46 protein-coding genes (1 of these 46 running past the window's edge) are annotated in these 46215 nt (G+C 67.2%); 19 read left to right on the forward strand and 27 right to left on the reverse strand.

Annotated features, from left to right (window positions below; translation table 11 throughout):
• The 8 genes from phoB to VQ042_RS07440 form a co-directional block, all read right to left on the reverse strand.
• A protein-coding gene (phoB, locus tag VQ042_RS07405) for a phosphate regulon transcriptional regulator PhoB (protein WP_331817102.1) crosses the window boundary here: on the reverse strand, positions 1-370 show its beginning. 374 nt of this gene lie to the left of the window's left edge; only the first 370 of its 744 coding nucleotides appear in the window; its start codon is at positions 368-370; its stop codon lies off the left edge, out of view.
• Position 371: 1 nt separating this feature from the next.
• Positions 372-1109, reverse strand: coding sequence for a phosphate signaling complex protein PhoU (phoU, locus tag VQ042_RS07410; protein WP_331817104.1), 738 nt, complete (start codon positions 1107-1109; stop codon positions 372-374).
• 19 nt (positions 1110-1128) lie between these two features.
• A complete protein-coding gene (gene pstB / locus VQ042_RS07415) occupies positions 1129-1938 on the reverse strand; it encodes a phosphate ABC transporter ATP-binding protein PstB (RefSeq protein WP_331817185.1) in 810 nt (269 codons plus the stop codon).
• Positions 1939-1960: 22 nt separating this feature from the next.
• Positions 1961-3250, reverse strand: coding sequence for a phosphate ABC transporter permease PstA (pstA, locus tag VQ042_RS07420; RefSeq protein ID WP_331817106.1), 1290 nt, complete (start codon positions 3248-3250; stop codon positions 1961-1963).
• Positions 3243-4625, reverse strand: a complete 1383-nt coding sequence (gene pstC / locus VQ042_RS07425) for a phosphate ABC transporter permease subunit PstC (RefSeq protein ID WP_331817108.1) — start codon at positions 4623-4625, stop codon at positions 3243-3245. The genes pstA and pstC overlap by 8 nt, the downstream gene beginning before the upstream one ends.
• 72 nt (positions 4626-4697) lie before the next feature.
• Positions 4698-5732, reverse strand: a complete 1035-nt coding sequence (locus VQ042_RS07430) for a substrate-binding domain-containing protein (protein WP_331817110.1) — start codon at positions 5730-5732, stop codon at positions 4698-4700.
• A 149-nt stretch (positions 5733-5881) separates the two neighbouring features.
• Entirely contained in the window at positions 5882-7192 is a 1311-nt protein-coding gene (locus tag VQ042_RS07435) for an ATP-binding protein (protein ID WP_331817112.1), read from the reverse strand.
• Positions 7193-7324: 132 nt separating this feature from the next.
• A complete protein-coding gene (locus VQ042_RS07440) occupies positions 7325-8458 on the reverse strand; it encodes a hypothetical protein (protein ID WP_331817114.1) in 1134 nt (377 codons plus the stop codon).
• 243 nt (positions 8459-8701) lie between these two features.
• Here VQ042_RS07440 and VQ042_RS07445 point away from each other — a divergent pair, with 243 nt between their 5' ends.
• Positions 8702-9493, forward strand: coding sequence for an SDR family NAD(P)-dependent oxidoreductase (locus tag VQ042_RS07445; RefSeq protein WP_331817116.1), 792 nt, complete (start codon positions 8702-8704; stop codon positions 9491-9493).
• A 120-nt stretch (positions 9494-9613) separates the two neighbouring features.
• Here the strand turns inward: VQ042_RS07445 and VQ042_RS07450 are convergent, their stop codons facing one another.
• Together VQ042_RS07450 and VQ042_RS07455 are read right to left on the reverse strand one after the other, a co-directional pair.
• Positions 9614-10318: a DUF1013 domain-containing protein gene (locus VQ042_RS07450; protein WP_331817118.1), complete on the reverse strand. Its 705-nt coding sequence runs from the start codon at positions 10316-10318 to the stop codon at positions 9614-9616.
• 192 nt (positions 10319-10510) lie between these two features.
• Positions 10511-11518 carry an NAD(P)H-quinone oxidoreductase gene (locus VQ042_RS07455; RefSeq protein ID WP_331817120.1) on the reverse strand — a complete coding sequence of 336 codons (1008 nt, stop codon included), beginning with the start codon at positions 11516-11518 and terminating at the stop codon, positions 10511-10513.
• Between the two features lie 465 nt (positions 11519-11983).
• Here VQ042_RS07455 and rcdA point away from each other — a divergent pair, with 465 nt between their 5' ends.
• From rcdA to VQ042_RS07490, 7 genes are all read left to right on the forward strand, one after another.
• Entirely contained in the window at positions 11984-12514 is a 531-nt protein-coding gene (rcdA, locus tag VQ042_RS07460) for a protease adaptor protein RcdA (RefSeq protein WP_331817122.1), read from the forward strand.
• Between the two features lie 141 nt (positions 12515-12655).
• Positions 12656-13663, forward strand: coding sequence for a zinc-dependent alcohol dehydrogenase family protein (locus VQ042_RS07465; protein WP_331817124.1), 1008 nt, complete (start codon positions 12656-12658; stop codon positions 13661-13663).
• A 477-nt stretch (positions 13664-14140) separates the two neighbouring features.
• Positions 14141-15301, forward strand: a complete 1161-nt coding sequence (locus VQ042_RS07470) for a TRAP transporter substrate-binding protein (RefSeq protein ID WP_331817126.1) — start codon at positions 14141-14143, stop codon at positions 15299-15301.
• 74 nt (positions 15302-15375) lie between these two features.
• Complete coding sequence (locus VQ042_RS07475) at positions 15376-15960, forward strand: TRAP transporter small permease subunit (protein WP_331817128.1); 585 nt, start codon at positions 15376-15378, stop codon at positions 15958-15960.
• Positions 15957-17375, forward strand: coding sequence for a TRAP transporter large permease (locus VQ042_RS07480; RefSeq protein ID WP_331817130.1), 1419 nt, complete (start codon positions 15957-15959; stop codon positions 17373-17375). The genes VQ042_RS07475 and VQ042_RS07480 overlap by 4 nt, the downstream gene beginning before the upstream one ends.
• Complete coding sequence (locus VQ042_RS07485; RefSeq protein WP_331817132.1) at positions 17365-18708, forward strand: amidase; 1344 nt, start codon at positions 17365-17367, stop codon at positions 18706-18708. The genes VQ042_RS07480 and VQ042_RS07485 overlap by 11 nt, the downstream gene beginning before the upstream one ends.
• Position 18709: 1 nt before the next feature.
• Complete coding sequence (locus tag VQ042_RS07490; protein ID WP_331817134.1) at positions 18710-18877, forward strand: hypothetical protein; 168 nt, start codon at positions 18710-18712, stop codon at positions 18875-18877.
• Between the two features lie 124 nt (positions 18878-19001).
• Here the strand turns inward: VQ042_RS07490 and rpmE are convergent, their stop codons facing one another.
• Positions 19002-19223, reverse strand: a complete 222-nt coding sequence (gene rpmE, locus VQ042_RS07495; protein ID WP_331817136.1) for a 50S ribosomal protein L31 — start codon at positions 19221-19223, stop codon at positions 19002-19004.
• A 230-nt stretch (positions 19224-19453) separates the two neighbouring features.
• Between rpmE and VQ042_RS07500 the strand changes: the two genes are divergently transcribed.
• A complete protein-coding gene (locus tag VQ042_RS07500; protein ID WP_331817187.1) occupies positions 19454-21259 on the forward strand; it encodes an ABC transporter transmembrane domain-containing protein in 1806 nt (601 codons plus the stop codon).
• A 22-nt stretch (positions 21260-21281) separates the two neighbouring features.
• Here VQ042_RS07500 and VQ042_RS07505 read toward each other — a convergent pair whose 3' ends face one another.
• The 8 genes from VQ042_RS07505 to VQ042_RS07540 form a co-directional block, all read right to left on the reverse strand.
• Complete coding sequence (locus VQ042_RS07505) at positions 21282-21617, reverse strand: c-type cytochrome (protein ID WP_331817138.1); 336 nt, start codon at positions 21615-21617, stop codon at positions 21282-21284.
• A 71-nt stretch (positions 21618-21688) separates the two neighbouring features.
• On the reverse strand, positions 21689-22945 hold the full coding sequence (locus tag VQ042_RS07510) for a PQQ-dependent sugar dehydrogenase (RefSeq protein ID WP_331817140.1): 1257 nt from the start codon (positions 22943-22945) through the stop codon (positions 21689-21691).
• A 161-nt stretch (positions 22946-23106) separates the two neighbouring features.
• A complete protein-coding gene (locus tag VQ042_RS07515; protein WP_331817141.1) occupies positions 23107-24135 on the reverse strand; it encodes a peptidoglycan -binding protein in 1029 nt (342 codons plus the stop codon).
• A 2-nt stretch (positions 24136-24137) separates the two neighbouring features.
• Positions 24138-25187, reverse strand: a complete 1050-nt coding sequence (locus VQ042_RS07520; protein WP_331817142.1) for a flagellar motor protein MotA — start codon at positions 25185-25187, stop codon at positions 24138-24140.
• A gap of 176 nt (positions 25188-25363) precedes the next feature.
• Entirely contained in the window at positions 25364-26182 is an 819-nt protein-coding gene (locus VQ042_RS07525; RefSeq protein ID WP_331817144.1) for an inositol monophosphatase family protein, read from the reverse strand.
• Positions 26183-26251: 69 nt separating this feature from the next.
• Positions 26252-26815: an elongation factor P gene (gene efp, locus VQ042_RS07530; protein ID WP_331817146.1), complete on the reverse strand. Its 564-nt coding sequence runs from the start codon at positions 26813-26815 to the stop codon at positions 26252-26254.
• Between the two features lie 205 nt (positions 26816-27020).
• On the reverse strand, positions 27021-28082 hold the full coding sequence (locus VQ042_RS07535; protein ID WP_331817148.1) for a tetratricopeptide repeat protein: 1062 nt from the start codon (positions 28080-28082) through the stop codon (positions 27021-27023).
• The gene (locus VQ042_RS07540; protein WP_331817150.1) at positions 28079-28732 is read right to left on the reverse strand and encodes a thiamine phosphate synthase; all 654 of its coding nucleotides are present in this window, start codon (positions 28730-28732) and stop codon (positions 28079-28081) included. Before VQ042_RS07540 ends, VQ042_RS07535 begins: the two co-directional genes overlap by 4 nt.
• A 234-nt stretch (positions 28733-28966) precedes the next feature.
• Between VQ042_RS07540 and VQ042_RS07545 the strand changes: the two genes are divergently transcribed.
• The gene (locus VQ042_RS07545; RefSeq protein WP_331817152.1) at positions 28967-29725 is read left to right on the forward strand and encodes a sulfite exporter TauE/SafE family protein; all 759 of its coding nucleotides are present in this window, start codon (positions 28967-28969) and stop codon (positions 29723-29725) included.
• A 93-nt stretch (positions 29726-29818) separates the two neighbouring features.
• Positions 29819-31450, forward strand: a complete 1632-nt coding sequence (locus tag VQ042_RS07550; RefSeq protein ID WP_331817154.1) for an acyl-CoA synthetase — start codon at positions 29819-29821, stop codon at positions 31448-31450.
• A gap of 90 nt (positions 31451-31540) precedes the next feature.
• Here VQ042_RS07550 and VQ042_RS07555 read toward each other — a convergent pair whose 3' ends face one another.
• Positions 31541-31717 (reverse strand): YdcH family protein, encoded by a 177-nt coding sequence (locus tag VQ042_RS07555; RefSeq protein WP_331817156.1) that lies wholly within the window; start codon positions 31715-31717, stop codon positions 31541-31543.
• A 209-nt stretch (positions 31718-31926) separates the two neighbouring features.
• Between VQ042_RS07555 and VQ042_RS07560 the strand changes: the two genes are divergently transcribed.
• From VQ042_RS07560 to VQ042_RS07580, 5 genes are all read left to right on the forward strand, one after another.
• Positions 31927-32130 (forward strand): YdcH family protein, encoded by a 204-nt coding sequence (locus VQ042_RS07560; protein ID WP_331817158.1) that lies wholly within the window; start codon positions 31927-31929, stop codon positions 32128-32130.
• Positions 32127-32624, forward strand: coding sequence for a 5-(carboxyamino)imidazole ribonucleotide mutase (purE, locus tag VQ042_RS07565; protein ID WP_331817160.1), 498 nt, complete (start codon positions 32127-32129; stop codon positions 32622-32624). Before VQ042_RS07560 ends, purE begins: the two co-directional genes overlap by 4 nt.
• Positions 32621-33739, forward strand: a complete 1119-nt coding sequence (locus VQ042_RS07570) for a 5-(carboxyamino)imidazole ribonucleotide synthase (protein ID WP_331817162.1) — start codon at positions 32621-32623, stop codon at positions 33737-33739. Before purE ends, VQ042_RS07570 begins: the two co-directional genes overlap by 4 nt.
• A 165-nt stretch (positions 33740-33904) precedes the next feature.
• Complete coding sequence (gene ykgO / locus VQ042_RS07575) at positions 33905-34030, forward strand: type B 50S ribosomal protein L36 (RefSeq protein WP_024348905.1); 126 nt, start codon at positions 33905-33907, stop codon at positions 34028-34030.
• A gap of 87 nt (positions 34031-34117) precedes the next feature.
• Positions 34118-34879 (forward strand): tetratricopeptide repeat protein, encoded by a 762-nt coding sequence (locus VQ042_RS07580; RefSeq protein WP_331817165.1) that lies wholly within the window; start codon positions 34118-34120, stop codon positions 34877-34879.
• A 98-nt stretch (positions 34880-34977) separates the two neighbouring features.
• On the opposite strand, the gene pyk is transcribed toward VQ042_RS07580, so the two are convergent.
• Positions 34978-36414 (reverse strand): pyruvate kinase, encoded by a 1437-nt coding sequence (pyk, locus tag VQ042_RS07585; RefSeq protein ID WP_331817167.1) that lies wholly within the window; start codon positions 36412-36414, stop codon positions 34978-34980.
• The gene (locus VQ042_RS07590) at positions 36411-36881 is read right to left on the reverse strand and encodes a DUF1036 domain-containing protein (protein ID WP_331817169.1); all 471 of its coding nucleotides are present in this window, start codon (positions 36879-36881) and stop codon (positions 36411-36413) included. Before VQ042_RS07590 ends, pyk begins: the two co-directional genes overlap by 4 nt.
• Positions 36882-37120: 239 nt before the next feature.
• On the opposite strand from VQ042_RS07590, the gene VQ042_RS07595 reads away from it, so the two are divergent.
• Together VQ042_RS07595 and VQ042_RS07600 are read left to right on the forward strand one after the other, a co-directional pair.
• The gene (locus tag VQ042_RS07595; protein ID WP_331817171.1) at positions 37121-37426 is read left to right on the forward strand and encodes a DUF1244 domain-containing protein; all 306 of its coding nucleotides are present in this window, start codon (positions 37121-37123) and stop codon (positions 37424-37426) included.
• A 168-nt stretch (positions 37427-37594) separates the two neighbouring features.
• Positions 37595-37858 (forward strand): DUF2312 domain-containing protein, encoded by a 264-nt coding sequence (locus VQ042_RS07600; RefSeq protein ID WP_024348909.1) that lies wholly within the window; start codon positions 37595-37597, stop codon positions 37856-37858.
• 258 nt (positions 37859-38116) lie between these two features.
• Here the strand turns inward: VQ042_RS07600 and VQ042_RS07605 are convergent, their stop codons facing one another.
• The 3 genes from VQ042_RS07605 to VQ042_RS07615 form a co-directional block, all read right to left on the reverse strand.
• Positions 38117-38548 (reverse strand): MucR family transcriptional regulator, encoded by a 432-nt coding sequence (locus VQ042_RS07605; RefSeq protein WP_331817175.1) that lies wholly within the window; start codon positions 38546-38548, stop codon positions 38117-38119.
• 726 nt (positions 38549-39274) lie between these two features.
• Positions 39275-40975 carry a DUF882 domain-containing protein gene (locus tag VQ042_RS07610; protein WP_331817177.1) on the reverse strand — a complete coding sequence of 567 codons (1701 nt, stop codon included), beginning with the start codon at positions 40973-40975 and terminating at the stop codon, positions 39275-39277.
• 254 nt (positions 40976-41229) lie between these two features.
• Complete coding sequence (locus tag VQ042_RS07615; protein WP_331817179.1) at positions 41230-42717, reverse strand: sigma-54-dependent transcriptional regulator; 1488 nt, start codon at positions 42715-42717, stop codon at positions 41230-41232.
• A gap of 176 nt (positions 42718-42893) precedes the next feature.
• Here VQ042_RS07615 and VQ042_RS07620 point away from each other — a divergent pair, with 176 nt between their 5' ends.
• Positions 42894-44723 (forward strand): M3 family oligoendopeptidase, encoded by a 1830-nt coding sequence (locus VQ042_RS07620; RefSeq protein WP_331817181.1) that lies wholly within the window; start codon positions 42894-42896, stop codon positions 44721-44723.
• 187 nt (positions 44724-44910) lie between these two features.
• Here the strand turns inward: VQ042_RS07620 and VQ042_RS25960 are convergent, their stop codons facing one another.
• Together VQ042_RS25960 and VQ042_RS07625 are read right to left on the reverse strand one after the other, a co-directional pair.
• Positions 44911-45027 carry a helix-turn-helix domain-containing protein gene (locus VQ042_RS25960; protein ID WP_442880057.1) on the reverse strand — a complete coding sequence of 39 codons (117 nt, stop codon included), beginning with the start codon at positions 45025-45027 and terminating at the stop codon, positions 44911-44913.
• Between the two features lie 143 nt (positions 45028-45170).
• The gene (locus VQ042_RS07625; RefSeq protein ID WP_331817189.1) at positions 45171-45932 is read right to left on the reverse strand and encodes an SDR family oxidoreductase; all 762 of its coding nucleotides are present in this window, start codon (positions 45930-45932) and stop codon (positions 45171-45173) included.
• Positions 45933-46215: the final 283 nt, after the last annotated feature.

Genomic DNA, 46215 nt, shown 5'->3' on the forward strand with positions numbered 1-46215 from the left:
TGGACCGGCGCAGCATCGCCCGAACCCGGGCGATCAGCTCCGGCGTCGAGAACGGCTTGACGACGTAGTCGTCGGCGCCGACCGAAAGCCCGCGCACCCGCTCGCTCTCCTCGCCGCGCGCCGTCAGCATGAGGATCGGCAGGCGCTCGGTCTCCTCGCGCTGGCGCAGGCGGCGGCACAGCTCGACACCCGACAGCCCCGGCAGCATCCAGTCGAGGATCAGCAGGTCCGGGACTTCTTCCTTCAGCCGGATGTCGGCCTCGTCGCCCCGGTCGATGACGTCGACGACATAGCCCTCGGCCTCGAGATTGTACCGCAGGAGGATCCCGAGGGCCTCCTCGTCCTCGACGACGACGATCCGTGCGCTCATCTCAGACCTCGCGATCCTGGGCGTTCAGCACGGGCTGCGTCATCGTCGCCGTTTTGTCGCCCTTCGGACGTTCGTCCGCGATCTGCTGGCCGGTCTCGATGTAGTAGATCGTCTCGGCGATGTTGGTGGCGTGGTCGCCGATCCGCTCGATGTTCTTGGCGCTGAACAGAAGGTGCGTGCAGGAGGTGATGTTGCGTGGATCCTCCATCATGTAGGTCAGCAGCTCACGGAAGATCGACGTGTACATGGCGTCGATCTGCTCGTCATTGTCGCGCACCGCCAGCGCCCGTTCGGAGTCGCGCTCGCCATAGGCGTCGAGCACTTCCTTCAGCTGTTCGAGCGCCAGTTCCGACATGTGCTCGATGCCGCGCACCAGCTGGACCGGCTGGGCATGGTCGTGCACCGCGATCACCCGCTTGGCGATGTTCTTGGCCAGGTCGCCGATCCGCTCCAGATCGTTGGAGATGCGGATCGCGCCGACGATCTCGCGCAGGTCTACGGACATGGGCTGGCGCTTGGCGATCGTCAGGATCGCCCGCTCGTCGAGCGTGCGCTGCGCCTCGTCCAGCAGCACGTCGTCTGCGACCACCGACTGGGCAAGGCCCCAGTCGCTGCGCATCAGCGCGGCGACGGATTGCTCGACCATCCGCTCGGCCATGCCCCCCATCTCGGAGATCCGGCGGACGATCAGCTTCAGCTCGTCCTCGTAGGACGTGACGATGTGTTCGGACATGACCATGGCCGCTTCCTCCTGTCGATCAGCCGTAGCGGCCGGTGATGTAATCCTGGGTGCGCTTGTCGTCGGGGTTGGAGAACATCTTCTCCGTCGGCCCGACTTCCACGAGATTGCCCAGATGGAACATCGCGGTGCGCTGCGAGACGCGCGCGGCCTGCTGCATCGAATGGGTGACGATGACGATGGTGTAGTTCTGCTTGAGCTCGTCGATCAGTTCCTCGACCTTGGCGGTCGCGATCGGATCGAGCGCCGAACAGGGCTCGTCCATCAGGATCACCTCGGGCGACACCGCGATGGCACGGGCAATGCACAGGCGCTGCTGCTGTCCGCCCGACAGGCCGGTGCCGGCCTCGTCCAGGCGATCCTTCACTTCCTCGTACAGGCCGGCCTTCCGAAGGCTGGTGGCGACGATGTCCTGAAGCTCCGACTTGTTGCGGGCCAGACCATGGATCCGCGGGCCGTAGGCGACATTGTCGAAGATCGATTTCGGGAAGGGATTGGGCTTCTGGAAGACCATGCCGACCCGCGCCCGCAGTTCCACCACGTCGAGGTCGGGCGAATAGATGTCACCGCCGTCGAGCGTGATCTTGCCGGTCATGCTGGCCGACGCGATGGCGTCGTTCATCCGGTTCAGGCAGCGCAGGAAGGTCGACTTGCCGCAGCCGGACGGGCCGATCAGCGCAGTCACTTCGCGTTCCAGCACCTCGAGGTCGACATCGAACAGCGCCTGCTTGGTGCCGTAGTGGACCGACACCTTCTCGGCCTGCATCTTGGTCGCACTTTTTGGCTGCACGGCAGGACCTCTGTTGAGCGACGACTGAAGGTTTTCCATCATGGTGGTGTCCCGTTGCATTCTACCAGCGCCTTTCGAAGCGACGACGCAAGATGATCGCAGTGATGTTCATGAGCGAAAGAAAGATGAGAAGCACGCAGATCGCGGCACTTGTGCGTGCGACGAAGCCGCGCTCCGGGCTGTCGAACCAGATGAAGATCTGGGTCGGGAGCGCCGTGGAGGCTTCCATGAAGCTGTCCGGCGCGGCGACGATGAAGGCGTTCATGCCAATCAGCAGCAACGGAGCCGTCTCGCCCAGCGCCTGCGCCAGGCCGATGATGACGCCGGTCATGATGCCGGGGGCCGCCAGCGGCAGGACATGGTGGCCGATCACCTGCATGTCCGACGCGCCGACGCCGCGGGCGGCCTCGCGAATGGACGGTGGCACCGCCTTGAGGGCGCTGCGCGTGGTGATGATGATCGTCGGCAGGGTCATCAGCGCCAGCACCAGGCCGCCGACCAGCGGCACCGATCGCGGCATGCCGAAGAAGCCGATGAACAGGGCCAGGCCGAGAAGGCCGAACACCACCGAGGGTACGGCGGCGAGATTGTTGACGTTGATCTCGATGAAGTCGGTGAACTTGTTCTTGCTGGCATATTCCTCGAGGTACACCGCCGCCCCGACGCCCAGCGGCACGCTGACCAGAAGACAGATGAGCAGCAGGTAGAACGAGCCGACAATGGCGCCGCGCAGGCCCGCGATCTCGGGGAAGCGGCTGTCTGCCGAGGTGAACAGGTCCCAGGCGAAGGTCGAGCGGATGCGATCCTCGGCCTGCAGCGTCTGGAACCGGGAAATCGCCTCGTCGTTCAGCGGCCGCCGGTTCTCCGGCTGGGCCGTGGTGATCACACCCTCATAGAGCTGTTCGTAGGAATCAGTGACCGGCACCCACAGCGACAGCGTCTCGCCCGGCTGCAGCGTGCCGGCTTCCAGCGTGTCGCGGATGATGTATTGCGCCCCGTTGCTCAGGATCGAGGTGACCGCGCGCTGATCCGCGCGCTCCTGGGCCTCGGGAAACAGCTTGAGGATGGATTCGTCGGCCAGCGGTCCGGGCCGGACGTTGACCCCTTCGGCAGCCTCCGGCGGCACGGTGACGTCGATCCGCACCTGCGTCTGCGTCCAGGCCGGCAGCGACGTCATGATCACCGAGCCGACCAGCACGGCCAGCATCGACAGGGCGAAGATGATCGCCGCAAGACCGTAGATCCGCAGCCGCGTCTGCTTGCGCCGACGGGTCTTCAGGCTGTTGCGGATCGCCGTCCGGACATCGTTCTCGGGCAGCGTGGCGATACCGTCCAGGGTGGTGTCAGTCATATTGTTCCCGATACTTTCTGACGATCCCGAGAGCCAGGAGGTTGAGCGCCAGGGTGGCGATGAACAGGCTGAGGCCGAGGCCGAAGGCAGCCAGCGTCTTCGGATTGTCGAAGGCGGTGTCGCCGATCAGCAGCGTGACGATCTGCACGGTGACGGTGGTGACGCCCTCGAGGGGGTTGGCAGTGAGATTGGCGGTCAGACCCGCCGCCATCACCACGATCATGGTCTCGCCGATGGCGCGGCTGGTGGCCAGCAGGATGCCGCCGACGATACCGGGGAGCGCCGCCGGCAGGATGACCTTGGTCACCGTCTCGTTGCGGTTGGCGCCCAGCCCCAGCGAGCCATCGCGCAGCGACGTGGGCACCGCGTTGATGGCGTCGTCGGCCAGCGAGGAGATGAACGGGATGAGCATGACGCCCATCACCAGCCCCGGCACGATCGCCGCGGTGGGAGACACCGGGACACCGATCGAGGCGCCGAACTCGCGGATCGCCGGAGACACGATCAGCACGGCGAAGAAGCCGTAGACCAGCGTCGGGATGCCGGCGAGCACCTCGATCAGCGGCTTGACCGCGCTGCGCACCGGCTGGGAGGCGAACTCCGCCATGTAGATCGCGGCAAACAGGCCGACCGGCGTCGCCACGGCCATGGCGATCAGCGCGATCATCAGCGTGCCGGCGAAGACGGGGATTGCACCGAATGCGCCAGACGAGGCGACCTGGTCGGGCCGGATGGCGATCTGCGTGTCCCAGCGCGTGCCGAACAGGAACTCCGTCACCGGCACCAGCGAGAAGAAGCGGAACCCCTCGAAGACCAGCGACACGAGGATCCCGACGGTCGCCAGGATCGAGACGGTCGCACAGACGATGAGAATGCCGCGAATGACCCGCTCGGTCTTCTCACGCGCCCGGAAGCGCAGCGAAATGCGGGGCAGGATCAGGAGCACGGCCAGAATGCAGACCGCCACGACCGCGACGGGCAGCAGCCAGCTGGACAGTTGCTGGGCGGCGACCAGCGTCTGGGCACCTTCGAGAATGTAGGGCTCTGGCGTGCCGAAGGTCGTTCCGCTCGCGGCCTGCTGCACCTGGCTGACCAGAAGGCTTAGCTGGGCGGGCGTGGCGGCGTCGCGGATCAGGTCCGGCAGGGCCGAGATGACGACGGAACGCAGGACCACCGGCGCCAGCATCAGCCAGCCGACGATGAGGACCAGGCTCGGGACGAGGACGCTGAGGGCGACCAGGTAGCCGTGATATTTCGGCAGGGAGTGCAGCTTGCCTTCCTCGCCCCTCGGAATGGTCTTGGCACGTCGCGCAGCGTAGCCGAAAGCCAGGAAGGCGAAGACGACGGGAATGAGAAAGACGTAGGAAAGTGGCAAGGCGCTGATCCCCTGAAGATGTCTGCCGGCCAAAATGGCCGGCAGACGGGTCGTTCTATGAAGACGTCAGCTTCAGGACGGGTTTTCCATCGCCTTGCCGGCGGTGGCGTTTTCCTGGACCTTCGCCAGTTCCTCGGCCGACAGCGGGACGAGGCCGCGCTCCTCGAGGTAGCCACCGGTGGCCAGTGCTTCGCTGCTGACGTACTCGGCAACGAAATCCTGGAGGCCCGGAATGGCTTCGCGATGGTCGTTCTTGATGTAGATGAACAGCGGGCGCGACACGCCGTACTCACCGGACGCAACCGTCTCTTCCGAAGGCACGACGCCGTCGATCGAGGCAGCCTTCAGCGTGTCCTGGTTCTCGAAGAGGAACGAGTAGCCGAAGATGCCGAGGGCATTGTCATCGGACGTCAGGCGCTGGACGATCAGGTTGTCGTTCTCGCCGGCTTCGACGAACGGGCCGTCGGTGCGCATGCGCTGGCAGACTTCTTCCTTGCGCTCTTCCTCGAGAGCCTCGATGGCCGGGAAGGCTTCGCAGCCCTCTTCCATCACCAGCTCGACCCAGGCGTCACGGGTGCCGGACGTCGGGGGCGGACCGTAGACGAGGATCGGCTGGTCGGGCAGCGAGGAATCGATCTCGCTCCAGTTCATGTAGGGGTTCGGCACGATCTCGCCGTCGACCTCGACCTCGCCGGCCAGGGCCTGGAAGAGCTGCGCCTTGGTGACCTGGACGTCGGCGCCCGAGCGGGCCATCGCGAGCGACAGGGCGTCATTGCCGAGGAGAACTTCGGTCACGTTGGTGACGCCGTTCTTCTTGCAGAGCTCCCACTCGGATTCGGTCATGGCGCGCGAAGCGCCGGTGATGTCGGGCGTCTGTGCGCCGATGCCGCCGCAGAAGATCTGCATGCCGCCGCCGGTTCCGGTCGACTCGAGAACGGGGGCGGTCATGCCCGACTCGTTCGCGAACTGCTCGACGACTGCCTGCGTGTACGGGAACACCGTCGAGGAACCGACGATCTGGATCTGGTCGCGGCTCTGGGCGCCGGCATGACCGACGAGAGAAAGGGCCGTGCCGAGCGCGAGGCCGGCGATGAGCGTGTTCTTCACGGGTGAGTCTCCTTGTGGAGTTTCATTGTCGAACCGAGCTTTTCGTTGCCACCCTGCTTGGCGGCTGCGGTTCGAGGACACCTCTAACGGCGCTGGAAGAACCCTATATGACACGCAGATTGCATCTTTATGACAGTGCAAGCGGCTGTTTATGATGAAGAATTTCCGGTGACCCCGGATTCGCCCCGTGGCAGGGGCAGGCGTGCGGTGAAGACCGAGCCCACGCCGATGGTGGACTCGACCAGGAGTCGGCCGCGATGGCGCAGCAGAATGTTGCGGCTGATCGACAGGCCGAGCCCCGTCCCGCGCTTGGCCCGAGAGCGGCCGGGATCGACCCGGTAGAAGCGTTCGGTGAGCCGCGGCACATGCTCGGCCGCGATGCCCGGCCCGAAGTCGCGCACGGCGGCGTCGACATAGGTTTCGCCGCGCTCGACCGTGCGCGTCAGCGACATCTCCACCCGCGTGCCGCTCTCGCCGTATTTGCAGGCATTCTCGACGAGGTTGGAGAATACCTGCATCAGCTCGTCCTCGTCGCCGGCGATCACCACCGGCTCCTCCGGCACGTCCAGGGCGAGTTCCAGGCCAAGCTGTTCGGCCATCGGCTCCAGCTGGGTCTCCACCTTGCGCAGGACGGCCGTCAGGTCGACCATGGTCGAGACCGGCACGTGGCGCTTCATCTCGACCCGTGACAGCGACAACAGGTCGTCGATCAGCCGCGACATGCGGGTCGCCTGTTCGCGCATGATGCCGAGAAACTTCTCGCGCGCCACTGCGTCGTCCCTGGCCGGGCCCAGCAGCGTCTCGATGAAGCCCGACAGCGAGGCCAGCGGCGTGCGCAGTTCGTGGCTGGCATTGGCGACGAAGTCGGTGCGCATGCGCTCGATGCGCAATTCGGCGGTCCGGTCGCTGAACAGGATCAGGTAGAAATGCGGCCGCTCGCCCTGATAGGGCGGGATCGGCAGGATCTCGACCTGCCAGACCCGCTCAACGGGACGGCGCTCCTCGATCGTCACCCGGCCGGGCTGGGCGTCGCGCAGCACCGTCTCGACGGCCGCCAGCAACTCGGGCGAGCGGAATCGCAGCGACAGCGCGTCGCCGAGCGCCATGTTGCCGAAGCCGATCAGCGAGGCGGGGTTGCGGTAGCGCAGCAGCATCTGGCGGTCGATGATGAAGGCCGGCTGCTGCAGCGCCTCGGCGACGGACTTCACCCCCCGCCCCGGCCAGACCAGCTCCGGGCGGTCGGCGGCAGAGGCGCCCCGCCCCCGCCGGTCGGCCCGCGGCGGCAGGTAGAACACCGCCATGGCGAGAAGAAACACCGCGAGGCAGCCGAGCGCCGCTTCGGGCACGGCCAGCGCCAGCGTCCCCAGGCCGATGGCCAGGACGAACGCCACCGGCCGCGCGCGCACGGTGCGGGCCCGCGCCACCACGGGTTCCTCCTCCGATCCCTCCGGGACGGTCATGAAGGCACCTGTGCGGCGGCGGCGAATCGGCGGCTGGAGCGGAACGACATCCGCACCTCGTAGCGCCGGTTTGTCGCCGTCACATGACGGTTGACGATGTCTGGTGCTCTCGCCGGCCGGGGAGCTCCGGCGCTAGTCGATCTGCTGGACACGAAAGCCGTAGACATTCAGATCGTTGGGGCCGGCGCCGATCTGCGGATCGATCGCCAGCCGGGCAGCGCCCGTGGCCGCCGCCGGCACCTCCATGTCGAAGACGAAGGTCTGCTCCGCCGCATCCACCTGGAAGCGCTGGCGCCCGCACACCGTCTCGCCGCCGAACAGGCAGCTCACGCTGAATTCGCGGGGCGCTTCGTCGGGCGAGCCCACGGTGAGTTCGGCCCGGGTCAGGCGGCCGGCGATCTCGTCGACGATTCCGGCGCCGATGACCAGGCCGATCTCCGACCCGTCGCCCTCGGCCGGCGTAGCGATCTGCACCGCCATGCGCCCCCCGGTGCCGGCGACCGCGCTGGCGCTGGCGCCGCTCTGGGCGGCTATCTTCTCCAGTTCGGTCCCGGCGAAGACGTCGATCCACTGGTCCGCCGAGGGCCGGCCGCCGAGCGCTGGATCGGCATTCGCCGCGTCGATCGTCTCGGCGATGGTCGGGCCCTCGGCCTCGGTCGCCTCGCGTTGGGGCGTGCCGGGCAAGAGCGGCAGCACGATCCAGATCGCCGCCGTGACCAGCAGCAGCAGGAGGACGACGATGACCGCCCCCACCGCCTTGTTGCTGCGTTGGCTCCAGGGAAGCTTGCGCTTCGGCTTGTAGTCGGGCGACCAGCGGTCGCGCGCAGGCCGTGCCCCGGCGGCCGGCGCCGACGGGACGGCCGCGTCCGGCGTGCCTGGTGCGGCAGCCATGCCCGCCGCCGTGTCGTCGGTCTCGCGATCGTCCCCGGCCGGTGGCGTCCCGTCCTCCGGCTGCGGCTCAGGCTCGGCCGGTTCCTGCGGAGCGCCGCCCGGCTCGGCGTCAGCCGACACCGGGACATCCGCCCCATCCGGGTCCGCATCGTCCGCATGGTCGAACGGCGCCGGATATTCGGCCTCGATCGCCTCGATCGCGGCGATCAGCTGCTCGCGCTTGCGGTCGGTTTCCGCCTCGTTGCCGGGCTGCGCCGTCTGCACGCGCAGGATGGCGCGCTCGGCCGCCTCGTAGACCACGAGGCGAAAGTCCGGATCGGCGGCATTGCCCTTCTGCAGCGCGCGCCTGACGCTTTGTTCGATCGCGCTGGCCAAGGACGGTCACTCCATTTGCAAAGAGCCCCTCGACGACATGCGCACGATGGGAAGGAATGGGACGACACTAGTCGGCGCCCATGCGGCGTTCAATCCCGTGCCGGGCTGGCAATCCCGGGCCGGGGCTGGAACTTAACCACCGCCGTCTGGACCCAGCCTGACGCCGTGCCCCCGCCCCTGCGTTCTGCTATGGAGTGCCGGTTGCCGCGTCGCTCGCGGCTCTGATGTCAAAGGAGAAGCGCCATGGCACTCGAAGGCAAGGTCGCGATCGTCACCGGCGGCGCCAAGGGAATCGGTCAGGCCATCGCCCGAAGGTTCCTGCGGGACGGGGTCCGGGTGATCATTGCCGATGTCGACGAGAAGGCCGGCCTCGCGACCGCCGCCGAGCTGAAGGAACTGGGCGAGATCCGCTCGGTCGTCTGCAACGTCGCCGACCGGCTGCATGTCCACAATCTGGTCGCCTCCGCCCTCGACGATTTCGGCGACATCGACATTCTCGTCAACAATGCCGGCATCGTCCACAAGGCGGACTTCCTCGATCTGGAGGAGGAAGCCTTCGACAAGGTGCTGAACGTCAATCTGAAGGGCGCCTTCCTGTGCGGCCAGGCGGTCGCCCGCCATCTGGTGCAGAAGGTCAAGGACGGCGGCGCGCCGGGGTCGATCGTCAACATGTCGTCGGTGAACGCCGTCTTCGCCCTGCCCGACCAGGTCGGCTATTCGGTCTCCAAGGGTGGCATGAACCAGCTCACCAAGGTGATGGCCCAGTCGCTTGCCCCCTACGGAATCCGCGTCAACGCCATCGGGCCGGGCTCGATCATGACCGACATGCTGCGCTCGGTCGTCGCCGACAAGGACGCCTCGCGGCGCATCCTGTCGCGCACGCCGCTGGGCCGTATCGGCGAGCCGGCGGAGATCGCGGCGCTGGCCGCGTTCCTGGCCTCCGAAGAGGCCAGCTACGTCACCGGCCAGACGCTCTACGCCGATGGCGGCCGCCTCGGCCTCAACTACACGGTCGCGCAGCCCGGCGACGACTGACCGCCCGGAGCGGCCCGGCTCTGTTCGGTCCGCTGCGCCGACGAACCCCGCAAACGAAAGCGGCGCCGGATCGCTCCGACGCCGCCTGATCCGTAAGCCGTCTCCGGCCCGCGAACGCGTTCACTTCTGGTTGTTGTCGTCGTCCTCGTCGGACTGGGTGTTCTGCATCGAGGACAGCTTGGCGAACACTGCCGCGGCGTCGAGTTCGCCTTCCTCGCGCTCTTCGCGCGGTCGGCCCCAGTTCTGGGTCTGGGACGCCGACAGCAGGCGCTCCTCCTCGGCGATCTCTTCGGGACGGATGATGCCGCGCGACGCCTTCTCGACTTCCAGGTCGAGATTGATCTGGGTGCACAGGCCCAGCGTCACCGGGTCCATCGGCTGCAGATTGGCCGAGTTCCAGTGGCTGCGGTCGCGGATCTGCTGGATCGTGTTCTTGGTCGTGCCGACCAGGTTCGAGATCTGCGAATCCTTCAGCTCCGGATGGTTGCGCACCAGCCAGAGGATCGCGTTCGGGCGATCCTGGCGCTTGGACACCGGCGTGTAGCGCGGCGCCTTGCGCTTGGCCTCGGGCACCCGCACCTTCGGCGCGGCCAGCTTGAGCTTGCGGTTCGGGTCCTTCTCCGCCGCCTCGATTTCCTCGCGCGACAGCTGGCCGGTCATGATCGGGTCGAGACCCTTGATCCCCTGCGCCGATTCGCCGTCGGCGATCGCCTTCACCTCGAGATGGTGCAGCGTGCAGAAATCCGCGATCTGTTCGAAGGACAGGGACGTGTTGTCGACCAGCCAGACGGCGGTCGCCTTTGGCATCAATAATTGCTGTGCCACGATACAATCCTCCTAAGTGCCTGCCCCGGAAGGGCCGACCGTGGATACTCACCACATGTACGGGAATTCCGGCGCCTTATAGGCCGTTAGCCATATCGGTGCAAGGAAATCGCCCGACTTCCCGTGCGGCGGCCCGAAGCGGGGCCACCGCGCGGTCGTTCGGACCGCGCCGGGCGGTGCCCGCCGCCGGCCTCACCCTTCCAGATGCCGCGTCGTCAGGATGATCTTGCCGATGTGGTCCTCGTCCATGTGGCGGTGCGCGTCCGCCGCCCGCTCCAGCGGATACACCGTGTCGATCAGCGGTTTCACTGTGCCCGCCGCCAGCAGCGGCACCACCTGTTCGCTCAGTTCCAAGGCGATCACCGCCTTGAAGGCCACCGGCCGGTTGCGCAGGGTCGAGCCGGTGAAGGTCAGCCGCTTGCGCATCAGCGGCGTCAGGTCGATCTGCGTCTTCGGCCCCTTCAGGAAGGCGATCTGCACGATGCGCCCGTCCTCGGCGGCCAGCTGCAGGTTGCGCGGCGTATATTCGCCGCCGACCATGTCGAGGATCACGTCGATCCCCTTGCCGCCGGTCGCCTGCCCCAGCACCTCGACGAAATCCTGCGTGCGGTAGTTGATGCAGGCCTCGGCGCCCAGCTGTTCGGCCGCTCGGCACTTGTCGTCGCTCCCCGCCGTCGCGAACACCCGCGCGCCGAAATGCCTGGCAAGCTGGATGGCCGTCGTGCCGATGCCCGACGTGCCGCCATGGACGAGGAAACTTTCCCCCGCCGCCAGGCCGCCCCGTTGGAAGACATTGTGCCAGACGGTGAAGAACGTCTCCGGCACGCCCGCCGCCTCCACCATGGACAGCGACTGCGGCACGGGGATCGCGTTGCTCTCCGCCACGCAGGCATATTCGGCGTAGCCACCGCCCGGTACCAGCGCCATCACCCGGTCGCCGCCGGCGAAGCGTTGCGCCCCCTCGCCCAGCCCCACGACGGTTCCGGCGATTTCGAGGCCCGGCCAGTCCGGCGCGTCGGCCGGTGCCGGATACATCCCCTGTCGCTGCATCACGTCCGGACGGTTCACGCCGGCCGCGGCCACGGCGACCAGCACCTCTCCGGCCGCCGGCTTCGGCACCGGCTTCGTGCCGGGCTTCAGGACCTCGGGACCGCCGAAACCGTCGAGCAGGCCGGCCTGCATGTTCTCAGGGATTGCCATTGTCTGCGCACTCTTCCTTGTTGCCGTCGTCACGAACGTAGAGAGATTCCTACGATTGCGACCTCCCGTTAAGGCTTGGGTAAGCTTTCCGGGGTTTAACTGAAGTCAGTCCAGATTGAAGGAATGCCCGATTGATGGATAGACGGAGCGGCCTCCGCCCCGTTTGACGCCTCCCTGTTGAAACTCCTGAAGGGCCGCTCATCGCGGCCCCTTTTTTTGCCCGGCGTCCCTTTCGTCTGCGGCCGGCTCCCATTGTTGCAGCCCATCGCCTTTTTCGTCCGGCCGAGGGAACCCTCCCGGCCCCGGCGCGATTGCTTAACGGCAATTAACCTTGTCCGCCGCCCTCGCTTGCAAAGGCCGGGCATCGGACGCACCCTGTTCTCCTTCGCCGGCCGCGCCAGTTCGCGGTCCGGTCGATTCTGGTAGCAGGACATGGTGTTCGCGATGGGGAGTGAATCTGGGCCGATGACGATGCAAGCAAACGGTACCCCGGACGACGACCGCACCATCCGGCTCGCCGAGCATCTGGCCTTCTCGCGCTCCTTCCAGCCGCTGTTCAACCAGGGCATGGCGCTGGTCGACGAGACCGCGATCTATCTCGACGGCGCCGGCCGGACCGAGGCGAAGACACTCTCCAAGGGCGGCACGACGCTGTATGCCGCCGAATCGATGCGCCTCACCACCCGGCTGATGCAGGTCGCCTCCTGGCTCCTGCTCCAGCGCGCTGCCAATCAGGGCGACATGTCGCGCGCCCAGGTCGAGGCCGAGAAGGTCAAGGTCCGCCTCGAAGGCCTCGGCAGCGCCAAGGATTCGCCGAATTACGGCGAACTGCCCGAAGCCTTCCGCGACCTCGTCGACCGGGCCCTCAAGCTGGAACGCCGCATCGCCATGCTCGACCGCGAGATCTACGGCGACAGTGCCGGCGAGCCGGAAGCTGCCGCGCGCAATCCCGTCGGCGAACAGATCGATCTGCTGAAGACCGCCTTCCACGGCTGACCGCCGTACCCGTTTCACGCGAGGCACCCAGCGCGCCGGCCTTCCCGGCGTCGGCGACGGTGTGTTCGCTGCGACGCGGAAACCCTGCATCCCTCTCCGCGTTCGCCTCCCCACAGATGATGCGAACCAGGAGATGATGCGATGCGCATGATCCAGCTCAAAAAACCCGGCGGCCTCGACCAGTTGCAACTCGTCGAGCGCGACGGGCCGGGCGCCCCCGGCCCCGGCGAAATCCGCGTGCGGATCCGCGCCAGCTCCCTCAATTACCACGATTACGGCGTCGTCAGCGGCCGCATGCCCACCGAGGACGGCCGCATTCCCATGTCCGACGGCGCCGGCACCGTCGAGGCCGTCGGCGAGGGCGTCACGGAGTTCCGGCCGGGCGACAATGTCGTCTCCGGCTTCTTCCCGTTGTGGCTCGATGGCGAACCGCCGGTCGCCGACTTCAAGACCACGCCGGGCGACGGCGTCGACGGCTATGCGCGCGAGGAAATCGTGCGCCCCGCCACCTGGTTCACCCACGCACCTAAGGGATACAACCACGCCGAAGCCGCGACGCTGACCACCGCCGGCCTCACCGCCTGGCGCGCCCTCGTCGTCGATGGCGGCATCAAGGCCGGCGACACGGTTCTGGTGCTGGGCACGGGCGGCGTGTCGATCTTCGCCCTGCAGTTCGCCCGGCTGATGGGCGCGCGGGTCATCGCCACCTCCTCCTCGGACGAGAAGCTCGAGCGCCTGCGCGACATGGGCGCCGACCACACGATCAACTACAAGCGCGACCAGGAATGGGGAAAGACCGTCCTCGAAAAGACCGGTGGCCGCGGCGTCGATCATGTCATCGAGGTCGGCGGTCCGGGCACATTGCCGCAGTCGATCACCGCCTGCCGCATCGGCGGCCACCTCGCGCTGATCGGCGTTCTCACCGGGCGCTCCGGCGAGGTGCCGACCGCCGCCATGATGGCGAAACACCAGCGTCTGCAGGGTCTCATCGTCGGCAGCCGCCGGCACCAGATGGACATGGTCCGGGCCATCGACGCCATCGGGCTGAAGCCGGTGATCGACCGCAGCTTCGCCCTCGAGGACATCGCCGACGCCTTCCGCCACGAGGAATCGGGCGCCCATTTCGGCAAGATCTGCCTCGAATTCTAGGGCACTGATCGTCCGGCAGACCGCACGAAACCCGCCTGGACGGACGACATCTAAGTATCACGCCTGAGCGTATCGGGAGCGGCGCAGTCTTTCTGCACCGCTCCCCACTAAGACTATAGTCGCACGGCAATCTCTTTCGGCAATCGCCGTGCCTGCGCACCACCGGACCGGCACGATCCGGTTCCGACCCCGGCGCTTCTTCCCGGCCAGAAGCGACCGACAGCACGCTCGGGGTGTGGGCAGCCAGGGCTTCCAAAGCCCCGGAAACCCGCGGCTGCGGCCTTTTCCGCATACCGAACCGCAACGCGCCGTTCCGCCCGCGAAGCCGCCTTGCCGCGACCCGGCCGCACGCGCTTTTGCGTTCGTACGCGCCGACCGCTTCCACCATTGATTGACGTGCCGTTCTGAATCGGCAATCTTGCACCCGCTGGGAGGCAACAGTTCAGTTCGTGTGAATTCATAAGGGAGGAATAGCTTATGCTGCGCCGCAATAACAACGTTGAGAGCCTGTCCAAGTCGAATGAAGGCGTTTCTCGCCGCAAGTTCCTGAGAGGCGGCGTCGTTGCTGCGGGAGCGGCTGCCGGCACTCTCGCCGCGCCGGCCGTGCTGGCCCAGTCGCCGGTCGTCGTGAAGATGCAGACGTCCTGGCCCGCCTCGGACATCTGGATGGATTTCGCCCGCCAGTATGTCGAGCGCGTCGAGACCATGTCCGGCGGACGCATCAAGATCGATCTCCTGCCGGCCGGCGCCGTCGTCGCCGCCTTCCAGGTGATGGATGCGGTCAATGACGGCGTCATCGACGCCGCCCATTCGGTCTCCGCCTACTGGTACGGCAAGAACAAGGCCGCCTCGCTGTTCGGCACCGGCCCGGTCTTCGGCGGCAATCCGACGACGATGCTGTCGTGGTTCTACCAGGGCGGCGGCAACGAGCTCTACAAGGAGCTGACCCAGGACGTCATGGGCCTCAACGTAATCGGCATGCTCGGATTTCCGATGCCGGCCCAGCCCTTCGGCTGGTTCAAGAACGAGGTGAACACCGTCGCCGACATCGACGGCTTCAAGTACCGCACGGTGGGCCTGGCAGCCGACCTGATGCAGTCCATGGGCATGAGCGTCGCCCAGCTCCCCGGCGGCGAAATCGTCCCGGCCATGGAGCGCGGCGTCATCGACGCCTTCGAGTTCAATAACCCCTCCTCGGACCGTCGCTTCGGTGCGCAGGACGTGGCCAAGAACTACTATCTCGGCTCGTACCACCAGGCGTCCGAGGCCTTCGAGTTCCTGTTCAACAAGGACTTCATGGACGACCTCGACGACGATCTGCGGGCCATCATGGAATACAGCGTCGAGGCGGCCTCCACGGCCAACACCGCGCTGGCGCTGAACGAATATTCCAAGGACCTGCAGCAGCTGCAGGATGTCGATGGCGTCACCGTGCACCAGACGCCGCCGGAAATCCTGGAAGCCCAGCTGGAGGCCTGGAAGCAGCTGATCGTCGGGCTGGAGGAGGACACCTTCTTCAAGAAGATCCTCGACAGCCAGCGCGAATGGGTCGAGCGGGTCTCGTATTACGAGCTCCTCAACTCGCCGGACTATCGCATGGCCTACAACTTCTTCTTCCCGGGCAAGCTGCCCAGCTGACGCTGGCGGCGCAGTAGAACGCGATGTCCGGCGGCTGACGCCGCCGGACGTTTCCGCATGAGGATCGGGAGTCCATGATCGCATTCATCCGCTTTGCCGACGCCCTGTCGGCAGCCTTCGGCAAGGCCTTCGCCTGGCTGATTCTGCTCATGACGTTCGGGACCAGCTACGAAGTCTTCGTGCGCTACGTCTTGGGCGCCCCCACCGCCTGGGCTCTCGACGTCTCCTTCATCATGTACGGCACGCTCTTCATGATGGGCGGCGCCTACACGCTCTCGCGCGGCGGCCATGTGCGGGGCGATTTCCTGTACCGGATGTGGAAACCCCGCACCCAGGCCACGGTCGACCTCGTCCTCTACATCTTCTTCTTCTTTCCCGGCGTCACGGCCCTGATCCTGGCCGGCTGGAAATACGCGGCCCGCTCCTGGCAATACGGCGAGGTCAGCGTCAACAGCCCCGCCGGCATCCCGATCTACCAGTTCAAGACCGTCATCGTCGCCGCCGGCATCCTCCTGTTCATCCAGGGCATCGCCGAGATGTTCCGCTGCATCCAGTGCATCCGTGGCGGTGAGTGGATCCGGCCCGAGGAAGACGTGCAGGAAACCGAGGACACGATCCTCAACAAGGCGACCGCGGCCGAGAGAGATGCCCATCCATGAGTGACCCGCAAATCGCCCTGTTCATGCTGGGGCTGTTCATCTTCCTCGTCTTTCTCGGCTTTCCGATCGCCTTCACCCTCATGGCGATGGGCATCGGCTTCGGCTACTACGCCTATTTCGATTCCGCCCGCATGTGGCGCAGCTACAACCGGCTCGACGAGCTGGCCTCGAGCTGGGATAGCTTCACCCTCTGGATAGACGGCTTCTTCAGCAACACCGTCTTCGACCTCTTCATCAACCAGACCTATACGGTGATGGCGAACGAGGTGCTGACAGCCGTGCCGCTGTTCCTGTTCATGGGCTACATCGTCGAGCGCGCCAACATCGTCGACCGCCTGTTCACCACCCTCAACATCGCCTCCAAGAACATGCCGGGCTCGATGGGCGTGGCGGCGCTGATCACCTGCGCCCTCTTCGCCACCGCGACCGGCATCGTCGGCGCCGTGGTCACGCTGATGGGCCTGCTCGCCCTGCCGGCGATGCTCAACGCGCGCTACGACAAGTCCTTCGCCTCGGGCATCATCTGCGCCGGCGGTACCCTCGGCATCCTGATCCCGCCCTCGATCATGCTGATCGTCTACGCGGCGGCCTCCGGCGTCTCCATCGTGCGCCTCTATGCCGGCGCGCTGCTGCCGGGCCTGATCCTGGTCGGCCTCTACCTCCTCTACATCGTCGGCCGCTCGATCCTGCAGCCCAGCGCCGCCCCGCGCCCGACGAAGGACGAAGTGCCGGACGTGCCGTTCGTGCGGCTGACCTTCATGATCCTGACGTCGTTCCTGCCGCTGGCCTTCCTGATCCTGGCCGTGCTCGGCTCGATCCTGTTCGGCCTCGCCACGCCCACCGAGGCGGCCGCCATCGGCGCCCTCGGCGGCATCCTCCTGGCGGTCGGCTACCGGGCCCTGACCTTCCAGCGGCTGCGCGAATCCGTCTATCTGACGGTCCGCACGACCGCGATGGTCTGCTGGCTCTTCGTCGGCTCCTACATCTTCTCGTCGGTCTTCTCCTATCTCGGCGGCGAGCAGGTGATCTCCGAGTTCGTCCGCGGCCTCGATCTGACGCCGCTGCAGTTCCTGCTGCTTGCCCAGCTCATCATCTTCCTGCTCGGCTGGCCGCTGGAATGGTCCGAGATCATCATCATCTTCGTGCCGATCTTCCTGCCGCTCCTGGAAATGTTCGGCATCGATCCGCTGTTCTTCGGCATCCTCGTCGCCCTGAACCTGCAGACCTCGTTCCTGACGCCGCCCATGGCCATGTCGGCCTATTATCTGAAGGGCATCGCACCGCCCGACGTGAAGCTGACGGACATCTTCAAGGGCGTTTTGCCGTTCCTCCTGATGGTGTTCCTGGCGATGGCCGTCGTCTACAACATCCCGGAAGCGGTCTATTACCTGCCCGGCGTCTTCTATGGCCGCTAAGGGTTCGCTGATCGACCTGCCGCCGCTCGACCTGCGCGAGCGGGTGGCAGGAGGCGCGGCACGCGCGGCGGAGGTCGCCCAGGCGATGGTCGCGCGGGTCGAGGGCGATGCGGCGGCCGCCGCGGCCTTCGCATGGTTCGACGCGGGCTACGTCCTGCGCCAGGGCCCCCATCTCGACACCTTGCGCGGGCGCCTGCGCTCCATCGGTCCGTTGCACGGCCTGCCGGTCGCCATCGACGACATGATCGATGTCGCGCGCGTGCCCACCGAGGCCGGCTTTGCGCCCTTTGCCGGGCGCACGCCGGAGGAGGATTCGGCCATTGCCGAGCGGCTGCGTTCGGCCGGCGCCCTCTTCGCCGGCAAGACCGCGATCCGCGAGCTCGGCATCGGCGCCTATGGCGCAGCGTCGGACGACGGTGAGGCCGAGACGCCGGACACCGGCATCGACGGCTGCGCGAGCGGCGTGGCGCGGGGCGTCGTTCCGCTGGCGGTCGGCATGGCCGGCGACGGCGCGCTGATCCGCTCGGCCGCCGCCAGCGGCGTCACCGGCTACACGCCGACCTTCGGCTCCATACCGCGCCGCGGCGTCCGCGATCTGGCGCCCAGCCTCGATGCGCCGGGCGTCTGCGCCCGCGGCATTTCCGGCGTCGCGCTCCTCGCCCAGACCCTCTTCGGCAACGATCTGGCCGATTCGACCACCATGCCGGCACCGCATCCGCAGCTGCTCGATCAGGCGGGCATGAAGCCGCCCGTCGTTCCGACGCTCGCCATCGTCCGCACGCCCTGGTGGGACCGGGCCGACCCGCTGACCCAGGAAGGCATCGGCGAGGTCGCGACCGAACTCGGCGAGCGCTGCTTCGACGCCGACCTGCCGGACATTTTCGCCGAGAGCATCATCCACGCCGAGCGGGTGCGGCTGGCCGAAACCGCCAAGAACCTCCTCGGCACGCGGCAACGCTACCCGGATTCCCTGTCCCCGGGGCTCGCAGCCCAGCTGGAGACGGGCGACGCCATCCTGGCCCGCGACTATCTGGCTGCCCTCGACTGGCGCTCGGTGCTATATGCGGGGCTGGAGGCGGTCCTGTCGCGCTGCGACGCCATCCTCACCCCCGCCGCCATCGGCCCGGCCCGCCCGGGCATGGCCACGGACGGAGAGAACGTGTTCAACTGTCTGTGGACGTTTCTCGGAGTGCCCTGCGTGACGCTGCCGCTGCTGGAGACGCCGAACGGCCATCCCATGGGCATCCAGCTCGTCGGCCGGCGCGGCGAGGACGGGCGCCTGCTGCGCACCGCGCACTGGCTCGAATCGCAACTGACCAACGGGAGTTCATAGCGTGACACTCGAACGAACGCTGTCGATCGTGGGCTATGCCGTCCTGCTGGCCTTCCTGCTGATCCTGATGATCCATGTGCCCTTGCCGGATCTTGGCATCGTCATTCTGGCGACGGTGCTCCTGGCCGGCTACGACCTGTTCTTCCACAAGGCGCCTCCGGGGTCCTGACGCCCCGACGGCGGCTGCGACGGGCGTCGCAGCCGCACCAGGTTTCCGCCCGACTTCCCGAGTGCAGACAACAAAAAGCCCGACACGACGGCCGGGCTTTTCAATTGAGGACAGGCGTCGGCAATTACATGCCGAGGCCTTCGTACCGCTTCTTGAAGCGCGAGACGCGACCACCGCGGTCCAGCAGCTGCTGGTTGCCGCCGGTCCAGGCCGGATGGCTGGTCGGGTCGATGTCGAGATTCATCTTGTCACCTTCCGAACCCCAGGTGGAGCGGGTCTGGTACTCGGTGCCGTTGGTCATCACGATGGTGATCGTGTGGTAGTCGGGATGGATTTTGTCTTTCATCGCCTTCGATCCTTGGGTCTGGCCGGATCTCCGCCAAATCGACACAGCTGCGGACAGGGCCGCCTGCAGGTCTCGATGTCGCGGAGTTGGAAAGCGCGATCGCTTTCAAATTCGAGGACGAGCCTATACATGAGGGCACCTGCCGGCACAAGTGCCGGGGGGCCTACCCGCCGCCGCGGTCCCGCGGCGGTCCATGAATGACAGAATGACTGGAGGCGGGCTTGCGCCACATGACAGCCGGCGAGCGCGAAGCCGAACGCAAGCGCCGCGACCTCAAGCCCCTCGCCCGCCTGGTTCCCTATCTCAAGCGCTACAAGGGCAAGGTTGCCGGCGCGATTGTCTTCCTCTCGCTGGCAGCCCTCACCACGCTGTCGCTGCCGCTGGCCGTGCGCCGGCTGATCGACAAGGGCTTCGACGCCCCCAGCACCGCCTTCATCGACACCTATTTCGCCATGCTGGTGGTGCTGGCCGCGATTCTCGCCGTCGCCAGCGCCGGCCGCTACTATTTCGTCATCACCCTCGGCGAGCGCGTCGTCGCCGATCTGCGCAAGGACGTCTTCTCGCGGGTCACCCGCCTGTCGCCCGGCTTCTACGACAAGGCGCTCACCGGCGAGATCGTCTCGCGGCTGACCGCCGACACCACCCAGATCAAGTCGGTGGTCGGCGCCACGGCCTCGCTGGCGCTTCGCAACGCCATCCTGTTCATCGGCGCCGTCACGATGATGGTCATCACCAGTCCGGGCCTGTCGCTGATCGTCATCGCGGCGATCCCGGTGATCATCGTGCCGCTGGTCGCCTTCGGCCGCTCCGTGCGCCGCCGCTCGCGCTACGCCCAGGACACCCTGGCCGACGCCACCGCCTATGCCAGCGAGGCCATCGGCGCCGTGCGCACCGTCCAGGCCTTCACCAGCGAGACCGTGACGAGCAACCGCTTCGCCGACGCCGTCGACCGCGCCTTCGGCGCCGCCCGCGCCTCGGTCAGCGCCCGCGCCTTCCTGACCGCCTTCGCCATCTTCCTGATCTTTGGCTCGATCATCGCCGTCCTATGGATCGGCGCCCAGCAGGTCACCGAGGGCACCATGAGCGGCGGCACGCTCGGCCAGTTCCTTCTCTACGCCGTCTTCGCCGCGGGCGCTGTCGGCCAGCTCTCGGAAGTCTGGGGCGAGATCGCCCAGGCGGCCGGCGCCGCCGAGCGCCTGTCGGAGTTGCTCGGCGAGGAACCGGCGATCCGCTCGCCCGAAACTCCGGTCGCCCTGCCCCGTCCGGCCCTTGGCGAGGTCGTCTTCGACCGTGTCAGCTTCGCCTATCCCACCCGGCCGGACGTCTCCACGGTCCACGAACTGTCCTTCCGGGTGAAGAGCGGCGAGACCGTCGCCATCGTCGGCCCGTCCGGCGCCGGCAAGTCGACGATCTTCTCGCTGATCGAGCGCTTCTACGATGCCGATGCCGGGCGCGTCCTCGTCGACGGGGTCGACGTGCGCGCGGCCGATCTCGACGACCTGCGCGGCCGCATCGCGCTGGTGCCCCAGGATGTCACCATCTTCGCCGCGACGGCGGCCGAGAACATCGGCTTCGGCGATCCCCATGCCTCGCGGGCACAGGTCGTCTCGGCGGCCCGCTCGGCCCTGGCCGAAGGCTTCATCGAAGCCATGCAGGACGGCTACGACACGGTCATCGGCGAGCGCGGCATCACCCTGTCGGGCGGCCAGCGCCAGCGCGTGGCGATTGCCCGGGCGATCCTGCGCGACGCCCCGATCCTGCTCCTCGACGAGGCCACCTCGGCGCTCGACGCCGAGAGCGAGATCCTCGTCCAGCGCGCGCTGGAAAAGCTGATGGAGGGGCGCACGACGCTCGTCATCGCCCATCGCCTCGCCACGGTGCTGAAGGCCGACCGCATCCTCGTCCTCGATGGCGGCCGCATCGTCGAGGAAGGCACCCACGCCTCGCTGATCGCCAGAGACGGCATCTATGCGCGTCTCGCCCGCCTGCAGTTCGAGGCCGGCCGCACCGACACCCTGCTCGGCGCCGCCGAATAGCCGGCGGCGTCCCGCCGCCCGCCTATTGCACGTCGGGCATGGTCGCGGTCACCGTGATCGCCGCATACCAGGCGGCCAGATCGGCGATGTCTGCATCGTCGAGGCCCTGCGCGATGATCGACATCTGCGGGTGCTGGCGTGCACCGGAGCGGTACGCCTTCAGCTGCGCGGCCAGATAGAAGGCGCTGTCGCCGGCGATGTTGGGGGCGTCGGGCGCGGTCGCCACGCCGTCGAGCCCGTGGCAGGTGGCGCACACGGCCGCCTTGGCCTTGCCGGCCGCCAGGTCGGCGGCCATGGCGGTGTGCGGTGCGAGAACCATCAGCGCCGCGGCGAGGCCGCGCGGCAGGATCAAAGTCATCGGTTTCATCCGTCTCGAGAAACAGCGGGCCGCGCCGGTCGTCCGGCGCGGCCCTGTCCATGGCGCGGGGCCTATTTGGTATAGGCGATCCGGTAGAGTGCGCCGGCCAGATCGTCCGACACCAGCAGCGAGCCGTCCTTCAGCGTCGCCACGTCCACCGGCCGGCCGATATATTCGCCGCTGTCCGACAGCCAGCCCGAGGCGAAGACCTCCGTGTCCTTGGCCGTGCCGTCCTCGTTGAGCGAGGTGAACATCACCCGCGCGCCGATCGGGTCGGTCCGGTTCCAGGAGCCGTGCTGGGCCGAGAAGATGCCGCCGCGATATTTCCGCGGGAAGCTGTCACCCTCGTAGAAGGTCATGCCGAGATCGGCGGCATGGGCGTCCATCTCGACCTGCGGCATCACCACGTCGGCGGGAATCTCGGCGCTCTTGTACTCGTTGGTCCGCACCGTGCCGCCGCCATACCAGGGGAAGCCGAAATTCTGGCCCGGCCCGGTCGCCCGGTTCAGCTCGCCCGGCGGAATGTCGTCCCCCATGCCGTCGACCTGGTTGTCGGTGAACCACAATTCGCCATTGGCCGGGTTGAAGTCCATGCCCACCGAGTTGCGCACGCCGGTGGCGTAGACCTCGCGGCCGCTGCCGTCCCGCTCCATCCGCACGATGCCGCCGATGCCCTCGCGATTGTAGAGGTCGAGCTTGTCCTCGGGCGGCACGTTGTAGGGTTGGCCCAGCGAGATGTAGAGCTTGTTGTCCGGTCCGATCCGGCAGACCCGGGCGGTGTGGTTGAAGGATTCCTCCGATTCGGGGATCAGCTCGCCCTGGTCGACCACGACCCCGACGGCCACGTCCGGGCTCTCGTAGAAGAACTCGGCGGCCGGCAGCACCAGCACCCGGTTCTGCTCGGCGATGAACAGGAAGCCGTCATCGGAGAAGCAGACGCCGTTGGGGATGGTGAAGTCGATCGACGGCGCGAACTGCTTCACCTCGTCGGCGACGCGGTTGCGGTCCCGGTCGGTGATCGCCCAGACATTCTGCTTGCGCGTGCCCACGAAGGTCGCCACGCCCTGGGGCCCGACGGCGATGTGCCGGGCGTCCGGCACCACCGCGAAGAGCGAGATCTCGAACCCGTCCGGCAGTTCGATGGCCTCCAGGTTCCGGCGCAGTTGTTCGGCATATTCGCCGGTCTGTTCGACGGTCTCGAAGTCCATCGACGTGCCGGTCGACTGCATGCCCTGCAGCTTCGTCATGTTGTCGTCGGACTGCGCCGATGCCGGCGTCGCAGCCATGATTGCGAGCACGGCGACCGTGCTCGTCAGGATTCTGTGCATGTTTCCTCCCCTGTCGCGCTTTGCGCGATCATCTTTCAGAGGGGGTGCCCTTCCCCTCGGGAAGGATGCTGGCATGCCGTTTGCCGGAAGGTCAGTCTTGCGAGGGGGTGTAATGGCCCGGCCGCGCGATCAGCGCCACGTCGCGGGAGCGGCCAGCCGGCTCAGCGCTCGGTCAGCTTGAACTCGATGCGGCGGTTGCGGGCCCGGGCCTCGGGCGTGCTGCCGGGGTCGATCGGCTGGTATTCGCCGAAGCCCGTCGCCGCCAGCCGGTCCGGCGGAACACCCTGGCTGATCAGATACTTCACCACCGCGCCGGCGCGGTCGGTCGATAGTTCCCAGTTGTCCGCGAACCGTCCGCCCGAAATCGGCACGTTGTCGGTGTGGCCGTCCACGCGGATGATCCAGTTGATGTCCGAGGGGATCTCGCGATTGAGGGCGACGATGGCCTCGGCCAGCGTCGCCATCTCCTCGGCGCCGGCCTCCTGCAGGACGTCGGAGCCCGACGGAAACAGCACCTCCGACTGGAAGACGAAGCGATCGCCGACGATGCGGATGTTCTCGCGGTCGGACAGGATCTCGCGCAGCCGGCCGAAGAAGTCCGAGCGGTAGCGCGACAATTCCTGCACCCGCTGGGCCAGCGCCACGTTCAGCCGGCGGCCGAGATCGGCGATTTTGGTCTGGCTCTCCTCGTCCCGGCTCTCGGAGACCTCGAGCGCCCGCTCCAGCGCGCCGATCTGCTGGCGCAGGGCCGCCAGCTGCTGGTTCAACAGTTCCACCTGCGAGCGCGCCCGCTGGGACAACTCCTGCTGCTCGGTCAGCGCGGTCTGCAGCCCCTCGACCTGCGCCGAGGCGGCAGCGGCCGAGCCCGAGCCCGATTCCAGCGCCTGCTGCAGCCGCGAACGCTCGTCCTCGATGGCGGCGAGCGAGGCGCGCAGATTGGCGATTTGGTCCTCGTTGTCCTGGGTGGTGGAGCGTTCCAGCGCCAGCAGCTGCGTCAGCTCGTTGATCTGGCTGTTCAGCCGGTCGAGCACCTCGTCCTTGCCGGTGATCTCCCGGCTCAGCAGGAACTGCGCCAGCACGAACACCGAGAGCAGGAACATGATCGCCAGGAGCAGCGTCGACAACGCATCGACGAAGCCCGGCCAGTAATCGACCGAGCGCTCGCTCCTGCGGTTGCGCGACAGCGCCATGGCTAGCGCTCCTTGCGGTCGTTGATGCTGCCGGCAAGCCGGTCCAGCACCTGCCGCAATTCACGCTGTTCGCCCGCCTGCGTCTCCACGAAGTCGCGCAGCATCTGCTGTTCGCTGCGCATGTGGGTGACGAGGCCCTGGATGCTCTCGGCCAGGTTGGCCATGGCGGCGCTGGTGCGCGGCGTCGTGGTCTGGTCCTTGGCGATCTTGTCGATCTGCTCGGACAATCGCCGCAGCTGCTCGGAGCCGCTGGCCGCCTGTCCGCCGCTTCCTGCCGCCGCCGGCGGCAGCACCATGTCGGAGCCGACGTCGGTCACCGAGGACAGCCAGTTCTCCAGCTCGGTGTAGAAGCGGTTCTGCGCCCGGCCGACCTGCAGGTCGAGAAAGCCCAGGACCAGCGAGCCGGACAGGCCGAACAGCGACGAGGAGAACGCAGTGCCCATGCCCGACAGCGGCGCGGCCAGGCCCGCCTTCAGCGCGTCCAGCACGCTGGCGGTGTCGCCGGCGGCCGGGTCGAGCCCCTGGATGGTCGCGCCGATCGAGCCGATGGTGCGCAACAGACCCCAGAAGGTGCCGAGCAGGCCGAGGAACACCAACAGGCCGATCAGGTAGCGTGCGATGTCGCGGGTCTCGTCGAGGCGCGTGGCGATTGAATCGAGGATCGAGCGCATCGAATGGGTGGACAGCGAGATCGAGCGCCGGCGGCCGATCAGCCCGCGCATTGGCGCCAACAGCACCGGATCGCTCATCCGCTCGAAATCCGACGAGCCCTCGCGGAACGCGTTGACCCAGCGGACCTCGCGCGACAGCCGCAGCACCTGCAGGAAAGCCAGCAGGATGCCGACGGCGAGGACGCCGATGATCAGCCCGTTGAGCCCGGGATTGGTGGTGAAGGCGGTGGAAATCTGCCGGCCGAGAATGGCTGCCACGAAGCTGGCAAGCGCCAGGAACACCAGCATTGACCACAGGAAGACCATGGGGCTCGACAGCCGGTTCGGGTCGAAATCATCCGGCCGTCCGGAGTTTTCCGTAGACGATCTGAGGACCTGCATCGCGTTCCAATCAACTCTGCCGGTTCGAACACGCGGCGCGGACCCCGATGCCTGCCCCGTTCGGTCGAACCATGAGGCAAGGTAAGGAATAATGCGGCTCTTTTAAACGCCCGTCTTGACGCTCGGCCAGCCATCCCCTGCCTTTAGCGTTAACCGGCACCGGTGCCTGCGTTGTTTCAGCCGCTCTGGGCGGCCGTGCGCTTGCGTTCGGCCAGGGCGATCTGCTCGCCCAGCGCCTTGTGCATGAATTCGTTGCCGCAGACCACGTCGCCGATTTCATGGTCGAACTTGGCCCCGTTCATGCCGGTGATGAAGCCGCCCGCCTCGCGCACCAGGATCGCGCCGGCCGCCACGTCCCAGGGCTGCAGCTTGCGCTCCCAGAATCCGTCGAGCCGGCCCGCCGCCACATAGGCCATGTCCAGCGACGCCGCGCCCATGCGCCGGACGCCGGAGGTCTCGCCCATGATCTGGCGCAGCTCGTACAGATAGCCGGCATGGTCGCCATGGCCGAGAAACGGCGTGCCCGTGCCGAACAGCGCCTCGGGCAGCGTCTTGCGGGCCGCGACCCGCAGCCGGCGGTCGTTGACGAAGGCGCCGCCGCCCTTTTCCGCCGTGTAGAGTTCGTCCATCGCCGGGTTGAACACCACGCCGGCGACGATCTGGCCGTCCCGCTCGAGGCCGATCGAGATGGCGAATTGCGGAATGCCGTGCAGGAAGTTGGTGGTGCCGTCCAGCGGATCGACGATCCAGCGATGCTGCGGGTCGTTGCCCTCGACGACGCCGCGCTCCTCCATCAGGAAACCCCAGTCGGGGCGCGCCCGCGACAGTTCCTGATGCACGATCTCCTCGGCCCGGCGGTCGGCATTGGACACGAAATCCGCCGGCCCCTTCATGGAGACCTGCAGGTTCTGCACCTCGCCGAAGTCGCGGATCAGGGAACGGCCGGCCTTCATGGCGGCCTGCGTCATCACGTGGAGAAGCGCGGATCGGGCCATCGTCTGCTTTCGTCGAAGGGGAGCGGGCCGCCCGGATGGCGGCCGACGCTGAAAAATGTCTGCGCGGCCTCAGTCGGCGCGGCGCAGATAGGTGATCTCGTTGGTGTCGACGAGGATCTTCTCGCCGCTTTCGATGAAGGGCGGCACCATCACGCGCATGCCGTTCTCCATCACCGCCGGCTTGTAGGACGACGTCGCCGTCTGGCCCTTCACCACCGGGTCGGCCTCCACGATGGTCAGCACCACCTGGTCGGGCAGCTTGATGCCGATCGGCTTGTCCTCGTGGCTTTCCACCGTGACCATCATGCCGTCCTGCAGGAAGGCCGCGCGGTCGCCGACGAAGTCCTTCTGCAGTTCCAGCTGCTCGTAGGTCTCGGTGTCCATGAACACCAGCATCTCGCCCTCGGCGTAGAGGAACTGGTAGTCGTTCTGCTCCAGGCGGACGCGCTCGACGGTCTCGGAGGCGCGGAAGCGCTCGTTCAGCTTGGTGCCGTCGATCAGGTTCTTCAGCTCGACCTGGGCGAAGGCGCCGCCCTTGCCGGGCTTCACATGCGCCGTCTTCACGGCCGCCCACAGGCCGCCATTGTGCTCGATGACGTTGCCGGGGCGAATTTCGTTTCCGTTGATCTTCATCGATGCTCTCGAAGGGTTCTCGCGCCGGCGACGGTCGGGTCGCACGGCTGCGGCGGCGTTGTTGATCGGCAGGCTCGCTCGCCGGAAGGCGGCGGCCGGCCGGTGCCGGGGTCCATGCCTTCGTCTGACGATCTCTGCGGGTCGGGGCTCAAGACCATAGTTTACCCCGCCATTCAAGCCTCGTGGCGGGTTTCGCCCGCCCCGTTCAGCCGGAACGGAACCGGTTCGCCGCTTCCAGCGCCGACTTCTGGGTCTGCGGGTCGAGCCCGCGGAAGAAGTCGTCGAGGGTCGGGTCGGAATTCTCCACCCGTTTGGCCAGCACCGCCCATTTGGCCGCCTCCAGCCGGTCCGGCTCGGTGCCGACGCCATCCTTGTACAGATGCGCGACGCGGTTGATGGCGATCGGATTGCCCCGGTCGGCCGCCCGCTTCAGGAAGCGGAAGCCGTCTTCCAGCTGCGCCGGGCCGCCCTTGCCGTTGATCAGCCAGATGCCGAACTCGACTTGCGCCGCGCCCAGGCCGTTGCTCGCCGCCGCCCGCAGCCATTTGCGCGCCATGGCGGTGTCCGCCTGCACGCCCCGGCCGTATTCGTAGAGCTGCGACATGGCGTATTGCGCGTCGGCGACGCCCGCATTGGCCGCCTTCTGGTAATAGCCGAAGGCTTCCTCGAAACCGCCCGAGGGCGAGGCCTGGACGATCATCTGGGCGTAATTGTACTGGGCCATGGGCAGGTCCTGCTCGGCCGCCGCCGCCATCAGGTCGCGCGCCTTGGCGATGTCGGAGGGCACCACCTTGCCGTCGAGCAGCATCATCGCGAAACGAAACTGGCCTTCGGCGCTGCCGGACCTGGCCGCCGCCTCGTACCAGTGGGCCGCCTTCTCCAGGTCCTGCGGCACGCCGAGCGCCCGCGAATAGATCTCGCCCAAGAGCGTCTGGGCCGCCGGGTCGCCGAGATTGGCGATCGGCTCGGCCAGCTTCAGCGCCGTCAGGTAGAATCCCCGCTGATAGGCGCCATAAGCGAGATCGCTGGCGGACGGCTGCTGGCCCTGCGCCGAGGGCGCCACCGGCGCCACCTCGGCGGGCACCGGCAGGGCCTCGCCCTGCGAGCCCTCCACCAGCGGGTCGCCAGGCGCCGGCGCCGTAGCCGCGGCGTCCCCGGTCGGCGTCGTCTGCGCCCGGACCGGCGAGACGCCGGCCGTGCCGCCGAGCAGGACAGCGAGGCCGATGGCCATCAGCCGCCCGCCGGTCGCTCGCGTCGTCGTCCTCATGTGGCCGCGCTCTCGAACCAGGCGTCGATCAGCGCATTCGCCCGCGCCACCTTCTCGCCAGCCGCCGCGGGCTCGCCGAACACGGCCGCCGACAGGGCGATGAACTCCGCCCGCGTCGCCGCGGCCTCCACGACGGTCTCGACGTCGCCGCCCCCCATGACGATGCAGGGCAGCTCGACGATCTCGGCCCACCATTCGCCCATGGCAACGCTCTTGTGGTGCGGACCGGGCTCGGCGTCGCCGCCGAACCGCCCGAACATCAGATAGTCCGGCCTCAGCTCGCCGGCCTCCAGCGCGTCGTGGCGGGTCTCGAAGCCCGACGCGCCGACGATCAGCTTGGGCGCGAAGCGCTCCATGGCCTCGCCCAGCTCGGCCGGATCGCCGGAGGTCAGGTGGATGCCGTCGGCCTGGACCCGGCCGGCGCATTGCGTGTCTTCGGCGATGATGGCGGCGGCGCCGGCTGCCTGGATGATCGGCACCAGTGCTGCCGCAAGGTTCTGGAAGGAGGCGGCGTCGCGCCCGGCCGCATCGAGGATGACCGAGGCGACGTCGCCGCCGGCCAGCGCGGCCTCCATGGCCTTGACGGCATCCGCGTCGCCGAGCGGCGTTGTCAGGAGCACGAGCCTGGGGCGGATATATTCGGTGTCCATCGGGTAGGCTGACCTTGCATGTCGGGGGCCGGCGTATCGCGTCGGCCGTTTCGCGACAGGGTTTAGCAAATCGTTCGCCGGGTGGGAAACCGCCGTCTTGCCGCGCGCCGCCCCCATGCGTACCGCGCCGCATGACGCTGGATTCCGCCACGGCACCCGCAGTTGCCATGGCAGGCTGACGGTTCTAAGCCTGCCGCACGCCCTTGCCTCCACCCATCGAAATTCGGCCATCGCGTGATCACCGACCCGCTGTTCTATCTCGTCGCGGTTCCCGCCGTCCTGCTCGTCGGCCTTGCCAAGGGCGGCTTCGGCGGCGCGCTGACACTGGTCGGCGTTCCGCTGATGGCGGTCGTCATTTCCCCGGTGGCCGCCGCGGCGATCATGCTGCCCGTCCTCGTGGCGATGGACATCGTCGGTCTTGTCGCCTGGCGCGGCACTTTCGACCGGGGCGTCATCGCGGTGATGCTGCCGGCGTCCTTCTGCGGCGTCCTTGCCGGTTATCTGACGGCGACGATGATCTCCGCCGACGGCATCCGCCTGGTCATCGGTCTCCTGGCGATCTGGTTCGCGGCGGAATGGTTCTGGCGCTCGCGCCACCGGCTGGAGCCGAGGCCACGCAGCCGGCCTCGCAGCCTGATCTGGGGCGCCATCGCCGGCTTCACCAGCTTCGTCAGCCATGCCGGCGGCCCGCCCTTCCAGGTCAATGTCATGCCGCTGCGGCTGCCGCCGCCGGTCTATGCCGGCACCTCGGTGCTGTTCTTCGCCGCCACCAACGCCGTCAAGCTGATCCCCTATTTCCTCCTGGGCCAGTTCTCGGCCGACAATCTGGCGACCTCGGCGGTGCTCCTGCCGCTGGCGCCGGTGGCAACCCTGGCCGGCGTCTGGCTGGTCCGCCGCATCGACCCCAAGGTCTTCTACTGGATCGCCTACATGGTGCTGGTGCCGGTCGGGCTGAAGCTCGTTGTCGACGGCGCCAGCGCGCTGTTCTTCTAGCGGCGCCGGCCCGCTTCCCGCGCGATCCGCCGTGACGCCGGCCGCCCGATCCTCTATGAAAAAGCCGCAAAACGGGGGAGGCCGGGAGGACACATGGGCATTTACGACGAGCATCTCGATCGCAACGCGGCCAATTACCAGCCGCTGACGCCGCTCAGCCATCTGGCCCGGGCCGCGCTGGTGCATCCGGACCGGGTCGCCATCATCCACGGCCGCCTGCGCCGGACCTATGCGCAGTTCTACGAGCGCTCGCGCCGGCTGGGCTCGGCCATCGCGCGGCGCGGCATCGGCCGCGGCGAGACCGTCGCGGTGATGCTCTCCAACACGCCCGCCATGCTCGAGGCCCATCACGGCGTGCCCATGGCCGGCGCGGTGCTCCTGTCGATCAACACCCGCCTCGACCCCGACATCATCGCCTTCCAGCTCGATCATGCCGAGGCGAAGATGGTGCTGGTCGACCGGGAATTTTCGGCCGTCATGGCCGAGGCGCTTAAGAAGGCGAAGGTCACGCCCGTCGTCGTCGACTATGACGACCCGGAATTTCCCGACGATGCCCCGGTGGCCAAGGGCCCGGCCATCGGCAGCCTGGAATACGAGGCGCTCGTCGCCGAGGGCGACCCGTCCTTTGCGTGGCTGATGCCGGACGACGAATGGGACGCGATCTCGCTCAACTACACCTCGGGCACGACCGGCAATCCCAAGGGCGTGGTCTACCACCATCGCGGTGCCGCGCTGATGGGCTATGCCAACGTCATCGCCTCGGGCATGGGCCGCTATCCGGTCTATCTGTGGACGCTGCCGATGTTCCACTGCAACGGCTGGTGCTTCCCCTGGACGCTGGCGGTGCAGGCGGGCACCCATGTGTGTCTGCGCTGGGTGCGTGCGAAAGCCATGTTCGACGCCCTCGCCGACCATGGCGTCACCCATCTGTGCGGCGCGCCGGTGGTGATGGCCACGCTGATCAACGCCGACGCGGCGGACAAGCGCGACTTCGACCAGACCGTCACCTTCAACACGGCCGCCGCGCCGCCGCCCCAGGCGGTCCTGTCCGGCATGCGCGAGGCCGGCTTCGAGGTCACCCATCTCTACGGCCTGACCGAGACCTACGGCCCGGCCGTGGTCAACGAGTGGAAGGAGGAGTGGAACGCCCTCGACGGCCCGGCCCGCGCCGCCCAGACCGCGCGCCAGGGCGTGCGCTATCCGGCGCTGGAGGACCTGGCGGTCATGCATCCCGAGACCATGGAGAAGACCCCGGCCGACGGCGAGACCATCGGCGAGGTCATGTTCCGCGGCAACATCGTCATGCGCGGTTATCTGAAGAACCCGGCGGCCTCCGCCGAGGCGTTTCGCGGCGGCTGGTTCCATTCCGGCGATCTCGGCGTCCTGCACGAGGACGGCTATATCGAGCTGAAGGACCGCGCCAAGGACATCATCATCTCGGGCGGCGAGAACATCTCCTCCATCGAAGTCGAGGACGCGCTCTACCAGCACCCGGATGTCGCCACGGCCGCGGTGGTCGCCAAACCCGACGAGAAATGGGGCGAGATGCCGCTGGCCTTCGTCGAGCTCAAGCCCGGCCGCAGCGTCACCGAGGCCGAGTTGATCGCCCATTGCCGCGCCCGGCTGGCGCGCTTCAAATGTCCGCGCGAGATCCGGTTCCAGGAGATCCCGAAGACCTCGACCGGCAAGATCCAGAAATACGTGCTGCGCAAGGCGGTCGGGTGAGGCTGTCGGCATTGCCGATTCGGTGCCCGAACGAAAATCGCCCCGACGCAGTGTCCGGCGTCGGGGCGAAGATGCTTGGGAGGTTTGAGATCAGTTGGCCGGCTGGCGCAATCGCTCGATCTCGTCTTTCAGTTGGAGCTTCTTTCGCTTCATCTCCCGGAGTTCCGAATCCCTCATCGCCGGCTTCGTGGCCATTGCGGCTGAAATCTCGTGGTCAAGCGCCGAGTGGCGTTGTTCCAGCGTCGCGAGATGGGTATCCAAGGACATGGCTTCTCCCTTCCTGAGTGAGGCCCGGCCCGCCATGCGGACCGGGTCCGGCAGCCCGTCGACGGTGTCACAAAGCTGTCTCACTGTCGATTGGCCAGAGGCGGTCGCTATCGTCCGATCGGTCCATTTGCTAATCGTGGGTCGCGACTGTCCGGACAAGTATGCGAGCCCGGATTCGGTTGCAGTCTGCGGTGCCTGAAAGGAACGGAATGGCGGATCAGGAACAGGCAGCCCTGCGGCTGCAGTTGGCGCGGCTGCGGCAGGAACATGCCGATTTCGACGCTGCCGTGAACGCGATGGAGACCGTCGGCTGCGACCGGCTGCAGATCCAGCGCATGAAGAAGAAGAAGCTGACCATCCGGGACCGCCTGCAGGATCTGGAAGACCAGATCATTCCGGACATCAGCGCATGAGCGTCGCCGCACCGCCCGTCGCGATCATCATGGGCAGCCAGTCCGACTGGTCGGTGATGAAGAACACCGCCGACACGCTCGACGCGCTGGGCATCGCCTACGACGCCCGCATCGTGTCGGCCCACCGCACGCCTGAGCGCCTCTACGACTTCGCCAGGGGCGCCCGCGCCGCCGGCTTCAAGGTCGTCATCGCCGGCGCCGGCGGCGCTGCCCATCTGCCCGGCATGACCGCCGCCATGACGCCGCTGCCGGTCTTCGGCGTGCCGGTCGAAAGCCGCGCCCTGTCCGGCAGGGACAGCCTCCTGTCGATCGTCCAGATGCCGGCCGGCGTGCCGGTCGGCACCCTCGCCATCGGCCGCGCCGGCGCGGTCAACGCCGCGCTGCTCGCCGCCAGCGTGCTCGCTCTGTCGGATGCCGCCCTGGCCGATCGCCTCGACGCCTGGCGCCAGGCCCAGACCGATTCGGTCGCCGCCGTGCCGAAGGACGCCCCATGAGCGCGACGCCGCCGATCCCCGGCGCCTCGGCCTTCCGCATGCCCGACACCGCGATCGGCATCGTCGGCGGCGGCCAGCTCGGCCGGATGCTCGCCATGGCCGCCGCCCGGCTCGGCTACCGGGTCGTCGTGCTCGATCCCGACCCCGCCTGCCCGGCGGCCCAGGTCGCCAACGAACAGCTGGTCGCGGCCTATGACGACGTCGCCGCCCTGCGCGACCTCGCCGCGCGCACCAGCGTCGTCACCTACGAATTCGAGAACGTGCCGGTCGAGCAGATCCGCGCCGCCGTCACCAGGGTGCCGCTCTATCCGCCGGCCGAAGCGCTGGAGGTCGCCCAGGACCGCGTCGTCGAGAAGGCCTTTCTCAACGGCATCGGCGTGGCCACCGCCGAATGGCGCGCCATCGACGGCGTCGCCGAACTCGGCCACGCTCTGATCGAGCTCGGCGGCGACTGCATCCTCAAGACCCGGCGCTTCGGCTACGACGGCAAGGGCCAGGCCTCGATCCGCAAGGGCGGTCCCCACGCCGACGTCTTCGAGAGCCTCGGCGGCGTGCCGGCGATTCTCGAGAAGAAGGTGCCCTTCGCCTACGAATGCTCGATCATCGCGGCGCGCGGCACCGACGGCAGCATCGCCACCTACGATCCGGCCGAGAACGTCCACCGGCTCGGCATCCTGCACGCGTCCACCGTGCCCGGCCGCATCACGCCCGAAATCGGCGCCACGGCCAGGAGCGTGGCCGCCGGCATCCTGGACAAGCTCGGCTATGTCGGGGTCATCGGCGTCGAGTTCTTCGTGCGCGCCGACGACACGATCCTGGTCAACGAGATCGCGCCGCGGGTGCACAATTCCGGCCACTGGACCGAGGCCGCCTGCGTCGTCTCGCAGTTCGAGCAGCATGTGCGGGCCGTTGCCGGCCTGCCGCTGGGCGACACCGGGCGCCATTCCGACTGCGTGATGGAAAATCTCATCGGCGACGACGTCAAACGCGTCGACGCGTATCTGGCCGAGCCGCGTACCCTCCTCCATCTCTACGGCAAGCCCGAAGCAAGGTCCGGCCGCAAGATGGGCCATCTGACCCGGCTAACCGGGCCGAACCGTGCGGCAGACCGTTGAAAATGATCGCCGTCGGAGGCTCGCAACGGCACCGGAAGCGTTGACAAGCGCCGCCGGCAAAGCTATCTCGGCTCCAATCTTTCCGGGCGTGCCCGCTGCGGCGCGCCATCATTTTGCGGCGGAACGGCCAGCCCCGATCCTCGCGTCTAGCATCCCGGTGTTGTCATGAAGATCAAGAACTCGCTCAAGTCCCTCGCGACCCGCCACCGCGCCAACCGCATGGTTCGCCGCAAGGGCCGCGTCTACATCATCAACAAGGTCGCTCCGCGCTTCAAGGCGCGCCAGGGCTGACGATTGCCGGGACTGGCCAGGGCCCGTCCCCCTCGCGATCACGAAAAATCTGATTGACGCTGCGCTGCAGAAAATTACCCTATCTGCATGCGCGGCGTTTTCTATTGCCTCACCCTTAGTTTCGGCTTCCTCGCTTCGGGCCTTGTCCCGGCGCAGGCTCAGGACGGCCCGCCGCCGTCGGTGACGGATCCCGATCGCCTGCCCGGGGTCGCCCCCCTGCCCGGCGAGGACGATTCGCTGTCGCCGCCCATGGTGATTCCCCCGCCCGACGAAGCCCCGACCGACAATCCGGACGCCTTCGGCAGTGCTCCCCCGACCGAGGAGGAGACGGCACCGGACGAGGACACCCGCACCGCCGACGAGACGCCGGTGCAGGAGATCGACCGCCTCTTCACCGAATTGCGCCGTGTGGCCGATGCCCGCGACGCCCGGCGCGTCGCAGGGCGCATCGAGCGCCATTGGCGCCGCAGCGGCAGCGCCACCATCGACCTCCTGATGCAGCGCGCGGCCCGCGCCATGACGCGCGAGGACAACGCCGCCGCGCTCGACGTCCTCGATCAGGCACTGGTCATCGCGCCCGATTATCCCGAGGCGTGGAATCGCCGGGCGACGTTGAATTTTTCGATGAACCGTCTGGGCAAGTCGCTGGCCGACATCGAGCAGACACTGGTCCGCGAGCCGCGGCATTGGGGCGCCCTGATGGGGCTGGCGATCATTCTCGAGCAGACCGGCCACAAGGACAAGGCGCTCGAGACCTATCTGCGCGTCCTGGCCGTGTATCCGGCGCTCGATTCCGCGCAGGACGCCGCCGGGCGCCTGTCGGAGGAACTGCTCGGCCCGGCGATCTGATGTCGGACCGCCGCGCCGTGGGTTTGGCTCGCAGCCGCAGGTGACGGCAAGTCACCCCGGGTCGAGCCATCCTTTGCGTCCTGCCGGACGCGGGCCCCTCAGACCGCGCTGAGGCCGTCCGAGCCGATATAGGCGATGCGCAGCATGTTGGTCGCGCCCGGCGTGCGCAGCGGCACGCCGGCCGTCACGATCAGCCGTTCGCCCGACTTGGCGTAGCCCTGCTCCACCGCCAGGCGGCAGGCCCGGTCGACCATGTCTTCCAGATCCTGCGCGTCCTCGGTCACCACGCAGTGCAGGCCCCAGACCAGCGACAGCCGCCGTGCCGTGGCCAGCACCGGCGACAGCGCCAGGATCGGCGTCTGTGGCCGCTCGCGCGCCGCCCGCAGGCCCGTCGTGCCGGTCGCCGTATAGGTCACGATCACCGACACGCCCAGCGTCTCGGAGATCTGGCGCGCCGCCAGCGACACCGCGTCGGCGCCGGTCGCCTCGGGCGGCGTGCGTTGACCGGAAATGATGCCCGGATAGAGCGGATCCAGTTCGACGCACTCGCAGATCCGGTTCATCGTGGCGACCGATTCCACCGGATATTCGCCCGCCGCCGATTCGGCCGACAGCATCACCGCGTCGGCGCCCTCATAGACGGCGATCGACACGTCCGAGACCTCGGCGCGGGTCGGCACCGGCGCCGTGATCATCGATTCCAGCATCTGGGTGGCGACCACCACCGGCTTGCCGGCCTTGCGGGCGGCACGGGTGATGCGCTTCTGGATGCCGGGCACCGCCTCCAGCGGCATCTCGACGCCGAGATCGCCGCGCGCGACCATGATCGCGTCGGACAATTCGATGATCTCGTCCAGCCGCTCGACGGCCTGCGGCTTCTCTATCTTCGACAGAAGGAAGGCGCGGCCGCGCGAGACCTTGCGCGCTTCGGCCAGGTCTTCCGGCCGCTGGATGAAGGACAGCGCCACCCAGTCGACGTTCTCGGCCAGCACCGCGTCGAGATCGCGCCGGTCCTTGTCGGTCAACGCCCCGGTGGTCAGGATCGTGTCCGGCAGGCTGACGCCCTTGCGGTCGGAAATCTTGTTGCCGGCGACGACCCGGCACTTGATGGAGTGCTTGTCGGTCTCGGTGCAGACCAGTTGCAGCCGCCCGTCGTCGATCAGCAGCCGATGCCCCACTTCCACCGCTTCCAGGATCTCGGGATGGGGAAGATAAACGCGGCGGTTGTCGCCCGGCTCGGGACTGTCGTCGAGGGTGAAGTCCTGGCCGACGGTCAGCTCGACATGTCCCTCGGCAAACTTCGCCACCCGCAGCTTGGGTCCCTGCAGATCGGCCAGGATGCCGATCGGCCGGCCCACCTGTTCTTCCACGCGCCGGATGCGGGCGACGAGCTCGCGCATCAGATCGTGGTCGGAATGGCTCATGTTGATGCGGAAGACGTCCGCGCCGGCTTCGTGAAGCTTGCGGATCATGTCCTCGGACGACGAAGCCGGCCCGAGGGTGGCAAGGATCTTGACCTTGCGATGGCGTCTCATTGGCTATCCATTGTCTCGCGGGGCGCCTCGGTCAGCTGAACCATCCAGCTGGCCTGCTCGCCGGTGTCGTATTCGCGGAACCCCATTCTCTGGTAGCCCCGCTTGAAGCAGTCCTTGACCCCGGCGATCTTGAACTCGTTCTCGGCGATGCAGAGGTTCACGGGCCCGGCCCAGCGGCCCTCGCCGTCGGAGTCCTCGGCATACACGTAATAATATCGTGACGACAGGGGACCCTCGATGATCGCCTTGCAGGTCGTCGCCGGGATCCGCCACCAGCCCTCGGTGGTCCAGCCGGCCTCGGCCCGGTAACCGATCGCCACGCCAACCAGGGACTGGGTGCCATTGCAGACCCGGAAGTCCGCGCGGGCGGGGCTCGCCGTCAGCGGCGCTGCGGCGAGGAACAGGCCGGCGGCCATGAGCCCGAGGGCAAGGCCATGGCGCAGCCGGCGAAAGGGGTTGGATCTCATCACGCTATCCCCGAAAGAGAGAGTGTCCGCACGATTGGCAGCTTTCGCATAGCGGTCGAACCTGTCAACGACATGACCACGCAGCGCTTCGGCCCTGCCTAGAGCATCTGCCGGCCGGTTGCGACCCCGTCGCGGCCCGCCGGGTGCCTTCCACGCAGCGGCCCTGCCCTTGATGCCGGCGCGCTTCGGTTCGATATCGGGGCGATGGCGCCGCATCGTGGGCAGGACAGGAGACGGACATGGACAGGATCGACGACCAGAAGCAGCTGGAGCTGGAAGCGGCCGCCTTCCGCCGCCTGCGCGACCATCTGCGCGAGCGGACCGACGTCCAGAACATAGACCTGATGAATCTCGCCGGCTTCTGCCGCAACTGCCTGTCCAACTGGTATCGCGACGCCGCCGAAGCCGACGGCATTGCCATGACCAGGGAGGAATCGCGCGAGATCGTCTACGGCATGCCCTATGGCGAATGGCGCGAGCGCTACCAGCGCGAAGCCAGCCCCGAGACGGCGCAGCGCTTCGAGGAGACGCGTCCGCGCGACTGACGCCCCGGTCACGCCTTTCCGGCCACGGGACGCGCCCGCCAGCTTTTACCGGCGTGCCCCAGCTTTTGCCGGCGTGCCAGTGCGGCACGACGGCCTTTCCCCGAATCACCGCGGTCTGGTAGTTGCCGGCCAGATGATTGCGCGAAAGTGCCAGACGGAGACCCCACCATGTCCGACGTGAACGATGTCGCCCAGGATCAACTGCGCTCCTTTGTCGAGCGGATCGAACGGCTTGAGGAAGAAAAGAAGACCATCAGCGACGACATCAAGGACGTCTATGCCGAGGCCAAGGGCAACGGCTTCGACACCAAGGTGCTGCGCCGCGTGATCTCCCTGCGCAAGCAGGACCAGAACGAGCGCCAGGAGCAGGAAGCGATCCTCGATCTGTATCTCCAGGCCCTCGGCATGGCGCCGGACCTGCCCCGCGAATAGTCTGGCCGGCCTCGTGCGGGGCCTGCAGGCCCCTCCATCCCGCCACGAACGCCCGGACGGTCCTCATTCAATGAGGGGCCCCGACGTCAGCCGTCGCATGGGCTGCCCGGCTGACGGCTCTCGGAGCGGGGCGCCTGTCGGCCGGCACCACCGGCCTGCCTCGCACACAGCCCCCCAGACGCGACGAAGCCCGCCGGATCGCTCCGACGGGCTTTTCGTTTGCTGGCTGCCGCTGCGACGCGGCAATAATGGTCCGGTTCAGCGTGCGGCGGCGCGGCGACGCTTGTGGCCGAGACCCATCTGCTTGGCCAGACGCGAACGCGCGGCGGCATAGTTCGGCGCGACCATCGGATAGTCGGGCGCCAGGTCCCACTTCTCGCGGTACTCTTCCGGCGAGAGATTGTAGTGGGTCATCAGGTGGCGCTTCAGCGACTTGAACTTCTTTCCGTCCTCGAGACAGATGATGTAGTCGTCGGTCACCGACTTCTTCACCGGCACGGCCGGCTTCGGCTTCTCCGCCTGAACGGCCTGCGGCGCGCTGTTGGTGCGGCCAAGCGCGCCATAGATATCCGAGATCAGCGCGGGCAGCTCGGAGACTGGCAGCGAATTGTTGCTGACATATGCCGCGACCACTTCGGCCGTCAGCTCCATCAGCATCTCGTTGTTTTCGACGTGTTCGATCTGGTCCATTTTTACCCCGTGCTGCGCGAAGATGCGGCGATTGCGCTTGTTGATGCAGGCGCCGATGCGCGCCTCGTGCAGTCTGATATTGTGAAGCGGCGGCCTCGCTTGTGGGCGATCCACCTTCCATGTTCGGTATTGATGTCACGTTACTTAATGTCAAGTGGATTATTTGCAATGCCAAAGATCCGATAATTTTTTCCACACTTGTCCGCTCGAAAACCGCTGCAGATTGTATGGAAAGCGTGCCTTTTAGTAGAAAACCTCCAAATGACGGACGCGTGACTGACATTCGCATTGGTACAACCATTTCGGGAAACTTGCGTGCATGTTCAATGCGCCGGTGAAATGGAAAACAGCACGACGCTTTGATCTGCGGCTCTGCATTCACGGCCGGCCTGCAGCGCAAGGTTCAAGTCGCGGCACTGCATTTCCTGGTCGGCGCGCCATCGTCGTTGGAAGAGGTGCCAGTGCCTTGCCGGCTTTCGGCTGCGCGGAATAGTTTCAAGGACGGTTCGACATGGGCCGTATGCCGCCAATACAGGCCGCGACGAGACCGATACACACCCGAACGTGACGGACCACCGATGCCCTGGCACCGATCCGCCCCTGCTGCCCCGCACGGCCGGCGGCGCAGGAGTGTTCGACCGCGCAAGGTGATACCCGCAAATGCAAACGGCCGCCCCGGGGGGCGGCCGTCGATTGCGTGTCGTTTGCGTGAGACTGTCGTCGGGCCTACTGGCCGACCTTCACCATCGGCAGGAAGTTCACTGCGGAACCGCTGAAGCGGTCGCTCTTGCCGGACGGGGTGGTCGGCGCGAAGCCCGAGGCAAACAGGGTGCGCGGCAGATTGCCGACCAGGCGGCTCGCATCGGGCTCGGCGGTGGCCAGGCGCCCGGTGCGGCTGTCGGTGTCCGACACAAGCGCTGCGATCTGGAACCGCGAGGCGATCGCCTCCTGCGGATCGAGGACCTTCGGTTTGCGCGATTGCGGCACCGCGGCGTTCAGGACGCGGCCACCCTTGCCCGCGATGACGGCGGGAGCCTCGGCCGTGGCGACCGGCTGCGGCCGGGGCTTGGACGGGCTGGCGGCGGCGGCGGTCATCAGCGCCTGCACCGGCTTGGCGGCCTGCGGATCGATCTGCGGACGCGGGGTCGGCGCCTTGGCGGCCATCTCCACGGCCTTCATCGTCTCCTGGGCGGGTGCCGCCTTGGCGATCGTCGAACCGGAAGCCGCTGCCGGCTGCTCGGTCAGCACGGCCTCGAAGGGCGGCCGATTGGCGGGCGTGGGCACTGCATAGGCCAGCTGGCCGCTCGCCAGGGTTTCGGTAGCCTGCTCTTCGAGCGCCGCCACCAGGGTGGAGACGGCGTCGTCGCGGGTCGCCTGGGCGGGCTGGCCCACCTCGGACGGAACCGCCCGGCCCGGCGCCCAGGTGGGCACCGGGATCTGGGCCGTGTCGAGAGCGGCGACCTCGGTCTGCGCCGGAGCCGGGGCAGATGCGGGCGCACCCACGTCGAACCGGTCGCCGACCGGCACCGCGACACCGCCCGGCAGGGCCTGGGTCGGACGCGATTGCGGCACGACGGCTGCGACCTGGACCTGCTGCTGCGCGGGCGCAGCCCGGACCGGAGCGCGCGGCGCCGGTGCGCTCTCGGCCTCGTCCTCGGCTTCGTCGGAGCCGCCGCCGAACAGCATGGCGAGCAGCGTCTTGCCGCCGCCCGAAGAGCCCGAGCTGGCATTGGCGACCTGGATCGAGGAGCTGCCGCGGCGCTGCTTGTAGGACGCCATCGCCTGCTGGTAGCCCGGCAACGGCTTGCCGTCGGACGGCACGTGTACAGTGTTCCCGTTCGGGAAGACCGCCATCAGCTGCTTGCGGTTCATGCGCGGCCAATGACGGGCATTGCCGACGTCGAAATGCACGAAGGGCGAGCCGGACTTCGGATAATAGCCCACGCCCCCGACCTGCATCTTCAGGCCGATCTCGCGCATCTTCGCCAGCGGCACGTCGGGAATGAAGAAGTCGAGCGCCTTGCCCAGCGTGTGCTGGCTCGACTTGGCGACGCCGGAGCTGCGCGAGCGCAGCATCGAATTGGTCGCGGGCGAGCGATAGCTGGAGACGACGTTGATGAGGCCGTTGGAGCCGCTCTGGCGATACGCCTCCCAGATCAGGTCCAGCAGCCGCGGGTCGATCTGGGTCTGCTCGCCCTTGCGCCAGTCGCGCAGGAACCAGTTGATCTTCTTGAGCTCGCCGTTGTTGTAGCGGCCGTTGCTCTTGTAGGAGAAGCTGCCCTTCTCCTTGGTGTGCAGATTGTAGAATTTCAGGACGCGGGTTTCGGCCTTGGCCGTGGTGACCACGCCGGTGGCGAACAGCGCCAGGGCTGCGAACGTCGCGATGCGCCAGGCAGAGCGGCCGGCGCGAGCGGTGTGTCCGAACATGCGGTCTTATCCCCTCAAAACACTTTGCCTTCACCCGCCGGACATGTCCGGTGGGTCGGCAACCCCCGATGACCGTTCTCGTCGCCTGCCCAATTTTCGTGAAACTGCGGCATGATGATGACAGTCAGCGAACTTTCTCGCGATTCTGCAAGAAAAGCGTTAAGGCCCGCTTAAGCTTACTGTTTGGGGATAGTCGTGTTCCGGCGTGGAATCAACGCCTTGCCGGATGGGAAGATGATTTGCTGCGAGGCTGCTCAGTCGGCATCGATCTTGTATTCCCGCATCTTGCGATACAGCGTCGAGCGTCCGATCCCCAGCCGCCGGGCAATCTCGCTCATGCGGCCCTGATAATGGGCATGGGCCAGCCGGATCAGGTCGGCCTCCACCTCCTCGACGCGCCGCACCTCGCCATCCTGGTCGCGCAGGGCGAAGTCGGCCGGCTCCATGCGGCCGTTGCCGAGGGAATTGGCGTGAACCTCCACCGACGGCGCGGCGCCGTTCAGCGTCCCATTCCCGGCCGGATCGGAATGCGGCTCGGACGATGACGCGAGACGATCCGGCCCCGCCGCGATCAGCGCCGCGATCTGCGGGAAGTCCTCCGCCGTCAGGCTCTCGCTTTCGCCCAGCACCACCGCCCGGTGAATGGCATTTTCCAGCTGCCGGATATTGCCGGGCCAGTCATAGGCCCGCAGCAGCGCGATCGCGTCGGCGGCCAGATGCCGGACCGGCGATTGCAGCTCCATCTCCACATAGCGGTCGACGAAGCGGCGCGCGAGCTTGGCGATCTCGCTGCGCCGCTCGCGCAGCGGCGGTACGGTCAGTTCGAAGGCGTTGAGCCGGTAGTACAGATCCTCGCGGAACCGCCCCGCCGAGACCGCTGCCGCCAGGTCCCGGTTGGTCGCAGAGATGATCCGCACGTCGGTCTTCACGGCGAGCCGCCCGCCGACCGGATCGATGACGCCGTCCTGCAGCACGCGCAGCAGCTTGACCTGCGCCGAGGCCGACAATTCGCCGATCTCGTCGAGCAGCAGCGTGCCGCCATGGGCCTCCACGAACTTGCCCTCATGGGGTTGTCCGGCATCGGTGAAGGCGCCCTTGGCATGGCCGAACAGGATGCTTTCCACCAGGTCGGCCGGCAGCGCGCCGCAATTGACCTTGACGAAGGGCGCGCCGGCACGCTCGCCGCCGGCCTGGATGGCGTCGGCCAGCCATTCCTTGCCGACGCCGGTCTCGCCGGAAAGCAGCACCGGAATCCCCGATCTGGCCGCCTTGGCCGCCGCCGCCAGGACCGGCCCCAGGGCCGGCGAGGCATTGCTCTGGTCGAGCCGCGCGACACCGTCCTTGCGGGCGGTCCGGCGCGCCGTGGCGCCGCGCATCTTCAGCGCGCTGTCGATCACCGCTCTCAGCTTGTCCGGCGACACCGGCTTGACGACGAAGTCGAAGGCGCCGGCGCGCATCGCCTCCACCACCGTATCGATCGAGCCCTTTGCCGTCTGGACGATCACCGGAATGTCGAGCCGCCGGCGCCGCATCTCGGCCAGCACCTCCTCGCCCCCCTGGTCGGGCATCATCAGGTCGAGGACGACGGCGCAGATCTCGCCCGGCCGGTGATCATCCAGCGCCCGGATCGCTGCCCGGCCGCCATTGCACGAAAACGGCCGCAGCCCCATGCGCTCGATCTGGGCTTCGACCAGTCGGCGTTGAATGGGGTCGTCGTCAACGATAAGTACAACGCGGTTCATGTCAGCCTCCAGTCTCGTCTTGGTGCGAGAACGACCCAAATTGACACGGCCCGCTAAAATTCGACTGAACAAGGTTGGACAAGAAAGTCCCAGCAATTTCAGTCGAATTTGATCCTTTTCGACCCCGGTCGGCGACCCCGCCGGCCGCTTGTTTCGCCAGCCACGAGAGTATCCCCATGACAGATTCCGTCCGACCGTTGTTTTCCGCCGCCGAGCCTGCGGTCGACGCTGGCGGTACCCTGCCGGAGTGGAATCTGTCGGATCTCTATCCGGCCATGGACAGTCCCGAACTGAAACGCGATCTCGACCGGGCCCGGTCCGACGCGCAGACGTTCCAGGAGCGCTGGCGCGGCAGGCTGGCCGAGGCCGTCACGGCAGAGGACGGCGAACTCGCCGGCGCCATCGCCGCCTTCGAGGCGCTGGAGGAGCTGCTCGGCCGGATCATCTCCTATGCCGGGCTGGTCTATTCCGGCGACACGTCCGATCCGGCGCGTGCCAAGTTCTACGGCGACATCCAGTCGTCGGTGACCGATATCTCGTCGCGGCTCCTGTTCTTCCCGCTGGAGCTGAACCGCATCGAGGATGCCGACATGGACGCGGCGATGGCGCGCGACCCGGCCCTGGCCCATTACCGGCCGTGGATCGTCGACCTGCGCCTCGACAAGCCGTACCAGCTCGAGGACCGGGTCGAGGAGCTGTTCCACGAAAAGGCGATCACCGGCCGCGGCGCCTTCAACCGGCTGTTCGACGAGACGCTGACCTCGCTGCGCTTCACCGTCGACGGCGACGATCTGGCGCTGGAAGCCACCCTCAACATCCTGCAGGATCCGGACCGGGAGAAGCGGCGCAAGGCGGCCAGCGCACTGACCAACGTGTTCAGCGAGAACCTGCGCACCTTCACGCTGATCACCAACACGCTGGCCAAGGACAAGGAGATTTCCAACCGCTGGCGCGGCTTCGAGGACGTCGCCGATTCCCGCCATCTGGCCAACCGGGTCGAGCGCGAGGTCGTCGACGCCCTGTCCCAGGCGGTCACCGACGCCTATCCGTCGATCTCCCACCGCTACTACGCCATGAAGGCGAAATGGCTCGGCCAGGACGTGCTCGACTACTGGGACCGCAACGCACCGCTGCCCGACTCGACCCGCCGCGACATTTCCTGGGACGAGGCGCGCCGCACGGTGCTGTCGGCCTATTCGGGCTTTGCGCCGGAAATGGCCTCGATCGCCGAGCGCTTCTTCACCAATGACTGGATCGACGCGTCACTGCGTCCGGGCAAGTCGCCGGGCGCCTTCGCCCATCCCACGGTTCCCAGCGTCCATCCCTATGTGCTGCTCAACTACATGGGCAAGCCGCGCGACGTGATGACCCTCGCCCACGAGCTCGGCCACGGCGTTCACCAGGTGCTGGCCGGCCGGCAGGGTGCGCTGATGGCGGCCACGCCGCTGACGCTGGCCGAGACCGCCTCGGTGTTCGGCGAGATGCTGACCTTCCGCTCGCTGCTCGATCAGGCGACCACGAAGGCCGAGCGCAAAACGCTCCTCGCCTCCAAGGTCGAGGACATGATCAACACGGTGGTCCGGCAGATCGCCTTCTACCAGTTCGAGCGTGCCCTCCACCAGGAGCGCCGCGGCGGCGAACTGACCACCGAGCGGATCGGCGCGATCTGGATGGACATCCAGGGCCGCAGTCTCGGGCCCGCCCTGCGGCTCGGCGACGGCTACGAGACCTACTGGACCTATGTCCCGCACTTCATCCACTCGCCCTTCTACGTCTACGCCTATGCCTTCGGCGACTGCCTGGTGAACTCGCTCTATGCGGTCTACGAGAATTCCGAGACGGGCTTCCAGGAGAAGTATTTCGAGATGCTGAAGGCCGGCGGCACCAAGCATCATTCCGAGCTTCTCAAGCCCTTCGGCCTCGACGCCTCGGACCCGGCCTTCTGGTCTAGGGGCCTCGCCATGATCTCGGGCTTCATCGACGAACTGGAGGCCATGGAGGATTGAGGGACCGAACTCGGAGCGCCGGGCGGTCCGGGAGGACGCCGGCGCTGCGAGAAAGTGATCCTTCGGAACGCCTTGTCCGAAACGCGATTCCGATCTGAGCCAATGCTGCAGACGCCCGCGCGCCGCCGGGCTTTCCGCTCGGGCGGCGCTCTGTTTTGCCAGCCGCTGCCGCATGGCCTCGGGATCGTCATAGATGATGTCGACGACGTGCCGAACGAAACTGTCTGGCGGTGCGGCCCTGCTCCCAATTCTGCAGCGTGGAGCGCGGTATCCGCAACAGCTCCGAGAATTCGGACTGGCTCAGGAAGCCCCTTCACTCCGGCATCAGAGAGCAGAGGCCACCTACGGACGGCAGCTTTCGACCCAACCTGGCCATCTGCTACATTGCCGGACGTTTCCGAAGCGGACATCCCGGCAACCAGCGGCGCGACGCAGAAGAACGCGGACTCAGGAGAGGCGCACGGACATACCGCCATCCGTCAGCGTCGGACTCCCGGTCACGAAGGACGATCTGTCGGACAGGAGGAACATCGCGGTCTGCGCGATTTCCCGGGCTTCGGCCATCCGCTTCATCGGATGAAGGTTGGCGACGAAGTCGAGAACCGCCGCATTGCCCTCGCCACCGGCTGGCGTGATCGTGCCGCCGGGCAAAAGGGCGTTGATGCGGATGCCGTCGGCGGCATGCTCCGAGGCGAGCGCCCGCATCAGACCGATCTGCCCCGCCTTCGAGGCTGCATAGGCACCCATCCCGGGCAGTCCGCCGTTGCTGAAGCCCACGAACGACGAAGTGAAGACGATCGAGCCGGACCCCTGCTTCTTCATGACGGGGATCTGCGCCTTCGCCGCCAGAAACGCGCTCGTCAGGTTGACGGCGATGACCTCGTTCCAAGCGGTGAGCGCCATGTCGGCGGCGGGAAGCATTTCGCCGACGATCCCGGCATTGTTGAATGCCCCGTCCAGGTGGCCGAACCGGGCCAGCGCCAAGGCAACAAGCGCCTGCGCATAGGTCTCGTCCTTGATGTCGCCTGAAAGCGCGACGGCCGCGCCGAGGCCTCCGTCGTTGATCTCGGCCGCAATCTCTTCCAGTTCGATGCCCCGTCGCGCACCGAGCACGAGGTTGGCTCCTTCGGCCGCGAAGAGAAGCGCTGCGGCAGCCCCGATCCCGCTGCTGGCTCCGGTCACGATGATAGTCTTGCGATGCAGTTCCATTGTATCTCTCCGAGTCGTATTGCTCGCGATACCTGTCCCCACCGCAGGCCATGCTTCCACCCGATTTCCGGAAGCGGTCAATCCAAAGCCGATGATCGTGTCCGGTATTTGGCCGGTCGTCGATGTCCGCTTCCAGCTTGGTGCGATCGGAAGCGGACCGGCCGCATACCTGAAGAGTTTCGGGCGCCGTGAGGCGTACGAAAGTCGCGGAAGAACGAACCCGCGAGAAGCCGGTCGGTGGTTTATGGGGTTTTCGTCTGACGATGGTGCAGCGGCAAGAGGC

It is taken from the genome of Aurantimonas sp. A2-1-M11 (assembly GCF_036549475.1).
In the GTDB taxonomy this organism is placed as follows: domain Bacteria; phylum Pseudomonadota; class Alphaproteobacteria; order Rhizobiales; family Rhizobiaceae; genus Aurantimonas.

What these genes read in the sequence shown, in the direction of transcription:
- VQ042_RS07525 (WP_331817144.1), bottom strand. Translation starts at nt 26,182, where the DNA reads ATGGCCCGATCCGCGCTTCTCCACGTGATGACGCAGGCCGCCATGAAG.
- VQ042_RS07485 (WP_331817132.1), top strand. Translation starts at nt 17,365, where the DNA reads ATGGCCGCTAAGGGTTCGCTGATCGACCTGCCGCCGCTCGACCTGCGC.
- VQ042_RS07520 (WP_331817142.1), bottom strand. Translation starts at nt 25,187, where the DNA reads ATGCAGGTCCTCAGATCGTCTACGGAAAACTCCGGACGGCCGGATGAT.
- VQ042_RS07470 (WP_331817126.1), top strand. Translation starts at nt 14,141, where the DNA reads ATGCTGCGCCGCAATAACAACGTTGAGAGCCTGTCCAAGTCGAATGAA.
- pstB (WP_331817185.1), bottom strand. Translation starts at nt 1,938, where the DNA reads ATGGAAAACCTTCAGTCGTCGCTCAACAGAGGTCCTGCCGTGCAGCCA.
- rcdA (WP_331817122.1), top strand. Translation starts at nt 11,984, where the DNA reads ATGACGATGCAAGCAAACGGTACCCCGGACGACGACCGCACCATCCGG.
- VQ042_RS07455 (WP_331817120.1), bottom strand. Translation starts at nt 11,518, where the DNA reads ATGGCAATCCCTGAGAACATGCAGGCCGGCCTGCTCGACGGTTTCGGC.
- VQ042_RS07590 (WP_331817169.1), bottom strand. Translation starts at nt 36,881, where the DNA reads ATGAGATCCAACCCCTTTCGCCGGCTGCGCCATGGCCTTGCCCTCGGG.
- VQ042_RS07505 (WP_331817138.1), bottom strand. Translation starts at nt 21,617, where the DNA reads ATGACTTTGATCCTGCCGCGCGGCCTCGCCGCGGCGCTGATGGTTCTC.
- phoU (WP_331817104.1), bottom strand. Translation starts at nt 1,109, where the DNA reads ATGGTCATGTCCGAACACATCGTCACGTCCTACGAGGACGAGCTGAAG.
- VQ042_RS07510 (WP_331817140.1), bottom strand. Translation starts at nt 22,945, where the DNA reads ATGCACAGAATCCTGACGAGCACGGTCGCCGTGCTCGCAATCATGGCT.
- pyk (WP_331817167.1), bottom strand. Translation starts at nt 36,414, where the DNA reads ATGAGACGCCATCGCAAGGTCAAGATCCTTGCCACCCTCGGGCCGGCT.
- rpmE (WP_331817136.1), bottom strand. Translation starts at nt 19,223, where the DNA reads ATGAAAGACAAAATCCATCCCGACTACCACACGATCACCATCGTGATG.
- VQ042_RS07560 (WP_331817158.1), top strand. Translation starts at nt 31,927, where the DNA reads ATGGCGGATCAGGAACAGGCAGCCCTGCGGCTGCAGTTGGCGCGGCTG.
- VQ042_RS07570 (WP_331817162.1), top strand. Translation starts at nt 32,621, where the DNA reads ATGAGCGCGACGCCGCCGATCCCCGGCGCCTCGGCCTTCCGCATGCCC.
- VQ042_RS07475 (WP_331817128.1), top strand. Translation starts at nt 15,376, where the DNA reads ATGATCGCATTCATCCGCTTTGCCGACGCCCTGTCGGCAGCCTTCGGC.
- VQ042_RS07555 (WP_331817156.1), bottom strand. Translation starts at nt 31,717, where the DNA reads ATGTCCTTGGATACCCATCTCGCGACGCTGGAACAACGCCACTCGGCG.
- VQ042_RS07515 (WP_331817141.1), bottom strand. Translation starts at nt 24,135, where the DNA reads ATGGCGCTGTCGCGCAACCGCAGGAGCGAGCGCTCGGTCGATTACTGG.
- VQ042_RS07500 (WP_331817187.1), top strand. Translation starts at nt 19,454, where the DNA reads ATGACAGCCGGCGAGCGCGAAGCCGAACGCAAGCGCCGCGACCTCAAG.
- VQ042_RS07580 (WP_331817165.1), top strand. Translation starts at nt 34,118, where the DNA reads ATGCGCGGCGTTTTCTATTGCCTCACCCTTAGTTTCGGCTTCCTCGCT.
- VQ042_RS07595 (WP_331817171.1), top strand. Translation starts at nt 37,121, where the DNA reads ATGGACAGGATCGACGACCAGAAGCAGCTGGAGCTGGAAGCGGCCGCC.
- VQ042_RS07605 (WP_331817175.1), bottom strand. Translation starts at nt 38,548, where the DNA reads ATGGACCAGATCGAACACGTCGAAAACAACGAGATGCTGATGGAGCTG.
- ykgO (WP_024348905.1), top strand. Translation starts at nt 33,905, where the DNA reads ATGAAGATCAAGAACTCGCTCAAGTCCCTCGCGACCCGCCACCGCGCC.
- VQ042_RS07445 (WP_331817116.1), top strand. Translation starts at nt 8,702, where the DNA reads ATGGCACTCGAAGGCAAGGTCGCGATCGTCACCGGCGGCGCCAAGGGA.
- VQ042_RS07480 (WP_331817130.1), top strand. Translation starts at nt 15,957, where the DNA reads ATGAGTGACCCGCAAATCGCCCTGTTCATGCTGGGGCTGTTCATCTTC.
- VQ042_RS07465 (WP_331817124.1), top strand. Translation starts at nt 12,656, where the DNA reads ATGCGCATGATCCAGCTCAAAAAACCCGGCGGCCTCGACCAGTTGCAA.
- pstA (WP_331817106.1), bottom strand. Translation starts at nt 3,250, where the DNA reads ATGACTGACACCACCCTGGACGGTATCGCCACGCTGCCCGAGAACGAT.
- VQ042_RS07540 (WP_331817150.1), bottom strand. Translation starts at nt 28,732, where the DNA reads ATGGACACCGAATATATCCGCCCCAGGCTCGTGCTCCTGACAACGCCG.
- VQ042_RS07620 (WP_331817181.1), top strand. Translation starts at nt 42,894, where the DNA reads ATGACAGATTCCGTCCGACCGTTGTTTTCCGCCGCCGAGCCTGCGGTC.
- VQ042_RS07610 (WP_331817177.1), bottom strand. Translation starts at nt 40,975, where the DNA reads ATGTTCGGACACACCGCTCGCGCCGGCCGCTCTGCCTGGCGCATCGCG.
- VQ042_RS07625 (WP_331817189.1), bottom strand. Translation starts at nt 45,932, where the DNA reads ATGGAACTGCATCGCAAGACTATCATCGTGACCGGAGCCAGCAGCGGG.
- VQ042_RS07600 (WP_024348909.1), top strand. Translation starts at nt 37,595, where the DNA reads ATGTCCGACGTGAACGATGTCGCCCAGGATCAACTGCGCTCCTTTGTC.
- VQ042_RS07550 (WP_331817154.1), top strand. Translation starts at nt 29,819, where the DNA reads ATGGGCATTTACGACGAGCATCTCGATCGCAACGCGGCCAATTACCAG.
- purE (WP_331817160.1), top strand. Translation starts at nt 32,127, where the DNA reads ATGAGCGTCGCCGCACCGCCCGTCGCGATCATCATGGGCAGCCAGTCC.
- VQ042_RS07535 (WP_331817148.1), bottom strand. Translation starts at nt 28,082, where the DNA reads ATGAGGACGACGACGCGAGCGACCGGCGGGCGGCTGATGGCCATCGGC.
- VQ042_RS07615 (WP_331817179.1), bottom strand. Translation starts at nt 42,717, where the DNA reads ATGAACCGCGTTGTACTTATCGTTGACGACGACCCCATTCAACGCCGA.
- VQ042_RS07435 (WP_331817112.1), bottom strand. Translation starts at nt 7,192, where the DNA reads ATGACCGTCCCGGAGGGATCGGAGGAGGAACCCGTGGTGGCGCGGGCC.
- efp (WP_331817146.1), bottom strand. Translation starts at nt 26,815, where the DNA reads ATGAAGATCAACGGAAACGAAATTCGCCCCGGCAACGTCATCGAGCAC.